Annotated in this window: 51 protein-coding genes, 1 tRNA gene and 3 pseudogenes (2 of these 55 only partly in view); 15 read left to right on the forward strand and 40 right to left on the reverse strand. The window is 54.9% G+C overall.

What is annotated here, in order from left to right; translation table 11 throughout:
• Positions 1-299 carry the 3' portion of a GIY-YIG nuclease family protein gene (locus HEQ18_RS12380; protein WP_432814941.1) on the forward strand. 889 nt of this gene lie to the left of the window's left edge, so the window shows 299 of its 1,188 coding nt (coding positions 890-1,188); the start codon falls outside the window, past its left edge; it ends in the stop codon at positions 297-299.
• A 116-nt stretch (positions 300-415) separates the two neighbouring features.
• Here HEQ18_RS12380 and HEQ18_RS12385 read toward each other — a convergent pair.
• Positions 416-1,479, reverse strand: a protein-coding gene (locus HEQ18_RS12385) for an IS630 family transposase (RefSeq protein ID WP_432814187.1) whose coding sequence is annotated in 2 segments (ribosomal slippage) — positions 416-985 and positions 988-1,479 — 1,062 coding nt in all. Because the reading frame shifts where the segments join, the coding sequence is not laid out codon by codon here.
• Positions 1,480-1,621: 142 nt separating this feature from the next.
• Between HEQ18_RS12385 and HEQ18_RS12390 the strand changes: the two genes are divergently transcribed.
• Entirely contained in the window at positions 1,622-2,491 is an 870-nt protein-coding gene (locus HEQ18_RS12390; protein WP_432814942.1) for a hypothetical protein, read from the forward strand.
• Positions 2,492-2,980: 489 nt separating this feature from the next.
• Here the strand turns inward: HEQ18_RS12390 and HEQ18_RS12395 are convergent, their stop codons facing one another.
• The 3 genes from HEQ18_RS12395 to HEQ18_RS12405 all read right to left on the reverse strand — a co-directional run bounded on the left by HEQ18_RS12395 (position 2,981) and on the right by HEQ18_RS12405 (position 4,447).
• Positions 2,981-3,496 carry an SCO family protein gene (locus HEQ18_RS12395; protein ID WP_432814943.1) on the reverse strand — a complete coding sequence of 172 codons (516 nt, stop codon included), beginning with the start codon at positions 3,494-3,496 and terminating at the stop codon, positions 2,981-2,983.
• Between the two features lie 86 nt (positions 3,497-3,582).
• The gene (locus tag HEQ18_RS12400) at positions 3,583-4,047 is read right to left on the reverse strand and encodes a copper chaperone PCu(A)C (RefSeq protein WP_432814944.1); all 465 of its coding nucleotides are present in this window, start codon (positions 4,045-4,047) and stop codon (positions 3,583-3,585) included.
• A 124-nt stretch (positions 4,048-4,171) separates the two neighbouring features.
• Complete coding sequence (locus HEQ18_RS12405; RefSeq protein WP_432814945.1) at positions 4,172-4,447, reverse strand: hypothetical protein; 276 nt, start codon at positions 4,445-4,447, stop codon at positions 4,172-4,174.
• A 46-nt stretch (positions 4,448-4,493) separates the two neighbouring features.
• Here HEQ18_RS12405 and HEQ18_RS12410 point away from each other — a divergent pair, with 46 nt between their 5' ends.
• Positions 4,494-5,717, forward strand: coding sequence for an IS256 family transposase (locus HEQ18_RS12410; protein WP_432814241.1), 1,224 nt, complete (start codon positions 4,494-4,496; stop codon positions 5,715-5,717).
• A gap of 27 nt (positions 5,718-5,744) precedes the next feature.
• Here HEQ18_RS12410 and HEQ18_RS12415 read toward each other — a convergent pair whose 3' ends face one another.
• The 9 genes and pseudogenes from HEQ18_RS12415 to HEQ18_RS12455 form a co-directional block, all read right to left on the reverse strand.
• On the reverse strand, positions 5,745-6,911 hold the full coding sequence (locus tag HEQ18_RS12415; protein ID WP_432814946.1) for a PepSY-associated TM helix domain-containing protein: 1,167 nt from the start codon (positions 6,909-6,911) through the stop codon (positions 5,745-5,747).
• A gap of 4 nt (positions 6,912-6,915) precedes the next feature.
• Positions 6,916-9,183: a TonB-dependent receptor gene (locus HEQ18_RS12420; RefSeq protein WP_432814947.1), complete on the reverse strand. Its 2,268-nt coding sequence runs from the start codon at positions 9,181-9,183 to the stop codon at positions 6,916-6,918.
• Positions 9,184-9,203: 20 nt separating this feature from the next.
• A protein-coding gene (locus HEQ18_RS12425; RefSeq protein ID WP_432814948.1) for an IS3 family transposase occupies positions 9,204-10,393 on the reverse strand; the annotation gives its coding sequence in 2 pieces (ribosomal slippage) (positions 9,204-10,141 and positions 10,141-10,393; 1,191 coding nt in all).
• Between the two features lie 709 nt (positions 10,394-11,102).
• Complete coding sequence (locus HEQ18_RS12430; RefSeq protein WP_397585525.1) at positions 11,103-11,501, reverse strand: hypothetical protein; 399 nt, start codon at positions 11,499-11,501, stop codon at positions 11,103-11,105.
• 813 nt (positions 11,502-12,314) lie between these two features.
• A complete protein-coding gene (locus HEQ18_RS12435) occupies positions 12,315-13,109 on the reverse strand; it encodes a DUF3703 domain-containing protein (protein ID WP_432814949.1) in 795 nt (264 codons plus the stop codon).
• A 110-nt stretch (positions 13,110-13,219) separates the two neighbouring features.
• A complete protein-coding gene (locus HEQ18_RS12440) occupies positions 13,220-13,810 on the reverse strand; it encodes a hypothetical protein (RefSeq protein WP_432814950.1) in 591 nt (196 codons plus the stop codon).
• Entirely contained in the window at positions 13,807-14,298 is a 492-nt protein-coding gene (locus HEQ18_RS12445; RefSeq protein ID WP_432814486.1) for an RNA polymerase sigma factor, read from the reverse strand. The genes HEQ18_RS12440 and HEQ18_RS12445 overlap by 4 nt, the downstream gene beginning before the upstream one ends.
• A 6-nt stretch (positions 14,299-14,304) precedes the next feature.
• Positions 14,305-14,883 carry a hypothetical protein gene (locus HEQ18_RS12450; RefSeq protein ID WP_432814951.1) on the reverse strand — a complete coding sequence of 193 codons (579 nt, stop codon included), beginning with the start codon at positions 14,881-14,883 and terminating at the stop codon, positions 14,305-14,307.
• A gap of 106 nt (positions 14,884-14,989) precedes the next feature.
• Positions 14,990-16,198, reverse strand: a pseudogene (locus HEQ18_RS12455) (IS3 family transposase).
• 176 nt (positions 16,199-16,374) lie between these two features.
• On the opposite strand from HEQ18_RS12455, the gene HEQ18_RS12460 reads away from it, so the two are divergent.
• Positions 16,375-17,400: an IS110 family transposase gene (locus HEQ18_RS12460; RefSeq protein WP_432814488.1), complete on the forward strand. Its 1,026-nt coding sequence runs from the start codon at positions 16,375-16,377 to the stop codon at positions 17,398-17,400.
• 321 nt (positions 17,401-17,721) lie between these two features.
• Positions 17,722-18,663, forward strand: coding sequence for a hypothetical protein (locus HEQ18_RS12465; protein WP_432814952.1), 942 nt, complete (start codon positions 17,722-17,724; stop codon positions 18,661-18,663).
• A gap of 94 nt (positions 18,664-18,757) precedes the next feature.
• Here the strand turns inward: HEQ18_RS12465 and HEQ18_RS12470 are convergent.
• Positions 18,758-18,832: transfer RNA gene (locus HEQ18_RS12470), tRNA-Val, on the reverse strand.
• 236 nt (positions 18,833-19,068) lie between these two features.
• On the opposite strand from HEQ18_RS12470, the gene HEQ18_RS12475 reads away from it, so the two are divergent.
• On the forward strand, positions 19,069-19,938 hold the full coding sequence (locus tag HEQ18_RS12475; RefSeq protein WP_432814953.1) for an N-formylglutamate amidohydrolase: 870 nt from the start codon (positions 19,069-19,071) through the stop codon (positions 19,936-19,938).
• 224 nt (positions 19,939-20,162) lie between these two features.
• Here HEQ18_RS12475 and HEQ18_RS12480 read toward each other — a convergent pair whose 3' ends face one another.
• The 3 genes from HEQ18_RS12480 to HEQ18_RS12490 all read right to left on the reverse strand — a co-directional run bounded on the left by HEQ18_RS12480 (position 20,163) and on the right by HEQ18_RS12490 (position 23,012).
• Positions 20,163-20,687 (reverse strand): cytochrome b, encoded by a 525-nt coding sequence (locus tag HEQ18_RS12480; RefSeq protein ID WP_432814954.1) that lies wholly within the window; start codon positions 20,685-20,687, stop codon positions 20,163-20,165.
• 51 nt (positions 20,688-20,738) lie between these two features.
• A complete protein-coding gene (locus tag HEQ18_RS12485; protein ID WP_432814955.1) occupies positions 20,739-21,518 on the reverse strand; it encodes a SapC family protein in 780 nt (259 codons plus the stop codon).
• Between the two features lie 66 nt (positions 21,519-21,584).
• Positions 21,585-23,012 carry an FAD-binding oxidoreductase gene (locus HEQ18_RS12490; protein WP_432814956.1) on the reverse strand — a complete coding sequence of 476 codons (1,428 nt, stop codon included), beginning with the start codon at positions 23,010-23,012 and terminating at the stop codon, positions 21,585-21,587.
• Positions 23,013-23,114: 102 nt separating this feature from the next.
• On the opposite strand from HEQ18_RS12490, the gene HEQ18_RS12495 reads away from it, so the two are divergent.
• Positions 23,115-23,618 carry a hypothetical protein gene (locus HEQ18_RS12495; protein WP_432814957.1) on the forward strand — a complete coding sequence of 168 codons (504 nt, stop codon included), beginning with the start codon at positions 23,115-23,117 and terminating at the stop codon, positions 23,616-23,618.
• Between the two features lie 114 nt (positions 23,619-23,732).
• Positions 23,733-25,118, forward strand: coding sequence for a DEAD/DEAH box helicase (locus HEQ18_RS12500; protein ID WP_432814958.1), 1,386 nt, complete (start codon positions 23,733-23,735; stop codon positions 25,116-25,118).
• A 173-nt stretch (positions 25,119-25,291) separates the two neighbouring features.
• Here the strand turns inward: HEQ18_RS12500 and HEQ18_RS12505 are convergent, their stop codons facing one another.
• From HEQ18_RS12505 to HEQ18_RS12520, 4 genes are all read right to left on the reverse strand, one after another.
• The gene (locus tag HEQ18_RS12505) at positions 25,292-27,979 is read right to left on the reverse strand and encodes a TonB-dependent receptor (RefSeq protein WP_432814959.1); all 2,688 of its coding nucleotides are present in this window, start codon (positions 27,977-27,979) and stop codon (positions 25,292-25,294) included.
• A 292-nt stretch (positions 27,980-28,271) separates the two neighbouring features.
• The gene (locus HEQ18_RS12510; RefSeq protein WP_432814960.1) at positions 28,272-29,291 is read right to left on the reverse strand and encodes an NADP-dependent oxidoreductase; all 1,020 of its coding nucleotides are present in this window, start codon (positions 29,289-29,291) and stop codon (positions 28,272-28,274) included.
• Positions 29,288-30,994, reverse strand: coding sequence for an amidohydrolase (locus tag HEQ18_RS12515; RefSeq protein ID WP_432814961.1), 1,707 nt, complete (start codon positions 30,992-30,994; stop codon positions 29,288-29,290). The genes HEQ18_RS12510 and HEQ18_RS12515 overlap by 4 nt, the downstream gene beginning before the upstream one ends.
• 119 nt (positions 30,995-31,113) lie before the next feature.
• Entirely contained in the window at positions 31,114-31,983 is an 870-nt protein-coding gene (locus HEQ18_RS12520) for an NAD(P)-dependent oxidoreductase (RefSeq protein ID WP_432814962.1), read from the reverse strand.
• A gap of 55 nt (positions 31,984-32,038) precedes the next feature.
• Between HEQ18_RS12520 and HEQ18_RS12525 the strand changes: the two genes are divergently transcribed.
• A complete protein-coding gene (locus HEQ18_RS12525) occupies positions 32,039-33,259 on the forward strand; it encodes a threonine ammonia-lyase (protein ID WP_432814963.1) in 1,221 nt (406 codons plus the stop codon).
• Positions 33,260-33,364: 105 nt separating this feature from the next.
• Positions 33,365-34,126 (forward strand): arginyltransferase, encoded by a 762-nt coding sequence (locus HEQ18_RS12530; protein WP_432814964.1) that lies wholly within the window; start codon positions 33,365-33,367, stop codon positions 34,124-34,126.
• Positions 34,127-34,178: 52 nt separating this feature from the next.
• On the opposite strand, the gene HEQ18_RS12535 is transcribed toward HEQ18_RS12530, so the two are convergent.
• Genes HEQ18_RS12535 through HEQ18_RS12545 form a run of 3 tightly spaced genes read right to left on the reverse strand, consistent with a single transcriptional unit; the run spans position 34,179 to position 35,841 of the window.
• Positions 34,179-34,661, reverse strand: coding sequence for a GAF domain-containing protein (locus tag HEQ18_RS12535; RefSeq protein WP_432814965.1), 483 nt, complete (start codon positions 34,659-34,661; stop codon positions 34,179-34,181).
• A gap of 12 nt (positions 34,662-34,673) precedes the next feature.
• Positions 34,674-35,096, reverse strand: coding sequence for an alternative ribosome rescue aminoacyl-tRNA hydrolase ArfB (gene arfB, locus HEQ18_RS12540; RefSeq protein ID WP_432814966.1), 423 nt, complete (start codon positions 35,094-35,096; stop codon positions 34,674-34,676).
• Between the two features lie 31 nt (positions 35,097-35,127).
• Entirely contained in the window at positions 35,128-35,841 is a 714-nt protein-coding gene (locus tag HEQ18_RS12545) for a pirin family protein (RefSeq protein ID WP_432814967.1), read from the reverse strand.
• A gap of 443 nt (positions 35,842-36,284) precedes the next feature.
• Between HEQ18_RS12545 and ctrA the strand changes: the two genes are divergently transcribed.
• Entirely contained in the window at positions 36,285-36,983 is a 699-nt protein-coding gene (ctrA, locus tag HEQ18_RS12550; RefSeq protein ID WP_432814968.1) for a response regulator transcription factor CtrA, read from the forward strand.
• 91 nt (positions 36,984-37,074) lie between these two features.
• Here ctrA and HEQ18_RS12555 read toward each other — a convergent pair.
• The 7 genes from HEQ18_RS12555 to HEQ18_RS12585 form a co-directional block, all read right to left on the reverse strand.
• Positions 37,075-38,021 (reverse strand): IS630 family transposase gene (locus tag HEQ18_RS12555; RefSeq protein WP_432814446.1). Its coding sequence is split into 2 segments (ribosomal slippage): positions 37,075-37,682 and positions 37,682-38,021, totalling 948 coding nucleotides; the frame shifts between segments, so codons are not numbered across the junction.
• Between the two features lie 91 nt (positions 38,022-38,112).
• A complete protein-coding gene (locus tag HEQ18_RS12560) occupies positions 38,113-39,447 on the reverse strand; it encodes a M20/M25/M40 family metallo-hydrolase (protein WP_432814969.1) in 1,335 nt (444 codons plus the stop codon).
• A gap of 16 nt (positions 39,448-39,463) precedes the next feature.
• The gene (locus HEQ18_RS12565) at positions 39,464-40,228 is read right to left on the reverse strand and encodes a metallophosphoesterase family protein (protein ID WP_432814970.1); all 765 of its coding nucleotides are present in this window, start codon (positions 40,226-40,228) and stop codon (positions 39,464-39,466) included.
• Between the two features lie 42 nt (positions 40,229-40,270).
• Positions 40,271-41,434, reverse strand: a complete 1,164-nt coding sequence (locus HEQ18_RS12570; protein WP_432814971.1) for a saccharopine dehydrogenase family protein — start codon at positions 41,432-41,434, stop codon at positions 40,271-40,273.
• 361 nt (positions 41,435-41,795) lie between these two features.
• A complete protein-coding gene (locus HEQ18_RS12575) occupies positions 41,796-42,209 on the reverse strand; it encodes a hypothetical protein (protein ID WP_432814972.1) in 414 nt (137 codons plus the stop codon).
• A gap of 63 nt (positions 42,210-42,272) precedes the next feature.
• Positions 42,273-42,947 (reverse strand): hypothetical protein, encoded by a 675-nt coding sequence (locus HEQ18_RS12580; protein WP_397606276.1) that lies wholly within the window; start codon positions 42,945-42,947, stop codon positions 42,273-42,275.
• Between the two features lie 349 nt (positions 42,948-43,296).
• A complete protein-coding gene (locus HEQ18_RS12585; protein WP_397606275.1) occupies positions 43,297-43,473 on the reverse strand; it encodes a hypothetical protein in 177 nt (58 codons plus the stop codon).
• Positions 43,474-43,620: 147 nt separating this feature from the next.
• Between HEQ18_RS12585 and HEQ18_RS12590 the strand changes: the two genes are divergently transcribed.
• Positions 43,621-44,472: a hypothetical protein gene (locus tag HEQ18_RS12590; RefSeq protein WP_432814973.1), complete on the forward strand. Its 852-nt coding sequence runs from the start codon at positions 43,621-43,623 to the stop codon at positions 44,470-44,472.
• An 11-nt stretch (positions 44,473-44,483) separates the two neighbouring features.
• On the opposite strand, the gene HEQ18_RS12595 is transcribed toward HEQ18_RS12590, so the two are convergent.
• From HEQ18_RS12595 to HEQ18_RS12625, 7 genes and pseudogenes are all read right to left on the reverse strand, one after another.
• A complete protein-coding gene (locus HEQ18_RS12595) occupies positions 44,484-45,059 on the reverse strand; it encodes a hypothetical protein (RefSeq protein WP_397606273.1) in 576 nt (191 codons plus the stop codon).
• Between the two features lie 157 nt (positions 45,060-45,216).
• Positions 45,217-45,360, reverse strand: a pseudogene (gene dcd / locus HEQ18_RS12600) (dCTP deaminase); the annotation flags it as partial.
• 410 nt (positions 45,361-45,770) lie between these two features.
• On the reverse strand, positions 45,771-47,147 hold the full coding sequence (locus HEQ18_RS12605; protein ID WP_432814974.1) for an L-serine ammonia-lyase: 1,377 nt from the start codon (positions 47,145-47,147) through the stop codon (positions 45,771-45,773).
• 116 nt (positions 47,148-47,263) lie between these two features.
• Positions 47,264-48,019, reverse strand: a complete 756-nt coding sequence (locus HEQ18_RS12610) for an SDR family NAD(P)-dependent oxidoreductase (RefSeq protein WP_397602447.1) — start codon at positions 48,017-48,019, stop codon at positions 47,264-47,266.
• Positions 48,016-49,332: a histidinol dehydrogenase gene (gene hisD, locus HEQ18_RS12615; RefSeq protein WP_432814975.1), complete on the reverse strand. Its 1,317-nt coding sequence runs from the start codon at positions 49,330-49,332 to the stop codon at positions 48,016-48,018. Before hisD ends, HEQ18_RS12610 begins: the two co-directional genes overlap by 4 nt.
• Before the next feature lie 16 nt (positions 49,333-49,348).
• Entirely contained in the window at positions 49,349-50,572 is a 1,224-nt protein-coding gene (locus HEQ18_RS12620) for an MFS transporter (RefSeq protein ID WP_397606270.1), read from the reverse strand.
• Positions 50,569-51,546, reverse strand: a complete 978-nt coding sequence (locus HEQ18_RS12625) for an ester cyclase (protein WP_397606269.1) — start codon at positions 51,544-51,546, stop codon at positions 50,569-50,571. Before HEQ18_RS12625 ends, HEQ18_RS12620 begins: the two co-directional genes overlap by 4 nt.
• Before the next feature lie 107 nt (positions 51,547-51,653).
• Here HEQ18_RS12625 and HEQ18_RS12630 point away from each other — a divergent pair, with 107 nt between their 5' ends.
• The 3 genes from HEQ18_RS12630 to HEQ18_RS12640 are packed head-to-tail and all read left to right on the forward strand — an operon-like array spanning position 51,654 to position 54,366.
• Positions 51,654-52,610, forward strand: a complete 957-nt coding sequence (locus tag HEQ18_RS12630) for a cupin domain-containing protein (protein ID WP_432814976.1) — start codon at positions 51,654-51,656, stop codon at positions 52,608-52,610.
• On the forward strand, positions 52,607-53,671 hold the full coding sequence (locus HEQ18_RS12635; RefSeq protein WP_432814977.1) for an ester cyclase: 1,065 nt from the start codon (positions 52,607-52,609) through the stop codon (positions 53,669-53,671). The genes HEQ18_RS12630 and HEQ18_RS12635 overlap by 4 nt, the downstream gene beginning before the upstream one ends.
• Positions 53,668-54,366: a hypothetical protein gene (locus HEQ18_RS12640; protein WP_432814978.1), complete on the forward strand. Its 699-nt coding sequence runs from the start codon at positions 53,668-53,670 to the stop codon at positions 54,364-54,366. The genes HEQ18_RS12635 and HEQ18_RS12640 overlap by 4 nt, the downstream gene beginning before the upstream one ends.
• A gap of 12 nt (positions 54,367-54,378) precedes the next feature.
• Here the strand turns inward: HEQ18_RS12640 and HEQ18_RS12645 are convergent.
• Positions 54,379-54,738 (reverse strand): annotated as a pseudogene (locus HEQ18_RS12645) (IS630 family transposase); the annotation flags it as partial.
• Positions 54,739-55,122: 384 nt separating this feature from the next.
• Positions 55,123-57,671, reverse strand: partial view of a TonB-dependent receptor gene (locus HEQ18_RS12650; protein ID WP_432814979.1) — the 3' portion only. Its footprint extends 82 nt past the window's final position; the window shows 2,549 of its 2,631 coding nt (coding positions 83-2,631); its start codon lies off the right edge, out of view — the gene reads right to left on this strand; it ends in the stop codon at positions 55,123-55,125.

Genomic DNA, 57,671 nt, shown 5'->3' on the forward strand with positions numbered 1-57,671 from the left:
GCATTGCATCAGCGGAGAACGACGCAACCTATTTGCTGGCCGGCGTCGAGATCATCGCGGAATACAAGCTGTTCAACATTAACCGAACAAAGCTGGAAAAGCTGATCCACCGATTTTTCGCTGACGCTGCTTACGATATCCAAATTACGGATCGCTTTGGTAAGCTTGTTCGACCCCGTGAATGGTTTCTTGTCCCGCTCCATGTGATAGACGAGGCTGTTGAACGGATCAAAAACGGCACGATTACGGAATTTCGGTATGATCCAACAACGGCGACTATCGAAAAGGTGGTGCTGTGATCATCCGGTAGCTCGACATTGAGAATTTTCGAGGGATCAAAAGTCCGTCGCTTCGGCTGGACGAAACGGCCACCATTTTCAGCCCGCACCGCACCGGTAATACCAACCTGCAATGATCATAACCCACTGGCCCATTTGCGGTGCCCGATGGTCATAATGCGCCAAGGCTGATCTATGAGTTTGTTCCACGCCTCGCAGCAGAGGTCGACGATATTGTCGTGGGAAGTGAACACCCGGTTGGAGAGCCAGTTGTCGCGCATGAACTGCCAGATATTCTCAACCGGGTTGAGTTCAGGACATTTGGCCGGGAGCGCTATGATGCTGATATTGTCAGGCACGTCCAGCTTGTCAGTCATATGCCAACCGGCTTGATCCATCAGTATAACAGCGTGAGCGCCAGGAGCGACGGCGAGCGCTATTTCTGTCAGATGGAGCGTCATGGTTTCGGTATTGCAGAACGGCAGCACCAGCCCCGCGCCCTTGCCGTGCTCCGGGCAGATCGCGCCGAAGATATAGACCGATTTAGTTCGCTGATCTTTGGGTGCCGATGGCCGCGTCCCGCGACGGGCCCAGCGCCGCGTGATCTTGTTCTTCTGCCCGATCCGCGCTTCGTCCTGAAACCAGATCTCTATCGGCGTGCCCTTCGGGAGAGATCTTCTGACCTTTGCCAGCTCGGCGGCAAAGCCCCCTTTTTAAAGGCCTCCATCGCAAGCTCGTTTTGCGCGTGGTGGCGAGGCCGTGCCGTTAGTTTGACATAACCCAGTCTCTTCAGTTCACGCCCGACGGTCGTTGTATCAAGCGAGACCGCAAATTCGTCATAAAGCCACCGGGTCAAATCAATCAGTCGCCAGCGAACAACGCCATGGATCGAGGGGATCGGGCCGGACTCGACCATTTCGACAAGCGCACGGCGCTGGGCATCATTGAGCAGCGATTGTCTTCCAGGCGCTTTGCCATCTAGCAGCCCATCAGGACCACGCGCATTAAAGCGAAGCACCCAGTCACGCACAATCTGCAAGCCAACACCGCCGATCCGCGCCGCCGTTGTCCGGCGGCCGCCGTCATAAATCTCAGCCAATGCCAAAAGCCGCCGCGCCTGGTTCGCACTTTTCGACTTCCGCGCCAGTCGCCTCAAGGCAGTGCCGTCAAAATCATCCCGCAAGCTAATCGCTGATCCCATGTCACGTCCTCCAAATGAAGAGCAACATAGAATCAGACTTTCCACCGTTTGGGAATCCCAAATCTGAGTCAGCCTCAGCGCAGCTTGGTATTACTCCTCAGGCGGCAATCCGGCAGCAGATAGCGTTCATGAACTTGTCCGCGTGCAGCAGAATGCCAAAAAAGATAATTCTGCTGGCAATCGCTTGAGCGAATTGGAGGAAAAGTCTCAAGAACGGACCGCTCCGCCCGACGAGCAAAATCACTTGCCGACACTGACACCAAATGGTGCAGCTGTCATAAGTGACGCTACTAGGAAGTCTGTCGATCCTATGATTGATGAATTGCGCATGCCGCAGGCCCCTCGCGACACTCTAATTCCGACAGAAACAATTAAAGCTACTTTTCCTCCTGCACCGCAGCCGGCAGCTGCCGTCTTACCGAGCCATCTTATAAAAGAGTGGGATCAGCTCGGTCTCAATGAACTTGAAACGTTCGACAAAATAGAAATGGCTGGCTATAGCCTTGTCTCTATTAACGGGGTTGTGTCTTTTGCAAGGCCAGAAGCAGTAACTGAAATCGAACGCCTCTGTCTTAGCGCTTTTCCGAAGTCCGCAAAAGCTCTCTTCGTTCGTCATGAGGCAGATAGAGCTGCCAAAACGGATCTGCTCAACACCCCGCCCGCGTCCACCGCGACCAGTCCATTTAAATTGTCCGACTTTAGATCCAAAGACGTTCCTACAATTTCTACACGAAAAGATTCCGAGCAAAAAGATAGCGGTAAGCTCAGTGCTACTATGGTAGCAACGGCGCAATCAACAGTCGATGGGCATGACTCGCTGATCCATCGCTTCGAAAACGCCCAAAATGACAAAGAGCGCTACGAAGTTGCAGCGTTGATTCGAGCCGACAAAATTGCTCTAGAACGATTGGTTCTACGTAATGACCCGAACTGGGTCACCGTTGATAGACAATACAAAAATCGGCAGCAAATTGCGGGAGCATTGAGAAGAGACGAAGGATTAGGAGGTTAGGAAATGGGGCCAACAGCCATTAGCCGCTCACTCTGCCGACTAATTCCGAGTTCATCTGTTTTTGAAAATCAATTCAATCGAATTACGGATTGATTATGCACACCCGCAATTTTGTTATGTCCTGAATGGCATTATCATCCGATATTTTTCGGAAAGCTGCCCTTCGTTCAGCCTGTGAACCAACGGCAGCTAGCGAGCGCTTGAACTTGTTGCACGTATGGCTGGAATGTTGTGGGAAGCGGACGGTTCGCTTTTGGGTTCGTAACTGGCCAAAGCAGACATTCAAGGGAGCTAGCGGGCATGACGGCTTCGCGCCCAGTTGCCGCCGTTTTAAGCGCTACCTGGCTGACCCAAAACAGACATTACATCGGCAAAGACTGGTGCAGCGGGGTGAAGCCACGCAAGAGTTAATAATCGGCAATGGATCATGGCCTTACTGCCCCCCCATTCATTCTAAACTGGTTTCGGCAACGCTGGTGAAACTGGCGTTCAGTTGGTCACCAGTTGTTCAAGCTTTTCCAAAGCTACTTTGGGATCTTCGTGATTGTCGATTGTTGAGACTAACTCACCGTTGCGGTCCATGAGGAAAATGGAAGCGGTATGGTCGATCGTAAAATCTCCACCTGGCAGCGGAACTTTTTCGACATAGACACCATATGACTTGGCAACTTTCGCGATCTGCTGATCTGAGCCGGTTAGCCCAATGATTGGTGTGCCGAACAGGTCGACATAATCGCCCACTGTCTTGGGGCTATCGTGCTCGGGATCGACAGATACGAATACGATCTCAAACTTGTTGCCGTCAGGGCCAAGTTTTTCACGGAGGCGGGCCATCAGATTGAGCGATGTTGGGCAAACGTCAGGGCAGCGCGTGAAACCAAAGAAAATGGCGAACGGCTTCCCTTTGAGCTTGGCCTCGGAGAACGGCTGACCGTTTCGATCAGTCAATGCGAAATGACCGCCGAAAGCTCTCTCATAACCGGAGTTTTCAGGAGCTTCCGACATACGGTAGAGCCCATAACCGACACTGAGCGCGCATGCTGCCCAGACCGCTATCCACAACCCGCGCCGGGCCTTAGCCAGTCGTAACGTCACTTGCTTCCTCCCATTGGCACGGGGGCAGTCATCGCCTGCACCTTGAACTGAGCCGTCATCGAGCCGGCATGACGGAACTTAAGCGTAACCGGCACGCTCGTCCCGGGCCGCAAAGGCTTCTTCAAGCCGATGAACATGATGTGCAAGCCACGGGGCTTTAGCTCTACTTTGCCCTTGGCAGGAATTGACAGCCCGTCGGTCAGCTGCCGCATGCGCATCACGCCGCCATCCATAGACATCGTATGGATCTGAACCTCATGGGAGGCAGGCGAAGATGCTGAGACCAGCTGATCCTCACGCTGACCATTGTTGACGATCGTCATAAAACCGCCGCCAGCAGCTTGGCCTTCAACAGTCTCACGTGCCCAAGGTTTCTCGATGCTAATCGAGCGCGGCGCAGCTTGAGCGGCAACCGCAATTGCAGCAACCAAGACCGCTCCGTGAAGAAGATAGGGTTTCATTTTTCATGTCCTTTACCGGTATTAATTATGCTGATCGATGGGCCGCCATCATGGCCGCAAACGAAGCCATGATGGCAGGCCTGTCAAATATTCGCCCTTGCGCGGAATTGAGATGGCTACCTGCCTAAACATCTTCTGAATGGGGCTTGTCGCTCGGCATGCCGAGCCATCGCGCGACGTTTGCCATTCGACTAATGATTAAGAACTCGACAAGCCACATAGCCAGCAGCGATGCAGCCAGCAGCGGCAAGAAGGCGGCGAGCAAAAAGACCAGTGTCGCAACGCCCTTGAGCTTGGTTGGTGACGTCGCCACAGGCGGTGCTCCAAGCTGCCCTTGGGGTTTGCGCCGTCGCCACATGACGAAGCCAGTGACCGATAGCGTTATGAGCGGCCCTGTCATTAATTTCGTGTGTGGGCGGGCATAATGGGTAAGAAGGAGACCTACTATGTCACGACGCAAAGAGCCTGTGATCCCGGCTGAGTTATTGGATCGTCTTTTGGCTGGCACGGATGCTGCTTCTGCATTGGATCAGGGCGGATTGCTTGATTCTTTGAAGAAGGCGTTGGCCGAACGTGCGCTGGGTGCTGAGATGGATTATCATCTGGGCAGCGACGATCAGGCAGGCAACAGCCGCAATGGCTATGGCCGCAAGACCGTGATTACCGATACCGGCAAGATCGATATCGACGTGCCGCGGGACCGTTCCGGCAGCTTCGATCCGCAGCTGATCGCCAAGTATCAGCGCCGCTTTCCCGGCTTTGACGATAAGATTATCTCAATGTATGCGCGCGGCATGAGCACGCGCGAGATCACCGGGCATCTGCGCGAGCTTTATGCCATAGACGTATCGCCTGACCTGATATCGACCGTCACCGACGCGATATTGGATGAGGTTGCCGCCTGGCAGCAGCGCCCGCTTGATCCGGCCTATCCGCTGGTGTTCTTCGACGCCATCCGTGTCAAAATCCGCGACGAAGGCATGGTCCGCAGCAAGGCGATCCACATTGCCCTTGGCGTCCGCGCTGACGGTCGCAAGGAGGTTCTGGGGCTGTGGATCGAGCAGAATGAAGGGGCCAAGTTCTGGCTTCGCGTCATGAACGAGCTCAAGAACCGGGGCGTCGATGATATCATGCTGGCCGTGGTCGACGGCCTCAAAGGCTTCCCCGACGCCATCACCGCCGTGTTCCCCGAAGCTGTGGTTCAGACCTGTATCGTGCATCTGCTGCGCAACTCTATGGACTTTGTGTCCTGGAAAGACCGAAAGCCGCTGGCAACCGCACTGAAGAGCATTTACCGCGCCGTCGATGCCAAAGCCGCCGAAGAGGCACTCACCGCCTTCGAGACCAGCGAATGGGGCATGCGTTACCCCGCCATCGGCCAAAGTTGGCGGCGGGCATGGGCTGAGGTCATTCCGTTCTTCGCCTTCCCCGAGGAAGTGCGCCGGATCATCTACACCACCAATGCCATCGAAGCGCTGAACTCAAAGCTGCGGCGGGCGGTCAGAGCCAGAGGGCACTTCCCCAGCGACGAGGCTGCAACCAAACTGCTTTATCTGATCTTGAACCGATCGGAAAAAGAGTGGAAGATGCCGCCACGCGAGTGGACCATGGCAAAGGCCCAGTTCGCCGTAATATTCGGCGAACGGTTCATCAAAGCCATGGCGGCATAATGTTCAACCGCCCGCCCACACACGAAATTAATGACAGGGCCTTATGAGCATCAGCGCGGAGATTACACCGATGAGTTGATTGACCCAGCCGAACAGCTGTCCTTCGTGCCAAGAGACACCATAACCGACAACGCGATCGATAACATGATCATCGGCAAAAGTTTCACGGGTTAACTCCTGACCCGTTTTTGCATCATAAGTTATTGTGGTCCGGAGCGTGCGGTCCTGACTATCTGATCGAATGGTCCAGCCATCGGCGCCCTTTTTGCCAAACCGCCCCGGTGCCCCTGGGGGTGTAACAACGACAGGAAATGCCAGGTTTTCTTGCTTTGCTAACATCACCATTTGAGAGAGGCTTGCCGTCGCTTCTGTTGCGATCTGGCTATCATTAACCTCAGGCATGGCAGGGCTTGCCCCCATCATGGCCGCATGGTCATGCTCTGCATGATCGGGAGAAACTGGTGTCTCTCCGCCAATAGTCCAGTCCTGCGCGCCTTTGACCCAGCCCATTTCCGCACGAACGGCTTTGAATGAACTGCCCCATACTTCTGCCCAAGGTAAACCCGTCAGCAGCAGGACTAGGGCAAGACCTGACACCCAAAAGCCCGTTACGGCATGCATGTCGCGCCATGCGGTTCGACCTCCTTGTGAAAGCCTTGGCCACAAAACACCTGATATACCGCGGCCGCGTGGCCACCAAAGGTAAAGCCCCGTTAGAACCATCACGATCGCCCAGCTTGCAGCAAGCTCAACCAGCAAACTGCCTCGTTTTCCCATGAGCAGTTGTCCGTGAATGTCTTTCACGACTTCCATAATCCGCTGATCTGGAGAGAGTGACCCAACAACTCGACCTTGTGGTGAAACAAATACATGTAGCATTTGGCGGCCTGATCCGGGCAAACCCAAGTGGATCATCGCTGCATCGCCGGGCGAATTGGGAACCCGGTATGAATGGAACTTGGCGCCGGGATAGGCCGAGAGTACGGCACGGTACTGCTGTTCGGGCGTCACAGCATTCTCGGTTGCCAGTCCTTGCCAAGCCCGCTCTTCCCAGCGCTCTACCTGTGGTTTGAACAGATAGACTGCGCCGGTCAAAGCCAAGATCAAGATCATGGGGACAACGAACAAGCCGGCATAGAAATGCCAGCGCCAGATCATCCGATAGAGCGAAGCCCTTCTCGCCAGCTTGTTCATGATTTTACCACTTCGCTTTCAGGTCAACAACGAACGTCCGCTGCGGCAAGGGATGTGACACATAAGACTGATCGTTGAAAAGATTATCGATCCCAGCGCCGAGTTCAATCTGTTTGCTGAGTTGCCAAGTCAGGCGGGTATCAACTGTGAAATATTCGGTCTGAAAGCCATAGGCGTCACCGCGCACAAGCCCGAACAAATCAGAATTGGGGCGTGATGCATAACGCCACCCAATGGACGCTTTGACCGGATCCGCCAAGCGATACCGAATGTTCCCGTTGGACCGCCATTCCGGAATACGGGGGAACTGAACCCCTTCAGCGGCTCGATTAGCAACGTTTTTGACCGTCTTGGCATCGATCCACGCCACGTTGGCGTTAACATCAAGACCATCGAACAGTATGTCCTTGGCCTCGACAATTAACTCGGCGCCATATTGCCGAACCTGATCGACATTTTTGTAGCTGGTGATGACCGTGCCGAACTGATTGAGGCCACTGAAGCTGAAGATCGCATCCTCGATGTTCTGGTAAAAGATGCTGAGCGTTGTTTGCACTTTTCCGGAACGATGCCGCAGGATCAGGTTTGCGTCTTCCGAGCGTTCAGCCTTCAAATTGGGGTCGAAGCTCTGCGGGTCGATGGCCTGTGAGATGTCATCAAACCGTCCCTGATATAATTCACCGACAGTTGGAAAACGCTTGGCAGTACCAAGGCTAATCTGGACCGCCAGTGTATCACTTAGCTCGCCTTGCAGGCTCAGCTTCGGGCTGAAGCTACTGTCTGTGCGCGAAGGATAGTCATCATCTTTACGTGCACCGGTATAGACCTTTGCGATGCCGCCGTCATAAGCGCGCCATCCGTCATATCGGATACCCCCAGTTAAAACCCAACTGCTTCCAAGGTTGATGGCATCTTCAAGCCACAGTCCCCACAGGCTGGTTTTCCCATAAGTCGACGTGGAATAAGTTGGTGCAGTGGCGGCTTCCCAGTTTGTCGTCGCAAAGCTATCCGTCGATGTTTCATAAAGGTTGGCATTCGCACCAAAAGCGATCTTGTGTAAGCCAAACTCACGCTCAATGGTGAGGTCCCCTGTATACCAGCCGGGAGTGTTGGCGAGGGAGAGCGTGCCTTGCCCCAGCGCAACACCTGTTGCGTAGTCCCTTGAGGTGCGCGCATCCCATTCGGGGATCCAATATCGCGACAGGTTAAGAGACACATCCCACCCCGCTGCGGGACCAGCTAGCTTTAGACCTGCCAGATATTCTGTCCGGCGTGTTTTTGACATAGTCAGGCCAGTGGCATTCCAAACCCTGCCGCCGAAGCTTACCTTGCCTTGGTAAACAGGCGCGCCTGTGCTGGCGTTTACAAGCCAGCTGCGCGGGTCGGTCAGGTCCTGCTTTGTCAACCAGATCATGCCGAGCGCATCGATCTGCCAACCGCCTGCCGTCTCGTAACCTATCCGTAGCCTTGCTTGATCTTGAGTTACATCAACTGGCGAAGCAGCGCCAAACACGGGTGTGGCGAGGCGCGGGTCTTCATACGCGCCAGTGACGGCCGTTCCGGTGCCAGTCGTTGCTGTAAGCAAGTTGTAGGTCATCGATTGGCCCGTGTTTTCAAAATGGCGACCGGAAATCCGTAGGGACCAAGGTCCGTCTTTTTGCTTCCAGTTAATGCCACCTTCAAAGCTGTACCCCTTGAAGGTTTCATCAAAGCCATATTCCTTGAACGGCATGATCATGGTTTGAGCTGTCGCATATGCGGAGGTTTCTTTAGGCTCCTGCGTTGTCACGGAGATGACCCCGCCCATTGAATTACCACCATAGCGCGCCGAATATGGACCGTATACGATGTCAAACTGGCGCACCTCGGCAGGGCCGACAACATTCCATTTTGGCGGAAAGTCCCATCGATTGCCCAAGAAGTTGGAAACAACAAAACCATCGACCATTACGATAGTTCTCGCACTCTGGATGGTGTTGGCTCCGCGCAGTGCGACCACCGCATTGTCATCCCCTGCAAAACGCTTGCGGACGAAGAAATTCGGCGCGTATTTCATAAGGTCTTCGACATTTAGCGCGTTGACCGCATCGAACTCCTCCTGTCCGAGCGAGACAGATAGCCCACGCGGCACGACTGTGATCGGTGCATCATTTTGACCAACGACAAGAATAGTATCATTAGCTTTGACGTCGCCAGACGCGGTCGCAGCCTCTTCCGCAAATGCAGATGTTGATGTTAGCGCTGCAACCAACGCGATCATGGATGTCTTCATGGTGACGTGACCCCCAACTATCATCCAGTTTTGATTAGAGCCTCAGCGTTGTTTTTGCCCATATGGGCTGGTGAAGCAAGGGGCTGCGTAGCGTAGCCTCGGGCTATGCGGAGCGAAGCGGCCCCTTGCTTTTTCAGTTCGGCCGCAAAGGCCGCCGGGGTGCTGTAACCAAGTGACGAGTGGGGACGCCGAGTGTTATAATCCCACGCCCACGCAGCGATCTTCTCGCGGGCATGATCGAGGCTGGTGAACAGCGTCTCATTGAGCAGTTCGTCACGCATCCGCCCGTTAAAACTCTCGACGAACGCGTTCTGGGTTGGCTTTCCCGGGGCCGTATAATGCCAATCGATTTTGGCGGTTCCACACCATTCGAGCACCGCATTTGAGGTCAGCTCAGTTCCATTGTCGCTAACTATCATGCCGGGCTTGCCGCGCACGGCGATCAGATAGGTCAGTTCACGCACCACTCGTTTGCCACAGATCGAGGTATCAGGAACTGCTGCCAGGCACTCGCGCGTCACATCATCGACCACGTTGAGTACCCGGAACCGGCGGCCACTCGCCAGCTGGTCGTGCACAAAGTCGAGGCTCCAGCGCTGGTTAGGCAGCGCTACAACGGGAGCCGGGGCACGAGCGCCTACCGGGCGTTTGCGCCCCTTGCGCCGCCGCACGGTCAGCCCTTCTTCGCGGTAAAGCCGTTGCGTCTTCTTGCGGTTGATCGCGATGCCGTCTCGCCGCAACAGGATATGCAGGCGGCGATAACCAAACCGGCGGCGCTGGTGCGCAAGAGCGTGCAGCTTCTCACGCAGCACCTCGTCATCACCGCGACAAGACTGGTAGCGGATGACCGTCCGGTCCGCCGCTATGACCCTGCACGCCCGCCGCTCGCTGACATCAAGCAGGGCCTGAAGATGCGCGACCGCTTCACGCTTTGCAGCGGGCGTTACCATTTTTTTGACAGCAGATCCTTAAGACCTGCATTATCCAACATAGCGTCCGCTAGCAGTCGCTTAAGCCGACCATTCTCATCCTCCAACGCTCGAAGACGCTTCGCTTCAGATACTTCCAAGCCGCCGTACTTGGCCTTCCAGTTGTAAAGCGTAGCCTCCGATACGCCGTGTCGACGGGCAAGGTCCGCCGTCTTCGCGCCTGCCTCTGCCTCCCGCAGCACACCTATAATCTGCTCTTCTGTAAACCGTGATCGCTTCATCGTTCCGTCCTTCTCTCAAGGGCCGGACTCTAATTATAAATGGAGAGAATTTAAGGGGTCACGTCAATGGTATTATAACCTTCAATTAGAATTTAGTTCGGCTGCGATTGCAGCGTGTGTTGAATTTGCGGCGCGATTACGCGCCATTCGGTGGTCCCTATTTACAAGCCGTTGGGTAAGCGCTCCTGGCATGTCGCCCGCGACAGGCCCCATTCGTGGTTTAAAAACCCTTAAACAAAGAAACTTACCATTTTGTAAAACATGGTTAACCGTAGCGAACCACAAAATCCGTTTGGGATTACTCAGCATTGATGAACGCGGTGCGATCATGGAGATGGCACGACCACGGGCTGGGTAATTGCCGGAATGCCAGTCGCCCTTCATCGAGCTACCCCAGCTGCGTTTTTGGCAGAGATGCGGCATAATCTTAGCCCACCTTGACTAGAAGGAAACCGGGGTCTCCGAAAAGCAGATCATGTGCAACGCCAGCCGCGTAGTGGATAAGCAAGAAAGCAACTATCAACCGCCAGGCCAATCGTCGAACGGAACGCAGTTGCTCGATTTTGGGCGATATCGCCCTCGTATGTGTAGACATGATGAAACCTGTTCACTTAAGCCTGATCATCCGAAACGGATGTCAGGCGCGCGCGCAGGCACAGCCTGAGCGCAGGTAGCAGCGAACGAGGTGTAATTTGTCCGCTGCGCGAGCTTAGCTCAGCGCAGGCGGGCCTTGGGAGGGCGGCGGTGGTGCCGCAAGGCGGCTGATTGTCAGATCGGCAATGGCCGTTCCGACGAAGATGGTCAGGCCGTAAACAAAAGGCAAAATGGTCGTCAGCTCGGCGTTAGCAAGTAAGCTGTGGCCAAGGCCTGTTGCGAAGACACAAGGGCTTTCAGCGGCGTGTTGCGGCTTCTCGCTTGGTAGCTTTTTCCCGATGTCGATCGTAATCATCTCGACGCCCAAGCCTGTGCAGAGTTGGACGACCAAGCCTTGCGAGCCAACCACTGGCATAAAGCCAGTGGGGATCAGTACACGCAGGGAGAGTGCAAGCAGCACGGCAATCGCAAAAAGCGACTTCCCACCCTTCGTATCTCGGACCCATGCGTTCATGGGCGGGCGCTTTAGTATAAAAATGTGAGGTTGTCATCCCGCTTTGCAAAAAGGTTCAGCGCATCAATGCCAATAGGCAGTTTTGTGCTGTTTCCAATCCCGCGATACTGACCAGCGTGGTCGTATCAGGCCGCTTAGATCTGTCTTCGATCGACTGAGCGTCGGTAATGTATCGCGGAGGGGGTCGCTTGCTGAAGTTCCGCTTTGCGGGTTTATCGATCCGAAAGCTGTCTGTCCGCAGTCGGAATTTTGCAATCGGGAAATAGCTTGTTCATCAAGCGGTGCGAGTTTACCCTCTCTGCTACTTGGGGAGTAACAATATGCCGATTTGGATAGAAGCCGCGTTCTATATCGCTGTTCTCGCGTTGCTTAGTGGTATTTATAGCAACCTAAATACGATCAAAGCCGAAGCACGGCGGACTAAAGATCACTCCTGAAATAGAGGACGTTGCCAGCACACTACCGTCGGAGAACGTGCACAGCAGCATGTCTGCAATTGGGTCAATTCTGTTGAAAAAGTCAGGCAGCGTAATTTCGTTACCCGCCATTGATCAGATGGAATCTCGTGCGTTGACGTGTTGAATCGAAGTTACGCGCCACTCGCAAAGATTGAAAGAAAATTACGAGGCCTCCAGATAGGGCGACTTTTTCAACAGAATAGGCCCAATTCCGGTCATTATGACGAGACGAATAAGGTGCTCGCTGCTGCGACAGCTTTTAGGCGACCGTCACCACCTTCTGAACGACGACAATTGGGTGGGATGCTGATAGGCGGCTCTCAGTGATTATTTTCGAAAAGCCGTCCATTGTTCATCATGGTAGCTTGCGTTCGATTGCGCGGCGCAAATCATCTGGAATAGGCATTTGCTGAAACGCACTGACGTTCGACCGTCCAGTGTTGCCGATAGGAATACGTCCAGTAAGCGCGCCTAGTGGCGCAAGAGCAAGCCTGACTAGCTGCCCCATAACTTCACGCCAATCGCGCTGCTCGATTGCATATCTCAGCATTGCCCGGTGATTGCCAAGATGAGGCCCAAGAAAGGGCTGCGAGATGATATGTGCGCGTTCGAGTGCTCGCCATGCGGAGTTCCTATCGCCTTCTGAGCAGGCTTTCTCGAAGTCTGACATCTCATGTTTGATCAGACGGCGGGCATGCAACGTAGCCGCAAGCCCGCGCCAGCGTCGCTGCCGATGTCGGTAGAAAAGTTGCGCGAAGATCCAAACAAAAGGGGTCAGCACACCTGCCGAAATCTCGACTTCATCTCTGTAATCGGTGCCACCATCTGGATTTGGCGCAACCGTAATCCAATGATCCCATTTCCTGATCATCGCGCTGTGGCCGTCGTCGCGAAGGCGCTTGGGCCATGTGCCGTTTTCAGGTTCGTGCAGCGAGGTTACAATCCATTGCGTTCCAAACGGCAGGAAACCGAAAAGGCGCAGTTTCATAAGATAGCGGCCACCATCTTTGAATGCGTTAAGTGGCTCTTTACCTACCGGCACAAACCGCATTAGCGGCCACGCAATGTGCATCAGTAAGGGCGCAGTCTGCACTTCCGCCCAGACAGCCTCGGTCGGAAGGTCTATTGTGGTTGAGATATCTACTTTCACTGCGTCCTTCCAGTCATCTTGCGCTTGATAGACATTTTTTCCTTCTCGGCAGATTTAGATCCGGAGATATATCTACACCCTTTAGTGGCAACGAGATAGGCGCTTAATACTCAAAACTCTTTGCAAATGGCATCCGCGATCGTGCTTTGTGCGCGAAGGTTCGCAAGGGCGCGCTTGCGCCTCCGGGCCGCGCGGATGCTCCATACCCACAATACTACCAAGGTGGCCGCTGCCATCCAGATGACGGCCGGATGGCTCTGAACGCCAACGTTCGGCGGCACCCCAATCCTTCCAAGACTAAGGCCGATAACAAGGCCCAGCGGCCCGCCTGCATGGCCCAGTCTCGCAAGGAACAGGCCGGTTTGAGCACGCCGCTGCAAGAACGAGCGGTAGGCCTCGACCGTCTCCGCCTGCATCTGCCAAGCTTTTCGCCTGAGTTGGATCGTGATCGCGGGCCACCCGATAGCGAAGACTGACAACCCAACAAATATGTCTTGCGCGACATCCACCGCATGCGCTGCCCAAACGGCGAAAACGGCGCTCGCAGCCAACGAGGCGAGCGCTTCAAGCCATGCTTCCCGCCGCAACACCCGTTGTTCCTGACGCACCTGCGCCTGCAACTGGCTGATCGAAAGGTCGCCGACAGAAGCAGCCCGCCAAGCCGCACGCATTGCCTCTAGCTGGTCGTCCAGGTCCATCATTCTGTATCCATTACCTTGCGCAGCGTTTCTCGCAGCCGCGTGATACGCGTGAAGACTGCCCCTTCACTGATTCCAAGTGTCTCCCCTATCTCGCGGGCCGAGAAATCATCGAGATAGAGGGTTGCCACCTCCCGCATGCCACGTGGCAACTTGGACACCTCAGCCAGCAGTCGTCGGCCGAGATCCGCGCGAACGTCCGCGTCGTCAGTTGCCTCGGCTTTGTCCATAACTGTATCCGAGAGTTCGTGATGCTTCGGCGCGCGACTGGCCCTCCGCACATGGCTCACACAAACATTATGTGTCACCCGCGCCACGAATGTCTTTAAGGAGGAGGCCTGGCGCCAAGATGGCGTTGCTCGCCAGAGCGCGAGCGCGACCTCCTGCCTCAGTTCATCCCGGCACGCCGGATTACTTTCCATTCCAGCAATGATCCGGTCGATCATTGCTGCATGCTCGGCCAGCGCCTGGTCGAAGATGTCCGATGCCACCCGATGTCACGCCAAGGGCACAGGCAACTGCTCGACGCTCTTGCTGCTGGCGCGCACGAAGGCTGCCGCGAGGCGAAGAGAGAGCCACCAGATCGGCAGGAACAGGACACAGATCAATGTCCAGTATGCAAGAGGTCCCTGTATGAAGGTGAAAATGGCCGACGCGACAGGTGTTAAGAAATCTGGCTGACCGAAACTGATCAGGCTGTTGTTGAAGGATACGACAATCTTTATGAGCAGCATGCCGGGCGCCAAGGCTAGATAGTGGAATGCTGACTTTGGCACGTTCCGCTCCGAAAATGGATTCAGGTAGATCCAGTTGAACATCGCCCGTTCAGGACGGGAAATATATTCAGTGTTGATGCGGAGGCGATTGCGCCACGCCCAGATCAACATGAAGCTGGTAAATGCAAGCATGGCCGCATTCAACAAGAGAAATTGCGCGATTTTGAGATCACCTCCGCTGGTTGCCAGCGTGTGGTTGAATTCGCTCGCACCCGCCGCGATACCCAGGATCGTGGATGCGAAGTCCGCACCGGTAAGCGCGATGAAGCCAGCGATATAAACCCAAACCCATTTTTTCATTGGAACCCCCTGCTAAAGCCCCAATAGTCGTCGCCCGCGGAAAAACCTTACACGGCGCCTGAACCTTATTGGACTTGTAACAGTTTTGCGCCGGTCACTTATGTCATTATGCCACCTTTGCTTCGAACGCCAGCGGGCTGATGCCACCCAGATACGAGTGGCGGCGACGGGTGTTGTAGAACCCGTTGATGTATTGGAAGACTGCTGCCTCTGCCTGCCTTCGTGTTGACCATTTCTGACGCCAGATCAGCTCCGCCTTCAGCGATTTGAAGAACGTCTCAACGGATGCATTGTCGTAACAATTACCTTTGCCGCTCATCGATGGCCGCAGGCCGTAGGCCTGCAATTTCTTTTGATAATCATAGGCACAGTATTGGCTGCCGCGATCAGAATGGAAGATGCAGCCTTCGGCGGGTTGCCGCAGGTTTACCGCCATATCCAGCGCCCTGATTGCCAGATCCTTGTTGGCTTCGCCGCCCTTCGGGTCATTCTGTCGCTGACCGCCCAGCCAACGACACGGCGGCTGTGTAGATCAAGAACAACAGCGAGGTAGAGCCAACCCTCGGCAGTCCATATGTAGGTAATGTCGCCTGCCCATTTTTGGTTAGGAGCAGCGGCAACAAAATCGCCGTCCAGCCAGTTCGCAGCGATGCCAAGACGATGATTACTGTTGGTGGTGACCTTATGCTTGCGGGTGCGAACTGGGCTTGGCTTTATGATCCCCCGGATCATAAGTTACCTGCGCTCCCGTTGATCCGCATTAAACGGCCAACACGGCGCTCGCCTACAACGAGCCCTACCTCCTTACCGCCCTACGGGCGTTGCCTTCGGCCCAACTCCATAGTCATGCGAGGACGGCCATAGCTGCCGAGACTGAGGCCATATTGTTCACGGATGTGGGCCAGCACTTTCATGTCACCGCGTGACCGTCGGCTTGTCGGCCGTGCGTGCCAGGACCGGTAACCGCGCGTCGATAGCTGCATCACGCGGCAAAGCATCTCCACTGGCCAGACATGCCGCCAGTTGTGCACGAATGCGAACCTCACTTGCCGAGGCTCGCGAAGAACTGGGTAGCCTTTTTTAGTATCTCCCTCTCCTCCTTGAGGATACGGTTCTCTAAGCGCAGGCGTTCATTCTCGCGGGCTAAATCCGCTTGCGGCGCTGATACCAGATCGGTTGGCCGATACTGCGATATCCACTTGCCCAGCGTCGACAATCCAACGCCCAGGTCAGCAGCAACACGCCGCCGTGACAATCCGCTGGTCAAAGCAATCCGGACGGCCTCTTGTTTGAAATCTTCTGTATGCTTCATCATCTCTTCGGTCTCCTTGTATGAGTGTTTAACTCTCAAGTGACCGGCACGAAACATAGGGTAATCGCGGGGCTGTGATTAGCTGGACGATGCTGTGATTGAATGCTGGTTGTCCCCGATAGGATAAAAATACGGGCTCACGATTGTGACTGGGCCCAAGCACCTGACGGAGGACAATCATGGATCAATATATCGGTTTAGACGTATCTTTGAAAGACACTTTCATCTCGGTTCGCGAAGGCGGCAAACGGATATGGCGCGGCAAATGCGCGTCTGATCCCACAGTTATAGCCAAAGTGATCCGCACACATGCGCCGAGTGTGCGACGCGTCGTTTTTGAAACAGGCCCGCTGTCGGTGTGGTTCTTTCATGCGCTGACGGCGCAGGGCGTGCCAGCGATTTGTATCGATGCACGTCATGCCAAAGCAGCACTCGACATGGCACCGAACAAGACCGACGTGAACGACGCAGATGGGCTGGCCCACCTTGCCGAGGTTGGCTTTTACCGCGAGGTTCGAGTGAAGAGCTTTGATAGCATGCTCGTTCGCACATTGGTCGCCGCCCGCCATCAGATGTTGAAAATGACGGTTCAGATATCGAACCAGATACGCGGTGTCATGAAAACGTTCGGGCTGATTGTTCCCAAAAGTGCAGGGAACATATTGGAGGGCCACATCCGCACTTTGCTGGCAACGAACGCCGGGCTTGAGCGGATCGTTTTGCCGTTGCTCGAAGCGTGGCTGGCGGTGCGTGCGCGTGTCGCGCAGCTGAGCAAGCAGCTCATCGCCACAGCGCGTGCGGACGAGCAGTGCCAGTTGCTCATGACGATCCCGGGTATTGGCGTGGTAACAGCGTCGTCCTTTATTGCAGCGATCGAGGATCCCGCCAACTTTGCCAAGTCGCGCTCTGTCGGTGCCTGGATCGGCTTGACCACCAAGCGTTACCAGTCAGGTGAGGTCGATTATGCCGGACGCATCTCGAAGCGCGGCGACAATCACCTTCGCGCATTGCTGTACGAAGCCGCTATGGTGATCCTGACGCGGACGACAGCGGACAGTGCTCTGCGTGTCTGGGGCTTGAAGCTCAGGGAAAAGGCCGGGTTCAAGCGAGCAGCCATTGCAGTTGCGCGCAAACTCGCGGTCATCATGCATACGATGCTCAAAACCGGCGAACTGTTCAATCGTTCAGCTGGTGCCACAGCCTGACGCGCAAGGCAGAATAGAAAGGCCAATAGACTGAGTTGAAAACCTCTTTCTCGTTTGCGTTCATGCTTTGGGCGCGTCGAGCCGTCCCTGTCGGGGCGCGGGCTGGATCATTGCGTTGTAACGGCTGCAAGTGCCTTATCGGCAAAATGCGAACTAAACATTGGCAAGATCCTTCCTTACGAAACCTATCATGCGGCGCGCAAGTCTCGACCGCGTAGACGACCATGTTCCCGACAAACGACTATCAACGACGCAACCAAAGCTGAACTAGCAAACCAAAACGAACATCACTGCGATCAATCAATCGTAGCCCCAAGAAATATGTCAAAAATCCCCCTTGACGAATATGCGATTAGACGACCGTTACAAGTTCAGATCGACGAGGGTTGGATTGAGAACTTTCGCATTTGGCTGCGTGAAGAGCCTATGTTTTCTTCAGCTGGAGCTGAAATACACCGCAAGCGCGCGCTATCAACGGTTGAGAACAGCGTTAGTCAACTTGCTGCCGCCATAACGGCTTCAAAAAGTCCATTGCGATTCAAGCCTGTGCAGACGAAGGAATTGAACAATACTCCGACGAGGAGGCTTACCGTCCAAGAACTTTCAGACGCATTTGAATACGCAACCGATCCGCGATATCCAATAAAGCGGAGGGGACTTCATAGTTTCCTGATGTTCAGCGTTGCAACGATGGCCAGACCCGATGCTGCTCACGACTTTTCCACTGCTCCCGATCGAAAGCAGTGGAACAAGGATCGCGACGTTATTTGTCTCAATCCTGTTAATCGTCGCCAAACCAAAAAGTATCGAGCAGCCGTGGCCGCGCCGCGTCAAATTATCCCTGTTCTCAATCAGGTTGATGGGTTCCTAATTGAGAGTATTTCGGTCCGGAGCGCTTGGGATTCGATGGTAGAGTTTCTCGGCTGGCCGAAGCACGGAGATGGCGGGATGAAACTTATTCGGCGGTCAATTGCTCAGCTCGTCCGTGATGCTGGAACAAAACGCGCTTGGTCAAACGAGTGGCGTGATCGGATGCGTAGAGTTCCATCTGATGAAATCGCCCTGCAGCTAGGCCATCGTAAGATTGGCAGCGTGACTGACCTATATGCGATGTTTGATCCTGATTACCTAGAAAACGTGACGGCAGCGATCGAGGGTGTCATCGATGCAATCATCGAAAAAGTGCCATCGGCATTTACGCTAACCGGCACTGTTGTAGTCTTAGAGCACGATGAGCCACGCGACCAAAGCAGCGTGTCCTGACAAACATTTCACCGGAAATTCACCGGACGCATTATTTTTAACGGAGGAAAGCAACAAAATACTTAGAGCAAGTGACTGACATCAAAAGGGAATATGGTGGGCGTAGCAAGGATTGAACTTGCGACCCCTGCGATGTCAACACAGTGCTCTACCACTGAGCTATACGCCCACGCTGCGGGAGCATCTAGCTGGGCTTGCCCTATCATTCAAGCCTATTTCAGTTCGCCGAAACTTTCCTTTGCAAACAAGCGTTCGACTTTCAGAGCAGTATCCTTGAGATGGAAGGGTTTGGAAAGTAAGTGGTCCTGACCCTAACGCTACAACGTCTGCATAATCGCGCAGTTTTATTTTTTCCATTTTGCAGAGAATCTGGCAATCATGCGGCTGCACAATTCAGAGAGAAGCATGGCACGGACGGATATAGATGGATTCGCAACATGGGGGACGGAAGCACCATCCGTCCCTGTGCTGCTGTCCGTGCCGCATGCCGGGCGTGATTATCCATCGGAGCTGTTGGATGCGTTAAGGCTGCCGCCTGCGGTCCTGCTGCGGCTTGAGGACAGATATGCCGACATATTGACGCGGCGCTGTGTCCAGTTGGGATATCCTGTCATTATGGCGCGCCGTGCGCGGGCGTGGATTGATTTAAACCGCGACGAGCAGGATATTGACACAGAAATGGTTCAAGGGGCGCTGCGAAGTGATTATCCCCCACCAGGGGTCAAGCAACGCGGTGGTCTTGGCCTGATTCCCAGAAGATTGTCAGGCGAGGGTGAACTGTGGAAACGGCAATTTACCTTGGATGAGGTGGAGCACCGGATATCGTCGTTCCACCGACCTTATCACGAGGCAGTTGCGGATGTGCTGGAACAGATGCGGCTGCGGTTTGGCGTTGCTATATTACTTGACCTGCACAGCATGCCGCCGATCCGTGGCGTAACTTCTGGACCAGCGCCTCAATTTGTCATTGGGGACCGTTTCGGCAAAAGTGCAGCGTCGCGATATGCAGAGTTGTTAATGGCGCGGTTGCAATCCCAAGCGTTTAACGCCGCGCTTAACCATCCTTATGCTGGCGCGTATATTCTCCGCCGCCACGCGCGGCCAGGTGCGAACATTCATGCCATTCAGTTGGAAGTTGACCGATCCCTTTATCTCGACCCCGATTTGCGCCATCCTGGCGCTGGTTCGGACCGCATGAACGCCATGATATCTGCTCTAGTGGCGGCGCTTGCCGACGAAGCTTTGGGTTCCGCTACCCTGATTGCTGCGGAATGATGATAAAAAAACCACCCCGGATTGTTCCGGGGTGGCCTAGGTTCAGGGAGTTGATGCCTTCTCAGACATCGGTGGACGGAAACGGGAGGGGTTGATTCCGTCCACCTAAGACAATGGGACATTGCTATTACAGTTTCAAGACCTAGGCCAAAAACAGGGGTAGTGTGCCGACCAGCTGCCCGTTGGTTGCGAGGAATTGTGCGTTAGCCTGTGCTGCGACCATGTCAGGGCCACATGCGCTGAAGGAATGGCATGCGGTCGATGAACTGATGTTTCAACGCACCCAAGACATGCAGCCCGATCAGAATGATAAGAGGCGTGGCAAGAAATTCATGACCTTCTTGCGCAAAGTCGGCAAGCGCCGCGTTTTTGCCGACGGCCATATCAACAGTGAATAGACCGAAAAAGTCCACTGGCGCCGCTTTACCATGGGCGCCGATCATGAGCCAGCCAGTCAATGGCATGACGATCATCAGAATGTAGAAAAGAATATGCACGGTTCGCCCCGCCGTCGCTTGAAAGCCGGCCAGTTGACCAGGTAGCGGCGGAGGGCGATGGCCAAGGCGCCATAAAATGCGGCCAATGGTAAGGATGAGAATGGAAATACCAATGGCCTTGTGCGGGCTCATATACACCGCGCGCGTTGCCCGAGGCAGATCTTCAGCCAAAGTAGCCAATAATATATTGGCCACAATCAATGTCGCGATAGCCCAATGAAACAGGATTGCGATTTTGCTATATTTGCCCATGCCGTCACTCCCCAAAATAGGTGGCGTGACGGCATGAAGCGATCGATTGGCTTAACTCGAAGGCAGTTCCGTCACTTGCGGCACCTTACCTTGAGCGACCTGAACTGCAAAGATTTCCCGCATTAATTGCAAAGAGAATAAATGTGCATGGATCAGCGCAAGAATCCCATTTTGGTTCAACTTGCGAACGGCATCGCCACGAAGCTTGCGCAATTTGTCTTCATCTATCATCTTAAAACCACGATAGATGAAGGGCTGCTCCTGACCTTCTTGCTGAATGGATACTTCACCATCCATGAGAAGGTCGAGCTTTTTGATTTCCTCAACAAAGGCGTGCGTTTGCGCACCGGCATTTTCAAAGTCTTCGCAGAATTTCAAAATCGCTTTTGTGTTGTCGCTTGGCTTGCCGTCTTCAAACAAAGGCAAGCCTTCTTCAAATTCGCCAACTGCACCGGACGTTGGGTCAAAGCACAACGACAATTCTTCGGTGTCCGGGCGCAGTTTCGCCAGCAGGAACGGATAGCGACGGACATATGCAGGGATGTAAACGGGGCGATCAAAGTGCCCTTCTTCATTCATGAAAGTGTTCACGCCTTCATTCATGCCCATTAAGACGAGCGGTACGGGGCTTTCCGATGCGGAGAAGATGATTGGATAGGTGCGCGACGCAGGCACAAATTCTTCAATCGTCAACGGAATGGCATGTTGGCCCTCAAGAAATTTAGCGTTTTCGAGCATGCGTGACTTCCACGTCACATGATCGTTGCTGCTCAACGGCACCAGGTCGTTGTACAAAAGCGGGAGGTTGGCGGCTTGGGGCGCGGTGGCCATATGTAACTCCATCGTTGAATTTTAATAAAGAAATTTTGAAGGCGCCGTTTAAGCGGACAGCCGGGTTTACGCAAGCGGAACAAGCTTGCCCGGGTTCATAATTCCCAGCGGATCAAACGCATTTTTAATGGCCCGCAATGCGGCAAGCCGCGCGGGCTCTGCTAGACGTTCGAACTCGGCGATTTTGGCCTGTCCAATTCCATGTTCGGCGGACAGCGACCCGCCATACGCGCGCACGCGGTCGTAGACATGCGACGTGATTGCTCTGCCGTCTCCTTCATACCAGGATGTCATATCCATTCCGGCCGGGGCCTTGACATGAAAATGGATATTGCCGTCGCCCAAATGCCCAAAGGCAAGCGTTTTGGTGCCGGGAAAAGTGCTTTCAATCACAGGGGATTCATCCTCTATGAAACGGGCCATCGCCGACACGGGGACGCTGATATCATGTTGAAGCGCAGGCCCCGCCGCGCGCTCAGCCTCTGCAATGGAATCACGGATTTTCCAGAATGCTTCGGCTTGCGCGTCGCTACTCGCAATGGTTGCGTTGCCCAGTAGATTTTCATTCATGGCCTTTTCCAACAGGTGCGTGGCCAGTTCGCCGGGGGGCGTCTGCCCTGGATCATCCTGCACAAATTCCATCAGCGAGTGCCAGCCATGCGTGGTATCCAAGGGCGGCCGGGTTCCGGCGATATGGGTTGTCACGGCATTCAGCGCGCGCTGTGGCAGGATTTCGAAGCCTTCCAAGCGTTCCCGGCCGTGCCGCTGCATGAACAATAGCAAGTCATATGCTTGGGCAGGGCTGTCAACACCGGCCCACACGACGCAGCGATCTATCAAGGCCGGAACCGTGTGTAAGACGGCCTTGGTGACGATACCAATCGTCCCCTCTGCACCAATCAGCAGTTGTTTCAGATCATAGCCGCGATTGTCTTTTTTCAACGGGGCCATTGCGTCGTAGATGGATCCATCGGGCAAGACCGCCTCAAGGCCGGCCACGAGCATCCGCATGGTGCCGTGGCGGATTACCTGAGTTCCGCCAGCATTGGTTGAAATCAACCCGCCGACGGTGGCAGAGCCCTTTCCGCCCAAGGTCAGCGGAAAGCGGCGTCCAACCGCCGCTGCGGCTTCGTGCAAATTCTGCAGAATAACACCCGCATCACAGCATATCAGCCCATCTTCTGCGTCCATCGCGGTTATGTTGTTCATTCGCCGCAAAGACAGGATTAGCTGCTGACCGCTCTTATCCGGCGTTGCGCCAGCGACCATCCCGCTATTGCCGCCTTGCGGAACCAGAGAAATCCGGTGCTTGGCCGCCAGCTTCACCACCGCGGCAACTTCGTGCGTATTGGCTGGCGAGAGCAGGGCAGGGGCTGCTCCTGTAAATCGGCCGCGCCAGTCGGTCAGCCAAGGCGCAATCACGTCAGTTTCGTCCGAATAGCCCTTCGGTCCCAATATGGCGCGAAATTTCGATAAAATCTTTACATCTGGCACAGTTTTTTCCATTGTCCGCAACGGCCCTGGCTTGCAATTCATGATAGGTTCAACCCTATCGGGTAAAGCGATCCGAACTTCAACTTCAAACCGGAATGTTTCTTGCGCGCACTATTGGCAATCTTCCTTTTTGCGGTCGCATGGACAACATTGTCGCATAAGGCTTTTGCGCACTTTAAGGTTGCCGCGATCGATAGTTCGTTCATGCCCGTGTTGGGGTTAAGGACCAACTTTAATCAGGTGCGTATTGACCAAAGCGTCATTGTTCGATTTCCTGCCCCGGATTCAGTGCCGGCAACGGCGGGTGCGCAGCGACAGTCCGTTGGCAAGATCAAATATAAAGAAAAAAAGATCGGCAAATGCCTTTGGGTCAGCAGGCTCGGCGGTTCGCGCCCTGGTCCTGACCGCAGTCTGGATTTGGTGACGCGCGACGGCATTCTGATTCGTGCATATTTGGGTGACGGCTGCCTTGCCCGCGAATTTTACGCCGGCACCTATATGGAACGGTCGTTTGACGGCAAGTTATGCGTCAATCGCGATCTTTTGCATGCACGCACTGGCGCCAAATGCGATATCGATAAATTCAGGTTGCTGATCCCGCGCTAACGCCCGTTCCATCGGGCATGTATCTTGACATTTCTTGCGGTAGCGACCAATGGCCACGCTCGTCCATGAGAATTTGTTTCTGGTGGCGCTGCGCCATTTTTTCCGGAACACCATATGCGTTTTGCCGATATCGGCCTGTCTGACGAATTGTTGAGAGCCTTGAGCGAGGCTGGCTATGACACGCCAACCCCAATTCAGGCTGCGGCTATTCCGCAAGTCCAGATGATGCGCGACATCATCGCTATTGCCCAAACAGGGACGGGCAAGACGGCAAGCTTCGTTCTCCCGATGATTGACGTGCTGGCCAATGGCCGCGCGCGCGCGCGGATGCCGCGCAGCCTGATATTGGAGCCAACACGCGAACTGGCCGCGCAAGTTGCAGAGAATTTTGAAAAATACGGCAAATATCATAAGCTGTCGATGGCGCTTCTGATTGGTGGCGTACAAATGGGGGACCAGGTCAAGGCGCTTGAAAAGGGCGTTGACGTTTTGATTGCTACCCCCGGCCGGTTGATGGATTTGTTCGAACGCGGCAAGATTTTGCTGACTGGCTGCGAAATGCTCGTCATCGACGAGGCGGACCGTATGCTCGACATGGGCTTTATTCCCGATATTGAACATATCTGCACAAAACTGCCAACAACGCGCCAGACTTTGTTATTTTCGGCAACGATGCCGCCACCCATTAAAAAGCTGGCGGACAAGTTCCTGTCGAACCCCAAATATATCGAAGTGGCACGTCCGGCGACGGCTAACGTCAATATCGAACAGTTTTTGGTCAACGTGTCGCCTATGAAAAAGCGTGAGGTTTTGCGCGACCTTTTGCGGACCGAAAAAGTGTCGAACGCGATTATCTTCTGCAATCGCAAGACGACTGTACGCGAATTGAACACAAGCCTTCAACGCCACGGCCTTCGGTCTGGCGAAATTCACGGTGACATTGACCAGGCGTCGCGCCAAAAGCAGTTGGAAGCGTTCAAGAATGGCGACATTGACTTGCTCGTTGCGTCTGATGTCGCGGCACGCGGGCTTGACGTTAAGGGTGTTAGCCATGTGTTTAACTTCGATGCGCCATGGCATCCCGATGACTATATTCACCGCATTGGCCGCACGGGCCGAGCCGGAGCCAAGGGCAAGGCATTTACATTTGTCACAAAGGCCGACGAAGAAGCGATTGAAAGCATTGAAAAGCTGATCGGCAATAAGATTGCGCGTCTGGGCAAAATAGAAGCACCCGCCGATGGCGAAGAACGCGTGCCTGCAAAGCGGGGACGCCGAACACCCTCGGCTAAGGCCAAGGAAGCGCGGCCTGACACGCCTGAGGTAGCAGCCGAAGCGCCAGAGCCAGTGCGTGAGAAGGCTGTCGCCAAACCAGCACGTGAGAAGTCAGCGCCTAAGGCTGGAGTTGCTAAGCCCAACCAGTCGAATGGGGCAGATGCAGGCGACGATGGCTGGAATGGGCCGATGCCGGGCTTCTTGAGCGTGGGTTTCGGTAGTTAAGCTGCACCGCATACGGCGCGATTAGGCGCGTTTTGTCAATATGATATTTCTATCGTCATTCTGAAACAAGTTCAGGATGAGGATAGATTCCAAGAACAGACACTTAGCCTTCAATCCTCAAAAAAAGGGCCCGCATCGCTGCGAGCCCTTTTTCATTTAAGTGAGCGAAGTTCCTAGAACTTGCCGCGCAATGTGATGCCATAGGTTCGCGGTTCGGCAAGGAACTGCGAGAAGATCTGGCGACCACCAGGATATTGTGGATCGACAAATGGTGCTGAACTTTGACCCGCCTGGAATGGCGAGTTGAATGCGACCTGGGCATAATCCTGATTGAAGATGTTCTGACCCCAAAGCTCAATGCCCCAGGCTTCGTCAGCACCGCGCAGACCGATACGCGCGTTGAATACCGCGAAACCGTCTTGCTCTTTTTGCGGGAACAAGTCGGAACCTGTGTTGTAATCGCTGGTCATGCGACCGTCGATGTAGACAAGGCCGCTCATGCCATTGCTGCCAATATCCGGCGTCCATGTGACGCTGGAGGTGGCAACCATCTCTGGTGCGTTGGAAAGGTTATCGCCAGGCAATTTGCGCAGTGCGAGATCCAACGGCGCGCCGTTCTTCGTCCCAATCAGGTCATCCCGATAGGTCGTCTTGGCATAGGTCAAACCCGCCGCCATGCGGAAGTTGCGTGCAGGCGTGAGCGATGCTTCCAGCTCAAGACCTTGCGTGCGAACACCATAAGTGATGTCGGCTGTGGCGCAGCTGCCGGTTGTATTGCTGAGGTCTGTGTCCGCGTTTGAGCCGCCAACAAGATTATCACAACCGTTGACATTTTGAACGAGGAATACAGTGCCGTTGAAGGTATTTAGCTGGAAGCTACTGAAGTCCGAACGGAATGCCGAAACGCTCAGGCCAAATGGACCATTTGAGAATTTCGCACCTAGTTCATAGCTGTCCACCAGTTCTGGGTCGAACTGGAGATTGCCGACCAAAGCCTGCGCGCCGCCGGATGCTGCAAATGTGCGAATTGGTGACTTCAGCGCAGAACGGTCGAGGTTGAAACCACCAGCCTTATAGCCACGTGCAAAACTGCCGTAGACCAGAAGATCGTCAGTTGCTTTCCACGAGAGGATCGCGGTGCCGGTGAATTCATCTTCGCTGCGCTTGTCGTTAATCGAGACGCCGTTCAGTTCCGCTGTCGAGTTGCCTTGGCAACCCAGACCAATCAACGAGCCCGCAAGCGCACGTGCCGTTGCGGTTGTGAGCGGGTTGTCCAAATCGTCGGTCACAAGGCCTTGGATTGCTGTACACGCTGTATTGTCATTGCCGAAGCTCGCGTTGAACGTTTTCTTGTCGCTGGTGTAGCGAAGGCCAAGTGTCAGATCGAGCGCATCGGTAATGTGCAGGATGTTGTGCGTGAACGCCGCGAAGTTCGTGCCGTTCTGGAAATAACGGTCGTTGGTGGAGCCCATATTGTTGAGGTTATCAAGCCGCGTAAACGCCGCGAGAATATCTGGACCGGACAGACCCGAATCGCCACCGATGGTTGCGGTGCCGACGCCAGGGATTACGCATGATTGGCTGGTAGGTGAATAAAGCCGAGCCAAATCGCCACCCAAAATACCCGAAATGATGCGGCATGTTGCAAAGCGCCCATATTGGTTACCGAAGCGCAGATTGTCGCTCAGCGTCAGCTTTTCATTGACAAAGAAGCCGCCGACTAACCAATCAAGCTTTCCGTCAAATGCCTCACCTTGCAGACGCAGTTCTTGCGTGAAGGTATGGAACTGACGATAGAGATCGTCGCTTGGCGCACGATACAGAATGTCAACTTCGCTATAATCGCCGTCGGACGCCTGACCCGAACGATACTGGCGGTAAGCGGTGATTGAGGTCAAAGTTGCGCCTCCAAAGTCATAATCGACTTGACCGGAGAAACCATAGTCCTTGGTCTCGCCGGTGAAGACGCGGTTGGGACTGACTGAAATGTTGCGACCAAAGCCTTGGTTGAACGCAGCCAATGGCTGACCCAAGTCGCGCAATACATTGATGATATTGTTAGATGTTGTTGTTGAAGCTACGCCTGTCGTGCTTGAATTGTTGAGGTCGCCAATAAATTGATTGACGGTCCGATCAACATGAGTTGCTGCGCAGCATTCTTCTGTACGCGATGTGTAATCCGCAATCAGGAGGACCGACAGCGCGTCAGTGGGTTCGAACAACAATTGGCCACGTAGGAAGTAACGGTCGCGGTTATTGACGTCGCGGCCATTTTGGTCATCACGGTAGAAACCGTCACGCTTTACGTAGACGCCGTCAACACGGAATGCCAATTGCTCCGAAATCGGGCCAGTGAAGCTTGTCGCGGCGCGCATGAAGTCATAATTGCCGTAGGTCAGCTCGCCGCTGCCACCGAAGGTGAAGCTTGGCTTTTTCGAATAGATGCTGATCAGACCAGCCGAAGAGTTACGTCCACCCAGCGTGCCCTGGGGGCCGCGTTGCACTTCGACGCGGTCGATTTCGCCGAGTTCGTTCAGGCCAATGCCCGAACGCGAACGGTAAACGCCGTCGATGAACACGGGAACCGAGCTTTCAAGGCCGGGGTTATCGCCCACGGTGCCAATTCCGCGAATACGGGCCGAGCCATTGGCTTCTGATCCGGTTGAGGACACGAGCAAAGATGGCGCGACTTGGTTAAGCTGACGAATGTCATTCGCGCCACTGTTTTGCAGCGTCTCGGCGTTCACGGCAGAAATCGCGACAGGAACGTCGGAAAGCAGCTGGCTACGGCCTTGCGCCGTCACAACGATTTCTGCGTCGGCATTGTCTTCGGCTTGCGGCGCTTCTTGTGCGAATGCCATGCCGGGCACGGCAAGTGCGAAGCAGGCGGCGGATAGTCTCAATGCACAAATGAGGGATTTGTCACGTCGTAAAATAATTTCTCTCCTAATTGACATAATTTGTGGCGATCTAGCGAAAGGGTATTTGAATGTCATCGCTCTAAATCGCTATGCGCTCTAAATCATTATGCGCTTTGAAAATTTGCCGGTGCGTCAATATGGCAGCAATAGCAGTATTGACGCCGCAGACCGCACGACTTCGCCGCGAAAACTATGCGCGTTTTCGCGTCAAAATGCTGCGCAGCGTTTTGCGTTAGAGCTTAACGAGCATTTTGCCAGTGTTTTCGCCGCTGAACAGTCCGATGAAAGCTTCAGGTGTTTTTTCCAGACCGTCCTTCACGGTCTCGCGGCCTTTCACAGCGCCCGATTGAATGAGGGCCGACATGTCCGCATTAAACTCTGGTACTTGGGCGTAGAAATCAGGGTAGAGGAAACCTTTAATCATGATCCTTTTGCCAATGATCATCGGTAGATACTGCATAGGTTGCGCCTTAAAGTCGTTGTAGACGTCAATCATGCCGCAAATCGCAAAGCGCGCCCATTCCTTTGATGTGGCAAGCGCGGCGTCAAAATGTTCACCGCCAACATTGTCGAAATACACGTCAATACCGGTTTCACTTATGTCCTTTAGCGCAGTCATTAACTGCGGAAGCACCTTGCCGGATTTATAGTCAATCACGGCGTCCGCACCCAGTTCTTTTACCCACGCGCATTTGTCAGCGCCACCCGCCGAGCCAATGACTTTCATGCCCTTGGCTTTGGCAATTTGGGTTACTGTGGAGCCTACGGCACCAGCCGCAGCCGACACGAAGATCACTTCGCCAGCCTTGGCTTCAGCAACTTTAAGCAGGCCGAACCATGCGGTGCCGCCGGGCATGCCGATGATGCTTAACCAATGTTGGTCTGGCACGCCAAGGTCAGGAAGTTTCACCGGCGGCATTCCGGCAGGAGGCGTTTTGCCGCCGCCAAAGACGACAGTGTCACGCCAGCCCGCCATGTGCAGCACCTTTGCGCCAACGGGAAAATCGGCATTGTTGCTTTCGGTCACAGTGCCAACTGCGCCGCCAGTCATGGGTTCGCCCAACATGAACGGGTCGGCATAGCTTTTTGCATCGTTCATGCGTCCACGCATATAGGGATCGACCGACAGCCAGCCATTGGTTACCCGAAACTCATCCGCGCTCAAGGGTGCGTCGGGATTTTCAACCATCGCAAAATTGCTGCTGTTCGGAAGCCCAACCGGGCGGCTAGCCAATGTCCATGCGCGCATCATCGTTTCTCTCCATTCATTTTTTCGTCTGCAGCATTTGCTGCAGCATTTTTATAGACAGGCCGTCCGCCCACCCACGTTTCCTTAACGGTTGCATTACGCAATTCTCGGGGGCTTGCAAGCAAAGGGTCGACATCAATCAAGATGAAGTCGGCATAATGCCCTGGCGTCAGCGAACCGAATTTGCCCTCTGCAAAAGCAGCATAGGCCGCGCCTGTCGTAAAACCGGCAAGCGCCTGTTCACGTGACACGCGCTCTTCTGGCCGCCAGCCGCCAAAGGGTTGGCCTTCGGCATCTTCGCGCGTTATCGCGGCGGCAAGGCCAGCAAAGGGATCCGCCGATTCCACCGGCACGTCGGAACCAAAGGCGAGTTTTCCGCCCGCGCGGGCAATTGACTGCCATGCATACGCGCCATTTAGCCGCTCTGGCCCAAGCCGTGCCTCAGCCATAAGCCGGTCGGATGTCTGGTGCACCGGCTGCATCGAGGAAATGATGCCATATTTTCCAAGTTTTTGCAGATCGGCTGGATCAACGATTTGGACATGTTCAATCCGCCAGCGTTGATCACCCTTGTAGGTTTCGGACAATTCCTCAATCGCGCTGATGACTTCCGCATTGGCGGCGTCGCCAATGGCATGAACGGCGGTCTGGAAGCCATCCATGGATGCGCGGACCATGAGGTTTCGGATTTCCGCGCTTGCCAGAAATTGGAGACCCGTTTGCCCAGCGGCATCGGCATAAGGTTTTTTCAACCACGCCCCTCGGCTGCCCAAGGCACCATCGAGATATAGCTTCACCCCGCCAAGCCGAAGCTTGTCATTATACAACCATGGGCTTGGCCGCGGACCGGCAATGGCGACCATATTGTCGATGCCGCCCGCATATGCGAATATCCGCAACGTCAACCAGCCAGCATCGCCTGCGCGGCGATAGCTTTGCCAGTCGTCCATCGATGTGCCCATGTCGGCAATGGCGGTGATGCCTAAGCTATGGAGTTTCTTCTGCGCCTCACCTAAGGCAATATCGCGCTCCAGCGGCTTAGGTGCAGGCACAAATTTGCCAACCAGATTCGCCGCGGCGTCAACAAATATGCCGCTTGGTTTTCCGCTGATAAGTTCAATACGCCCACCTGGCGGAGATTTTGTTGTCGCGTTTACGCCAGCGATGTCCATCGCGCGACTATTTGCCCAGCCCGCATGGCCGTCGACCCGCTCAAGCCAGGCGGGACGGTCGCTGACGGCGGCGTCAAGGTCTTGGGCCGTCGGGAAGCGGCCAAGGCCCCATTTTTCCTGGTTCCAACCGCGACCAATAATCCAGCGGCGTTCGGGATATTTTGCGGCATAGGCCTTGATCGCAGCTTGTGCCTCGGAAAGGCTGTTGGTGGCAGAAAGGTCGAGCGTCAGCAATTGGAAGCCAAGGCCCATGACATGGCCATGCGCATCAATCAGACCGGGTAATAATGTCGCGCCGCGTCCGTCCAAGCGGAAATCGAGTTGCTTGGGAAGCTTATCCTTTTTGGTGAGCAGCTCCGTCACCTTACCGTCGCTACCCACCAGCATGGCGTTAAAGCGGATGACCTTGCCATCCTTGTCGAGCGTGATGCCGTTCACATTTTCGACAAGCCCGTCGGCGAATGCCGGCGATGTGGCAGTGCTCGCGAACAGGGCGAGGGCGATGATCCTCCCCGGAAAAAGGAGGGGGACCATCCGAAGAATATTTGGGGGGGTTATCCGCTTAGCGCTTGGTGTTTGAACACCAGCCTCCTCCGTCACGCGCTTTGCGCGCGCCACCTCTCCGTTTCGGGGAGGACTAGTAAAACCATTTTTCATCCTTTAGGCAATCTTTTCACAATCGCACTGGTATCCAGCCTGCCCCCGCCCATATGCTGCACATCGGCGTAAAACTGATCAATTATTGCAGTGATGGGCAAAGTCGCGCCGACCGCGCGGGCTTCTTCGAATGCTAATCCAAGGTCCTTGCGCATCCAATCTACGGCAAAGCCAAAATCAAACTTATCCTCCGCCATCGTCGCCCAGCGATTATCCATTTGCCAGCTTTGCGCCGCGCCGCCGGAAATGGCTTCAAATACCTTTTCAACGTCCAGTTCAGCGGACTGCGCAAAACGCAGCGCCTCCGACAAGGATTGTATAACGCCAGCAAAAGCGATTTGATTGCACATTTTCGTGATCTGACCCGTGCCGGGACCGCCGACATGTACGATACGTTTGGCGTAAGCCGCGATAATGGGCGAAGCTGCCGCAACAGAAGATTCGGTCCCGCCACACATGATGGACAAGGTGCCGTTCTCTGCGCCAGCCTGCCCGCCGGTCACGGGCGCGTCGACGATCAATAACCCCCGTGATTTCGCCTCCACGCCGAGCTGCCGCGCAATCCGTGCGGAAACCGTTGTATGGTCAATATACAGGCTACCCTTGGTCATCGCCGAAAATGCCCCGTCGCGGCCAAGCGTCACGCCCGACAGGTCGTCATCCGTGCCGACACAGCTAATCACGACCTCGGCGTCTTTGGCCGCGTCTGCTGGCGAGGTGGCAAGCGTGCCGCCATAAGCTTCGACCCATTTTTCGGCCTTGGTGCGCGAACGGTTATACACCGTCAAATCATGCCCCGCCTGTTTGAGATGTCGTGCCATCGGGCCGCCCATGACGCCCAATCCGATAAAAGCTATTCTGGTCATTATTTGGTCTTAATGTCTGTTTTCAGTTAACACCAGATGCGTTAGGGCCTTTTATATGTCTGACTTATTGACCCTGGACCATGTCCGCGCCGCCCATGACCGTATTCGCGATTCCATCGTGGCAACGCCGACCCTGCACAGCCAGACTTTGTCGAAGCTGACGGGCGCAAATATTTACCTGAAGTTCGAAAACTTGCAGTTTACGGCAGCCTATAAGGAGCGCGGCGCGCTGAACGCAATCCTTCTGCTTTCGGAAGAACAACGCAACAAGGGCGTGATCGCGGCGTCGGCGGGGAACCACGCGCAGGGGCTGAGCTATCATGGTACCCGCCTTGGCATTCCAGTGACCATCGTCATGCCAGTGCCAACGCCAACGGTTAAGGTCATGCAGACTGAGAGTGTTGGCGGCAAAGTCGTGCTGTTTGGTGAGACTTTTGACGACGCCTACAAACATGCACGGCAGCTTGAGGCCGAGCAGGGGTTGACCTTTGTGCATCCTTTTGATGACCCCAATGTTGCCGCAGGGCAGGGTACTGTTGCGCTTGAAATGCTCGAGAGCATCCCGTCCCTTGATATGTTGGTAGTACCTATTGGCGGCGGCGGCTTGCTATCTGGCATGGGGACGGCCGCGCGCGCGTTGAAGCCCGATATCGGCCTCATCGGCGTTCAAGCCGAGCTTTACCCATCCATGTATGCTTTGCTGAACAATTTGCAGATGCCATGCGAAGGCGACACTTTGGCGGAGGGCATAGCGGTCAAAATACCCGGCGCATTCACTAGCGAAGTCATCCGCGAACTGGTCGACGAAATTGTACTTGTGAATGAGGCGCAATTGGAAACCGCGGTCAGCCTGCTGCTGCAGATTGAAAAAACCGTTGCCGAAGGTGCTGGTGCGGCGGGCCTTGCTGCGATGATGGCCTATCCTGAGAAATTTGCAGGCAAGAATGTTGGCGTAGTCTTGTGCGGCGGTAATATCGATACGCGGTTGTTAGCAAACGTCCTTTTGCGTGACCTTGCGCGGTCCGGTCGCTTGGCGCGTTTGCGTTTGACTCTTCAGGACCGCCCCGGCGCGCTGTACAAGGTGATGCGTTTGTTCAACGAGCATAATGTCAACATCATCGAAATTTACCATCAGCGGATTTTTACGACCTTGCCAGCCAAGGGGTTGATCACCGACATTGAATGCGAAGCGCGGGACGCCAATCAATTACAAGGACTTGTTGATGGTTTGAATGATGCTGGCTACAAGGTCGAGCGGGTAGAGCTTAACAAATAAGCAGGCATCGCAAGAAAGATGGTAAATGCGCTTTCCAGCATTGGTTGCGGTGTGCATAAAAGGTAAATAATAGATTAAAGGCCAAGGCTGCCCAGCGGAGAGAATATGAGCGCACCAGTCCGTTTTCCGCGATTTTTTGTAACCAGCCCTGGCCCTTGCCCTTATCTGCCGGGCAGAACCGAACGGAAAGTCTTTACCGAGCTCAACGGCAACCACGCCGATGAACTGAACGAGGCGCTTGGTCGTATTGGTTTTCGCCGCAGTCAGAATGTCGCTTACCGGCCAAGTTGCCCGGACTGTAAGGCCTGCGTATCGGTGCGCGTGCGCACGGACGAATTCCGGCCTAACGCCACACAGCGCCGAATTTTGCGGCGCAACGCCGATCTGGTTGTTAGCGCCTGCCGCCCTTGGTCAACGACCGAGCAATATGACCTGCTAAGCCGTTATCTTTCGTCCCGCCATCCCGACGGTGGCATGGCGAATATGGATGATATGGATTATGCGGACATGGTCGAACAGTCACCCGTGCGCAGCCAAGTGATTGAATACCGGACTTCGCCACGATTCGGCCGGATTGGCGAATTGGTCGGCGCGTGCCTGACCGATCAGCAGAGCGACGGCATGTCGATGATCTACAGCTTTTACAATCCGGAGATTGCGGGCCGATCTGGTCTTGGTAACTTCATCATCATGGACCATATCTTGCGCGCAAAGGCCGCAGGGCTTCCTTATGTCTATTTGGGCTATTGGGTGAATGGTGCGGAACGGATGCATTATAAGACCCGCTACAGGCCGTTGGAGCGCCTTGGGCCTGACGGGTGGGAATGTTTCGATCCCGATGCTGAGGTACTATTGAACCGGCCGTGAGGCTGCGCCGTTCAACCAAACAGCATCAGGACGAAGGCATTGAGAGGTGCCATCAAATTCTGTCAGCAATCATCCGTGCAAGCAACTCAACACCCTGTGCGTCTTCGGCATCAAAGCGGTTCAGTGTCGGGCTGTCGAGGTCAATCACCGCGATAACTGTGCCATTACGCTTCACAGGCACCACCAGTTCCGACGCGCTATTGGCATCGCAGGCAATATGGCCGGGGAAGGCGTGGACGTCTTCCACCAACTGCGTCTCGCCCGATTGCGCCGCGGTCCCACATACACCTTTGCCAAAGGGTATCCGAATGCAGGCTGCCTTGCCCTGAAAGGGCCCAAGGACAAGTTCGCCATCGACCACGCGGTAGAAACCCGTCCAGTTTACGTCCGGCAGATATTCCCAAAGCAAGGCGGCGATATTCGCCATATTGGCGACGGCATCAGGCTCACCGCTGGTCAACGCATCGGCAGAGCGGACCATTTCTGCGTAGACTTCGGATTTAGGTGCTGCGGTATCAATTTCAAACCTGTACATTTTCTTGCCTTATCAATCGAAACTGACCTTGCCACGGTTTTTCTTGATCGTGGATCGGCCCTTTTTGGCATCAACCCGCCGTGCCTTGGCGGCTTTGCTTGGTTTGGTGGAGACGCGGCGGGGTTGGCGGATATGTGCGCGGTCGATCAGCTCGATCACACGCGCACGGGCATCCTGCCGGTTGGCCTCCCGCGTGCGGTGACTGCGTGCTGTGACAATCAGCTCACCCGATATCGTCATCTTGCTACCCGCCAGGATTTTTAACTGGCGGAAGGCATAAGGTTGCAGACCCAGCGCATAGACATCGACACGCAATTGACAGGCGGTGGCGACCTTGTTGACATTCTGCCCGCCGGGCCCGGTGGAGGCCAAGAAGGTTTCTTCAAGATATTCTTCGGGAAGGTCAAAGGCCATAATGACGGCTGTAACAGCCATCGCCACATTTTGCCAATATCACACGCATGGATTAACGCGAGTCTACCAGAACGATTTCGGCGTCTTCCATGGCCGTGATCATGACCTTACCTTCGCCTATGGCCACACCGTCGCGGGCGTTCGCGCGCTGCCCGTCGATTTCAATCGCGCCGGTTGCTGCCACCATATAGGCATGCCGTTTTGCGCCGACAGCATATTCCAGGCTGTCGCCCGCTTTGATCGTCGCGCCGAGCACGCGGGCGTCGGTGCGGATGGGCAGGGCGTCATTATCTTCGTCAAAGCCGCTGGCAAGGATTTGCCATGCGCCCGACCGTTCACCCTTGGGAAATGGCTTTGCGCCCCAGCTTGGCGCTCCACCGGCTCGGTTGGGTATGATCCATATCTGGAAAAGCGTGGTTGGTTCATTCTCCAGATTATATTCCGCATGCCGGATACCGCTGCCCGCGCTCATGACCTGCACATCGCCCGCCGCCGTGCGACCTTCATTGCCAAGACTGTCCTTGTGCGTGATCGCGCCAGTACGGACATAAGTGATGATTTCCATATCGGCATGCGGATGGGGAGGAAATCCCGACTGTGGCGCAATCACGTCATCATTCCACACGCGGATTGCACCCCAGTCCATCCGTGCAGCGTCGTGATAGCTGCCGAATGAAAAATGGTGATGTGCGTCAAGCCAGCCATGGTTCGCGGCGCCGAGCGTTTCAAAGGGACGAATTTCAAACTTGGTCTTTGTGTCGGTCATGTCAGTCGCTCCTTTAGCAGGGTGTTTTCGATATGCCTAAGATAGTTCTCGCCGGGGCGTTGCACCTGGTTACACCGCCGGGCACCATTCGGCCACATAGGGTCACTGCGCTCATTGACTATCTGGTCGCGCAACTCGGACGATGACTTTATTAACTTCCGTTAAGTTTTCGCCGACGCAAATGTGGGTTTTCTTTCGATTCCGAGACCAACTTCCGGAAATGTTACAAAACATGCGATATAGTTTACATTAGCCGGATACTGTAACCCTCGGAAAATAGTTAATTTTTGTGAACTAAAATATCAAAACCCCCGGAAATCCTAGCATTAACACCAAATTAACCTTTCAAGTTCATGCCTATTATGGTTAATAACGTTCGAAGCACTGCTGGTTAAATCTGAGCGGTTTCGGGGGATCCAGGCGTTTCAAAAAGGGGTTTGCCCATGCGTGTTCTTTTGATTGAAGATGAACCTACCACAGCGAAGGCCATTGAAATGATGCTCGCGACGGAAGGGTTCAATGTCTACACGACTGACTTGGGTGAGGAAGGTCTCGATCTGGGCAAGCTCTATGATTATGACATCATATTGCTCGATTTGAACTTGCCCGACATGCACGGATATGATGTCTTGAAAAAACTGCGCGTTGCCAAAGTGCAAACGCCCGTGCTTATTCTGTCAGGCATTGGCGAGATGGACACCAAGGTCCGATCCTTTGGCTTTGGGGCCGATGATTATGTAACAAAGCCGTTTCATCGCGAAGAATTGGTCGCGCGCATCCACGCGGTTGTGCGCCGTTCCAAAGGCCATTCGCAGTCCGTTATCCGCACGGGCAAGTTGGCGGTGAACCTCGACGGCAAAACCGTTGAAGTCAACGGCAGCCGCGTGCACCTTACGGGCAAGGAATATGCGATGCTTGAGCTGTTGAGCCTGCGCAAGGGCACTACGCTGACCAAGGAAATGTTCCTGAACCATTTATATGGCGGCATGGACGAGCCTGAATTGAAAATCATCGACGTCTTCATCTGCAAGTTGCGCAAGAAATTGTCTCTGGCATGTGGCGGTGAAAACTACATCGAAACGGTGTGGGGCCGTGGCTATGTACTGCGCGATTTCGACGATGTGGCGCAGCTCGTCGCTTGAAGCGGCCTGACGTGCACATTTTATGGGTGGCCATGGGCGCAGTCAGAAATGGCTGCGCCCATTGCTATATGTGGCTTAGAGCGTTTGTCGATCATTCTGGGTCATATCCGCATGAGCTGAAGTAATTGGCGCATTCGTGGGGCTGGAAGATATCGACGAGGTTGCCGATCCGGGTCCAAAGGCCACTCACGGTTCGTTCTTCTGCCTTTCGCAGCATTGCTTTGAGTTTGGAAAAGGCCTTTTCGATTGGATTGAAGTCGGGGCTGTATGGCGGCAAGAACCGTAGTATTGCGCCCGCGGCCTCGATCCGTTCGCGCACTGATACCCGTTTGTGGCTGGACAGGTTGTCCATGACGACGACGTCACCGGGCCTCAGTTCCGGTACGAGCACCTGGGTGACATAGGCTTCGAACCAGTCTCCGTTGATCGGACCATCCAGCACCATCGGCGCGACCATGCCGGTCATGCGAAGGCCCGCCACCAGTGTGGTCGTTTTGCGGTGGCCATGCGGCAAGCCCATGCGCAGGCGTTCGCCTTTGGGGCAGCGGCCATGGCTGCGGGTCATGTTGGTCGCAGTCCATGTTTCGTCGATGAAGACGAGGCGCTCCGGGTCCAGATCGATCTGGCCGTCGAACCAGTCGTGCCGTTGCTTCAGGACATCGGGCCGGTCCTGCTCGATGGCATGGCCAGTCTTTTTTTACGCGTCATGCCACGGCGCACAAAGAAGCGGTGAAGCCCGGCCACAGAGACGGTCAGGCCCATCTCGGCCAAGCCCGTGCGTAACTCTTCAAGGGTGATATCCTTTCGTGCCGCCCAAAGAGCCAAAATATCGTCACTGCGCTCTTCAACCCGCCGCGAACGCATATCACCACCTTGAGGCCTCGGTGCAAAGCTGCCGGTCTCGCGCCGCTGCGCGTGCCAGCGGATCGCCGTCGATGGCGCAACGCCAAAGCGGGCAGCTGCCCCGCGACAACTCATACCATCATCAACCGCCGCCAAAAGCCGCGAACGCAAATCCATCGATAGTGGTTGACCCATCCATGCCAGCCTCCTTCACCGGCACCGATACTGAATCAGAAATCACGGCCGATGGGAATCCCCTTTCGATTCAGACGGCTCGAAAAACGCTCTAACGCCGTGGCGGCAGACTAGCGAAAGTAATCGTGCTTTCCGCGCCTTTCGCACTTAATGCACTGACGCCAACAAAATGATCATCCACGATCAAGCCCTCCAGCACTGTTTCGGTGCCCTGCGTTTCGCGGACAAAGTTCCAATCCTGCGCATCGGCGCGGCGCTGATACACGCGATAGCGTTGCGCGCCGGGGCTTGCGTCCCATGTGACTGAGGTGTTGGAGGTGACTGCGCCGCCCAATGTCGCCGACGCAGGCGCTGGCGGAGCATCGGCCAATGCCGTTGCCGTTAGAACATTCAACATCGTCACCTTTGCCAAATAGTCAAAGTCCATCTTGTCGATGGTATCACCATATTCAATGCCATTTTCGGTGCGCAGATCTTGATGCTGGTGATGATAATTTTCAACGCCGACGGTGTAACGGATGGCCGGAAAGCCAAGCTCGAGCGCTGGCAAATGGTCACCGCCGCGCGCAAAGCGGTCAGGCCGACGGACGCCAAAAACATCGAGTGTTACGTCCGGATAAGCTTGCGCCGCAACCTTGTCAGCGTAACGCATCAGCGAACGGCTTGGCCCGTCATCTTCGCCGCCACTATTGCGCCGCGCCATCTGCCCCGCCAGATCTTCGGATGCACGAATGCCTTCGCTAAAGACGCGCACGACATTATCAACCCTGCGTCCGTCGGTGCCCAGCGTGCCGCCGACAATATCATTGTTCAACATGGCGCTGACTTTCCAGCCACGTTCCTTGGCGGTTTCGGCGAGTAGCCGCCCACCCATCAGTCCCTGTTCTTCACCCGACAGCAGAGCAAAGACAATCGTCGCTGCATTCTGTGGCTGCTGAGACATGATCCGTGCCGCCTCAATCACCAATGCGCTGCCCGAACCATCGTCATTAGCGCCCGGCGCATTTTGCGTGAAATCCATCACGTCGGAAACGCGGCTGTCAATATGTCCGGCGATAATGATGACATGGTCCCAGCCCATTGTGCCGGGCTTAATCGCAAGCACGTCGACAATATTGACGCCATTTGGAATACGCGGACCCGACATATTGCGTTCGAGCAATTCTGTCTGCAGGCAGCCATTGCACGCCGTGGCGATTTTCACAAATTCGCTGTGCGCCCATTTGCGGGCGGCGCCGATGCCGCGTTTCGGGTCCGTTGCCGATGACAATGTATGGCGCGTGCCAAAGCTGACGAGTTTTTCAACGTCGGCCTTTAGGCGCTCGGCCTTTGGCTTGGCTGGGGGCGTAGCCTGCGCGGCCACTGCGGCCGATGGAGCAGCAAGGCCAATTGCGATGATGCTCGCGCAGACGTTTAGCCTTTTCACGATGTTTCCCCGCCCGTCATGTTTGTAGATACCAACGATCGCCGCCCTCAAGCGCCAAGGCGGTTAACTTGCCTGAATTATACGCGCCGGTATCAATGCCAATGCGTGACCCGCGTTCTTCCACCGCGTCGTAGATGGTGTGGCCGTAGACAATGACCTTTTCCAGATCGCCGCGTTGCCCCACAAATTCGTCGCGTATCCAGCGCAAATCGCTTGGTTTTTGGTCTACCAAAGCAACACCGGGGCGAATACCGGCATGGACAAAGGCATAATCGCCGATGATAATCTGATCTTCGAAGCTTTCGACAAATGCGATGTGCGCTTGCGGCACTAAGGTCGCCAGTCGCTCGGTCAGTTGCTCCATATCCAATGTCATATATTCGGCGCGGGTGATCGGATACGACAAGACCGTCTCCTCGCCGCCAATGCGCAGGAAGAAACGCGTAACCTTTGGGTCGCCCTTGCGGCAGGCGCTGACAAACACCTCCTCATGATTGCCCATCAGGAACCGGACATTTTTGCCCGATGCCTTCAACGCCATCGCGGTTTCAATGACCGCCGCGCTGCCGGGGCCTCTATCGACCAGATCGCCCAAAAATATGATCTGCGTATCGGCAGGGCCGCGCGCTTGGTCGTCGGCTTGTATCTTGGCCAGCAAGGCGGATAACAAGTCATCGCGTCCGTGGATGTCGCCGATGGCATATACCCGCACGCCGTCGGGCACCCGCGCGGTATCGAGCGGGCGTGGGGCAACAGCTTTTTTGAAAAGGCGACCTAACATGGCTTGCGCCCTATAAGCCCGCCTGACGATTTAGGGAAGCGGTCAGCCTTCAACAGCGAAAATCAATCCGGCATTTTTTTGCAGCCGGTCCACAAGGTGCGCGCCCAAGGCCGCCCCTGGCGTGGTCACGCCGCCCGGACCATCCTGTTCGCACAAAGCAATCGCGGTTTCGCTGATCATCTTGCTGGTCGAACCATAGCCGGGGTCACGGTCGCCCTTGACGCTGAATCGCGCCGTGCGGCCATCGGGATATTCGGCGATGAACAGCACGTCATAAAAGCCGGTTTCGCGTTCTTCTTTGGTCGGGCCTTCGCCGGGCTTGGGATCATCCGCGCCGCCCATCATCGGGGTGGAGGCGACATGCTTGGCAATGGCCTCGCCCTGTTCGCCGGGGCCCGTCAGCACCATTTCGTCATAGACAAAATCTGCACCATAAGCATGCCCCAGCAAATGGTTGGTGCGGTGGACATTTTTGGTGTTGATCGGCGCCATGACGAAATTGGTCGCCCAACTGCCCAGGCTTTCGTCATATTCGGGTTTGTTCGCCGCTGGCTGCGGCGGGCCAGCAAAATCGGCGGAAAGGCTGAACGGGTTGGTCAAATAACCGATAACCGCCGGGTCCTTGCCAGCGGCGGCCATGGTCGCCTTCAGGCTGGCTGCGGTGCCGCCGGAAAACGTGCCCTTCATGGCGCGCACACGGCCCTTCACCCGGGGCGCAGGCGCACCAAATGTCGCAATGCAATGCTTTTGCAGCATCATCACGCCCAAATCGAAGGGGATGGAGTCAAAGCCAGCGGAAAACACGATCCGCGCGCCGGATGCCTTGGCCGCGTCGTCATGCTGGTCAATTTTCTGGCGCATCCATGCCGGCTCGCCGCATAAATCGGTATAATCGGTGCCATTGGCCACGCAGGCGGCGACAAGTTCATTGCCATATAATTGATAGGGGCCAACGGTTGTCAAAACGACCTTCGTGCGCTTGACCATCGCGTCGAGCGTAGCGGGGTCAGACGCATCGGCCACAATCAATGGCGTATCTGCGGCGGCACCAATCAGGTCGCGCACCTCCTCCAGCTTGGAAAGGCTACGCCCCGCCATCGCCCATGTCAGGCCAGTTTTACCTTTGAGATATTCGGCCACCAAACGCCCGGTATAGCCCGTGGCACCATAGACAATGATATCGAATTCGCGTGGGGTGGTGGGCATGAAGTTTCCTCTCTTTGGGCGTGGCGGTATATTGGGGACAGGATTCTGCCCCTTAAGTTTACAAACATATATGCATGCGCCGCCTTTTTTGTAAACCTAGGGTCAGGACCACTTAAATCCACCTTCGCGGTTTGAGGCCATTTTGTTCAGTGCAAGGCGGCAAGCGCAGGACTTAGTGGTTCTAAGTCCAAGCTTGCCAACGCGGCAATGGACAAAATGGGTCAAATCCAAAGGACGCCAAAATGGCTTCGATCTCGAAACAAAATGCCCTTGCAGGCAGAACGACTGCCTGCGGCGTACATTTTGCTCCGATATCTTTGCCATTTTGACGCCGCGATGGTGCATTTAAGTGGTCCTGACCCTAACAAGCGCGCGTTTTCACCTTGGCATCGCGGCGCGGCGGGGGCAAGCGCAACACTTTCATAATATGTTTGATGTCGGGGCCAGTTTGGACTTCAAACGCGCCGCCCAACCGCATTTTAATCGTGGTGACGCCGTGGATGGCGCGTTCCATGGCATAATCGAACATCATGCCCCGCCCGAACCCCAACGCCCGGTCCCATTCCTCCGCAAAGCTACCCGCGTCGGCACGTTTTTTGAGGTTATAGGCCGAAATCCGTGACATCCCCACCGCCCGCGCCGCAGAATCAACCGTGCCCATCGCCGCCAGCGCAACCAAAAACAACCGCTGCCGCTCCGGCGTCCAACCATCATGCCGCACGCGGTCAAGCGCGACGGGGGCAAATTCGGGTTCATAGTCTGATATGGTTTTCATGATTGGAGTTATTAACCTATATGGATAATATAGTCAATGGGTTGGTTGTATCTCAGTTTGAAATCAGGCCGCTGGGACAGGCCTTAGTGAAATAGCCATGGAAACTTTTGACGCAGACGTAAGCCAGTCTGCTACATCGTGACACACCCACCTTACCATTTGAAGCGTCTCTTGATGCCGCTTTGTGGGCGCTTGGTCAAAAATCGCTTTGTGGTGCGCAATACGATTTCGCCATTTTCGGACAATATCAACCCGATTATGCACGTCGTTACGACCTAGCGCCAACGGCAAATTAGGGAATACATCTCTCATACCACGCGGCCACAAAAGTCTATCGAAGCGTTTGGTCAATAAATGCTGCCAAAACCCAAAGGACAACTCTGATACTAAATGATGGCTGGTCATTAGGAGTCCATATCGCGCACGTTCTTGTCGAACAGCCTTTTCAAGGTCTTTGAATAGACGATCAGCTAGCAATTTTCTTAACACTGGCTGATCATACCATTGGTCACCTAAACGCTCTAAGAGCCGCTGATGTATTGCGTTTCGAACAGATACTTCGGCGATGTGCAGGGGAAGGTAAAATGCTTCGCAAAGCGCACAATTCCAAAGAAAAAGCTTAAATGCGTCTTCTCTACTCTGCCCTGCTGCCGGCAGATAACGATCAATCCGATCATCATGCATTGCCGCGACGACTGCAGGGAATTGTGCGGCAGTAGGTTCAATTGCTAGTTGCATGTTAACGCACTTGCGCATATAAGAAAGGCGTGCGCTGTGGAGAGGTTGCGGTATGCCCCTCCCATGGACAAGATCAGAGGGCGGGCTGCTTCGGTAGCGCCGCCCTCAACTTTTTCCCGACCTCTGCTTGTCATGCTACGCTCTTTTTATGTGGTCCACGTAACTTAAGCGCTAGAACTAATTCGTCAATCTTTGCAATTACATCACCACGTGATCAAAGGCGGCCTGTGATGTCCGTAGCAAGCTGGCGACATGCGCAGGTCGTCCGAAAGTGCCATTGGAGAGTGTACCTAGCGGTCGGCGTAGCTGGTTTCGCAGGGTTAAGGGCCCCAGCCCCACAGATCGGTGGTTATGCCACCACTAAGCAGAAACCGAGGTTCGGTGGCCTTGTTGGCTGCTGCGACATGAAGAACCAGAGGATGCAAAACGAATACATCACCTGCGGCTCCGGCGTCCAACCATCATGCCGCACGCGATCAAGAGCGACGGGGGTGAATTCGGGTTCATAGTCTGATATGGTTTTCATGATTGGCTGTATTAACCTATATGGATAATATAGTCAATGAGTTGGTTTGTTTGGTAGAAGAAAGAGGTCGTTTAGCGACATAACGATGTAGCTCGAAGGTTGACATTGGTTTAAGTTCCCCAATCTTCGATTCCAAGGTTTTTGCCAATGAACCGCCTTTTATACTTCTGGAATTTCAAATGCAGGCCAGCTCTCGTGGACGTGTGCGTCAAATGGTCAACTAGGAAGAGCCGCACTATTTGCAGCCCAAGTAACCCCCTAACGATACTCATAAACAATGAGGTTTTTAGTAACGCAGTCACCCATGACTCGGCGTGGATTTCAACAGGCGAACATCAACTCGGCAATTCAGTTATTTCAACAGGCTACAGCGCGCGCGTTCCCGTGCACGATCCGATGAACGATGCCCACGACTATCGCGATTTGAAACACCTTGCTGGAATTGCGCACCTAGCCAAAACAGGATCTCTGAGGCTGCGCACTTCCGCGCACCTGCTTGCGGAGCGGTACTACCAGCCCAGTGGGCGATTTAGAGGTTACGGCTATGAGGATTTGAATTTATTGGGGCGTGTAGAACTTGAGCCCATCGACGCTTGGTTGCCATCTGAACTTGATGGCGGCCAATCGTCATGGCCTTACACGCGCGAAAGCCTGCCTGAACACATCGAAAGGATCGGAGATGATCGCTATCGTCAACTGCGAGACTGTTTAGGTCCAAAAAATAGCCAAGACGCGTGGCACATTCGCACTGCGGAAAAGTATGGCGCATTTTGTTTTTTGACGATGGATTATTCATTGTTGAAGGCGATTGAAAGCCAAAAGGGGCACGCTGCAATAAAGTCCCTAGCAACCAGAGTTTGGACTCCGAGGCAACTTGGCAATTATCTGCGACTATCCGAAATTTCGCCGGTCTTGATGAGCTATCATGATGGAGACGCCCCTGTTCGCAGGGATATTCATATGCCGAACCAAGAGCGTGCTAAATACCCAAGGCGTTGACAGCAAAGCCTCTATTCTAACAATAGTCGGTCGGATAGAGCCGCCCGGTTTGCATGGCCTTGTTGCACACGGTCTAACGTCCATAAGCAGCCGCACTGCCCAACTTTATCGCAGCCTGACAGCGGAAAAAGAACTGCCTCGCTGACTCTCACCGGCACACTGCTTAAACGATTTGCGTTTTCACAAGGGCCAGCGGCCATGTTGGATGGCGATGCCCGAAGTGTTTGGTCAGGCCCCATTGCGGCCAGCAACTTATGAACGTCCCTTCGGCTACACAGTGCACTGGAAATGCTTGTGGCGATAATGACGGCGGACTCGGAAGGGTCCAACAACCCTTCATCGTTGAGCGTTTCGTAAAACTGCCGGGAAATTTTGATGTTGGTGCGTATGCCCAAAAGTTGAAGCTGGCCTTTGGTAAGGATGTCACCTCTCATTCTCAACATCTTGTATGTGACGAATTCATCGGGATGCCGAGCGAAAGACTCGATGTAGAACGCAGCAACGTCCGGCGTTCGGATGACTAACCCAGACATAGCAAGGCCGTAAATAATGGCTTCTTCTTTGGCGCATCCTGCTAGCATCATCAATCGTTAGACCACCGTAGTGTCAGTACCAAACAGATTTTCTATCGCCTCGGAAGCAACGCACCGAGGTACACGGGCGTTACGCTACGGCGATTTTCGAGCATCTTCATCCAATACCTGACTTCCCCTCCCAACAACTTCCAACCCTTCAACCCCCCAATCACAACTTCGGCAATGTCACCCCGCGCTGGCCCATATATTTGCCTGCGCGGTCGGCGTAGCTGGTTTCGCAGGGCTGCTCGCTTTTTAGGAATAGGAACTGGCAGGCGCCTTCATTGGCGCAGATTTTGGCGGGCAAACCATGACCGTTTTCGTATCATAGCTTTTGCAAAGCGCACAGTCCTCTGTGGGTGGCTCCCGCGTTGCAAGCATAAAATGATGAACTGGCCTTTGGTCGGGTGCAGTCGTCTGTCCGGCCTGTTTGTGCAGTCGGTATAGACTGCTGGCCCTGATGGGGGCCACGAGCAAGGTCCAATCGGCTTTGCAGGCTGTTGCGCCTAGGACTGTCATTGGGTTGTCCTTGGTCCCGGTCCGACCGGTTGTGCCATCACATCACTTCGCTCTCACAACTTCGGTAAGCTGATCTCTTCAGCTAAGCTGTTAATCCATCACGCCGCAAGTACCGGTACGTGGCCGGGCCGGAAGACTTCACCGTGCGCCACCACAATACAAAATGCCGCGCTCGCTATGATGCCCCCATCAAAACTGTGACGGTCAACACGCGATGACGTTTACCGCTAATCCCCCTTGGCTGGTTTCTTTATATCGCGAAGACATGTCCATGCCAGTTTGTCGCATTGTCTCAATCACTTGATCGAGCGACACTTTGGGGCGCTCTTCGCTATGCAGCGCTAGCCGCGCAGCGTTGACTGCCTTGACTGCGCCTAGCGCATTTCGCTCGATACATGGGATCTGGACCAGCCCGCCTACTGGGTCGCACGTAAGGCCAAGATTGTGTTCCATGCCAATTTCCGCTGCGCTTGCGACTTGGGAGGGGGTTCCGCCCCATATGGCGGCGAGACCTGCCGCTGCAATGGAACAAGCAACGCCCACTTCTCCCTGACAGCCCATTTCTGCGCCAGAAATTGAAGCACGCATTTTGTAAAGAAGCGCGATACCACCTGCAGTGGCTAAAAAACGCTGCGCGACCTCCGGAGCTTGACCATCGTTGCAGCAGTAATATTTCATGACCGACGGCAAAATGCCCGCAGCCCCATTGGTAGGCGCCGTAACGACGCGACCGCCCGACGCATTTTCCTCATTAACCGCAAGCGCGTACACATTCAGCCAATCCAATAAACGTTCAGGCTCATTGGCTCCTATGCCGCAATTTAACCTTGCAAGGACTTCAGGCGCGCGTCGACGAACGTTCAAGCCGCCAGGCAGCGTCCCTCCGGTGTTCAAGCCGCGATCAATGCAACCGAGCATTGCCAATACTATCGCATCGAGCCCAGCCAGCGTAGTTGCCCGACGCCGAAAACTATCTTCGTTTTCAAGCACAATCTGTTCGATGGTAAGACCCGTATCTGCGCAAATTTCAAGTAACTCCGCCCCCGAGCTATAGGCATATTTGCCCTTTCCCGCTGCGCTTATGGTGTCGTCCGGCGCTGACAAACTAAGCTGCTTTTCGGTTGCAAAGAATCCCCCGCCGGTAGAATAATAATATTCTTCAATTAGTTGGGTGCCTGTTGCCGAATAAGCCCTAAGTGCCATACCGTTTGGATGGAGCTTTGGAATGACGTTCGTGTCGAGTAAAATATCGCGCCTTTTGTCAAAATCGACCGATATATCGGGTTTCAGCAAAAGGCGCCGCGTCTGCGTGACATCATCCAATATCGATGCGATAGCATCAGGGTCGATCCGCGAAGGTCGGTATCCCATGAGCCCGAGTATCACAGCATCGATGGAGCCATGCCCAACGCCGGTAAGTGCTAGCGATCCCTGCAGCGTCACTTCGATCCGGGAAACATCCGTCAGCCGCGCAGTTTTCGACAACTTTTCGACGAACCGCCGGGCGATCCGCATCGGCCCGACGGTGTGCGAACTCGATGGTCCTATGCCAATGCGAAATAGATCAAGGATTGAGATCAAGTATGAGTAACCTTCTGGAGCGTGGATTTCGGGATTTTTCCGAAAACATAATGGAGCTTCACTTACTTACAAACCCGGCAAAACAAAACACTGTGATCAATGTCATTCGGAATGTCTCAGTCCGCCGTCCAACCGCCGTCGATGACCAAGCTGGTGCCTGTCATCAATGCCGATGCGTCCGAAGCAAGAAACAGGATTGCTCCCATCACATCTTCTACCTGACCGACGCGACCGAGTTTGATTTTGGACAGGACATGCGCCTTAAATGCCGGGTCATCAAAATATGGCTTAGTGAGCGGCGTTTCTATGAAGGTCGGCGCTATGGTATTGCTGCGGATGCCGTGGCTTGCCAGATCGAGAGCGAAAGCCTTGTTCATCCCTTCCAGCGCCCATTTTGATCCGCAATACAGGCTTCGATTTGGTCCACCGACATGGCCCATCTGGCTGCCCATATGGATTAGCGAGCCTTGAGCAGTTTCGGCGATCATCTTGTGCACGCAGGCTTGCGCTACAAAGAAGGCCGACTTGACGTTGAGATCATATACCGCGTGATAATCTTCTTCGCTCACATCCCACATTGGCTTGGGCCGATTGGTGCCCGCGTTGTTGACGAGAATGTTGAAGGCTGGACGGGCGGCGAAAAATGCTTTCACGGCCATGATGTCTGACACGTCCAAAACAGCAGCGGTTGCAGTTGGGCCAATCATCGCAGCGGCTTCTTCTACTTCGGACGCCGTGCGAGAGACAAGCGTTACGTCGGCTCCGGCCTGACCCAGTGCTGCCGCTGCGGCAAGGCCAATGCCCCGCCCAGCGCCAGTCACGATAGCACGACGACCGTCGAGACTTAGGCTGGGGGTGATGGGAAGTGTCAAGCGGCCTCCGCCTTACCAGCATAAGGCACATTCTTGCCGCCATAGCGCCGCACGCGGATGTTGGCTTGCTCACCATGGCCCGCAAAGCCCTCAAGCGCGCACAGTCGCGAGCAATATTCACCGATCATCGTCGAAGCTTCATCGGTCAAGACACGCTGATAGGTGCAGGTCTTGAGGAACTTGCCGACCCACAGTCCGCCGGTATAGCGCGCCGCTTTTTTGGTGGGGAGCGTATGGTTGGTACCAATAACCTTGTCACCATAGCTCACATTGGTACGGTTGCCGAGAAACAGCGCGCCGTAGTTGGTCATGTGCTTGAGGAAATAATCGGGGTCTGCGGTCATCACTTGCACATGCTCTGAGGCGATCTCATCTGCGATGCGAACCATTTCCGCGTCATCCTGTGCGACGATAACTTCGCCAAAGCTCTCCCATGCGCGCCGGGCTATATCAGCGGTCGGAAGGATGGTCAGCAGGCGTTCTATTTCTTGCATTGTCTCCTCAGCAAGTTTGCGTGACGTGGTGAGCAGGACCGCAGGAGAGTCCGGACCATGTTCGGCTTGACCCAAAAGGTCTGTTGCCGCCAGTTCCCCGTCACAACCGATCTCGTCGCAGATAACGAGCGTCTCGGTCGGTCCAGCAAACAGATCAATTCCGACGCGCCCAAACAACTGTCGCTTGGCCTCCGCGACAAAGGCGTTGCCGGGACCGACCAGGATATCAACTGGGGCCATAGACGCCGTGCCGATAGCCATCGCGCCGATCGCCTGAACCCCGCCGAGCGCGTAAATCTCGTCGGCGCCCGCCATTGCTTGAGCGGCCACAATTGCGGGCGCAAACTTTCCTTGAAAGGGCGGCGCGCATGTCGCGACGCGTTTGACGCCTGCAACCTTAGCGGTAATCACCGACATATGGGCAGAGGCGAGCAATGGATATTTCCCACCCGGAACATAGCAGCCTGCCGCATTCACTGGCACATGCGTGTGGCCGAGGACAACGCCGGGCAGCGTTTCAACCTCGACGTTTTTCATCGAGTCCCGCTGGATCTGCGCGAAGTTGCGCACCTGGGTTTGCGCGAATTCGATATCCTTCAAATCCTGACCCGATAGCTGATCGATACAATCCTGAATTTCAGACTGCGTGAGTTGATAGGATTCGCGATCCCAGCCATCGAACTTTATCGAAAGCTCGCGCACGGCATCATCACCGCGTGCTTCTATGTCGGCTAGGATGCCTTCCACTATGTCGCGCACCTTGCGGTCGGAGTTGGCCTTTGCCTCAATTGTTGCTCCGCGTTTCAGCCATTCAGCCATTATAATCTCCGTTCATTCAAATGTTGACTTTGCGACCGACAGTTTCCGGCATGCGAAACCAGATCACGGCGGCGAGTAGGAAGGCGACCGAGGCGAGGCTCATCACCGGAGCGCGCCCGAAACTCTCCGCAAGCGGTGCGGTGATGAGCGGTGCGGTCATGCTGATTACGCGGCCCCAATTGAAGATCGAGGCTGCGGTCGACCGCAGATGCGGCGGATACAGCTCTGACAACCAAGGGCCCCAGATCGCACTGCATGAGAGCATGATGCCATATGTGAAGCCGGTGAGCTCAAGCAGTCCGATTGGCATGGGCACAAACAAATAGACCGGGATCAGTGCGGCCGCGACAACAAATCCCCAGGCCGCGATCCGCCGTCCGAAGCGGTCGCTGATAAAGCCCCAGACAAGCCCACCAATGGCTGCTCCAATGAACTGCCAGCCAAGCACGTCACCGACTATCGTATCGGGAATCGCACGGTCTTCCTTCAGATAGGTTGAGGCCCAGCCAGTAAAGGCCTGATAGGCGAAAAAGTTGAGACCGGTCATGGTCGCGAGCAGAATTGTCTGGCGGGCAACCCCGGGCTTGAAAAGCTCGGCAATGGGCAGAGTGGCCTTGGCGGTTGTTTCGTCTTCTGTCTTGCCATCCATCGGAATGAAGTTGCGGTCGTCCGGGATCACAAAAAATGCGAAAAGGGCAAGCATCACAGGTACTGCGCCTGCCCACAGGAGGACAGTCCAGTCATAGCCTGCGCGGAAGGCCGCTGCCGACAGAAAGCCAAGCGCGGCTACTGCGACATTATAGGTGCCCAGCACAAAGCCAGCGATGACGCCGCGCACGTCGCGGGCGAACAGGCCGGAATAGATACCGACCGCAATCGGGAACATCGCCCCCATGAAGAAGCCAAGGCCGATTCGCTGAAACATCAGGCCCGTATAAGAGGAGACCAGCAGGGCCGAGAGTAGCCCGCAACCGTAGCCGATCATCGAGATGACGAGCGCATTCCGCCGTCCGATCTTGTCTGCAATCTGGCCCATGACAACCGCGCCAACAATCGCTCCAACCGACTGAAGCGTGTAGGATGAGCCAGCTTGCAAATCAGTGAGGTTCAGACTCTCTTTGATGTAAGGCCGCAGAATATCGACGGTATTCCAAGACCAGGCGTAAAAGAAATAGGCAACGAGTAGGAATGCTAATGCGCAAAACCGGCGCGTCTTTGAGAAATCGTGAGCGCGGATCATGGTATTTGCCTTTCCCAATTCGGCAAGAGGTCAATTCCGAACTGGGCGATGAGATCAACCATATCGATGAACACCCAATTTTCGACGAGCATGTCGCCCTCGCGCCGCCAATAATCCATGATCCGTTGGGTAATGCGTTTTCCCGTTGCAGGAATTCCGATCCAGTCATCACCCAAATGGGTCGCGTTGATGCTTGGCCAGCCGGTGGAGGCCACATAAGCGCCTTCGCCGATGCGGCATTTGTGATTGCCGCCGATCCTGTCCGGAAATGCTTTGAGAAACGGCCCTTGGTGCGCGCGCTCATAATCGGCGTGCCCGCGCGCACTGCCGATGCCGCCCGGGCCATACCATTGGAATTGGGGTGTCCAGAACCGTCGCATCCCCATGCTGGCCAGGGATTTGCCGTCATAGGACATCAATCCTGCGATCATTGCCTCGACCAGTTTGAGGCTTCTGTCCGACTCTGCGTCATCTGCGGGTTGCAGGATGATGCCGTCTTGCGTTGCAGGTGCCGGGGACCAGCTTTCTCCAAGCTGCGGACGGAGCGGCCATTGGTTTGTTTCAATCATCAACCGTGTCAGATCGAGCAGCACATAGCTCTCGACAACCTGATCGCCCTCTATCCGGTCGAACCAGCCATAGCGGATGAAATGGGGTCGCCCGCTCGCCTTCAGGCCGTAAAGGTCATTCTGAAAATGGCCCACGAAGTTGCCCGTTGTTGTGATCCACTGACCGTCCTTGAACTGGCCACTCAGCATTATGTCGGTCCGGCGTTCCAGATCAGGAAATGCACGCACCAAAGGCTGCCAAAAGCGTTCAATGATCGCGTCACGCCCCGCGCAATAATCGACCGGTGCCCCTGCATTGAAATTGCAGTCTTTGGCATACAGCCGATCAGTCAGCAGATGATAGGACTCCGCAATATCACGGTGGCCGTTCACCACATTCCAGTAAGCGATTTTATCGAGCGTCATTCGGATCCCCTTGCATCCTTATATTGACTTCGAATGCAATGGACGTAAACCACTAATTCAAGCAAGAGATCAGATCGTCGAAAATCGACGCAAATGTGGGATGTTCAATGGCCGAGTTGCAGACGCGTTTAACGGATTGGACCGTCGAATCGCTGGAAGCCCGCGCAGTGCGCTATGGTGACCTCATTCCGTGCTACAACGCCTTCATCGACTGCCGGACGCCGGGGTCGGAGGCGAAGGAAAACTTCACGATCATCGGTCCCGGCGTGTCTGAAAATCCGGCTCAGCATGTTCATATTGCAGAGCCGCATGGCTATAATATCGGGGGTGCGCGGCAACCACCTGGATGCGTCAATTCGCAGCATAGTCATGACACTGCAGAGGTTTTTGTCGTTCACAGCGGCCATTGGCGTTTCGATCTTGGTGAGCATGGCGATGATGCGCAGGTTGAACTTCACCCCGGCGATGTTATTTCGATTCCGACACGCATGTTTCGCGGTTTTACGGCAACGCAGCCTGACGATGATGGTAAGCCGGGCTTCTTATGGGCGGTCCTCGGGCAGGATAATCCCGGCCGGGTGACCTGGGCACCAAAGGTCTTTGAAATGGCGAAAGATTATGGGCTTATTCTGCTGGAAAATGGATCGCTGGTCGACACTGCCGCCGGCGAAAAGATTCCAGAAAATGTAGCGCCGATGCAGCCGACATCTGCCCAAGAAGCCAGCAGCCTGATCTCGGTCAATGCGAATTCTGCTGAAACCATTGTTTGGCGCAATCAGGCGATTGTAGGTAGCGACGTCTTATCCGTCATTGGCCCTGATGCGCCACTGGATTGGGACCATGGCTTTAATGTGGACCGGATTGCCATTGCACCCGGCGAAGGCATGGACTGGGACGGTAGTGGTGCCAAGGAAGTGTTGTTCATTGATCGCGGGTCGATCGACTTGGAATGCACCGATGGCCTGCTTCACTTAAAACAAGGTGATACAATTAGCTTGCCAGCAGGCCTTGCGCGCCGCGCCTCCACGCAGGACGGCGTCGTGGCTTTTCTGGTGTATCCATGACAGCCATCCCCAATGTTGGCGGGCGCGACATCGCCCAGATATTGGAACCGCAAGGAAGCCCGCGTCAGCATATCCCGGGCTTCGATCCAGAATATGCCGATATTGTCGACTATATCCTGCGCTGCACCCACCGGATTTGGGAGCAGAAGGATGTCGGCCTGATCGCCACGCATTATGGCAGCGACATTGTTGTGCATATGATGACTGGCCCGGCATTTGGCATGGATGGGGTGATTGCCGGCACGTCGCGCACTTTGTCGGCTTTCCCGGACCGGACCTTGACCGGCGAGGCCGTTATTTGGTCAGATGAAAGCGCCAAGCACGGACGGGGCGCCTATCTTTCGTCGCACCGGATTACATCTACCGCGACCAATCTCGGCACGTCCGAACTTGGCCCAGCAACAGGCAAACGGATCACCTTCACAACCATTGCTGATTGCCTGTGCAAAGAAAATCTGATCATCGAAGAATGGTTGGTCCGCGATTATAGCGCGATGGCGTTACAGCTGGGATATAACCCCCGCGCCGTTGCCCAAATTCATGCCGCAGCGGATAAAGCAAAAGGGCCGCCAACTGATTGGCGCAAAGATGCAATAAAGCGGGTGAACGATGCGCCAGTCACCGCCTTTACCAATAATGCGCTTCCCAATCCGCAGCATGACCCGCACGCGTTTGCCCATGCGCTGTTTGATCAGCTTATCGGCCATCGACGATATGGTCGGGTTCGTGAGGCCTATTCTCCCGCCGCGCACTGGAGCGGCCCCGGCAGTCGTCGTCTATTTGGCTGGGGAGAGGTTACCGGTTGGTTCACCGCCCTGATTGGCAGTTTTGGTGATGCGCGTTTCCACATCCAGCATGTCGCAGCAGTCGATGACATGATCGCGGTCCGCTGGGAACTCGCGGGCACACATGACGGCGGCGCACTTTATGGCGCAGCGACGGGAGAGCCGATTTACATTCTTGCCGTCACCCATTGGCGCATTGAACATGGCGTTATAGTCGATGAGGTGACGGTGTTCGATGAAGTTGCCCTGATGCGGCAGATGGAAGGTGGACTTTGACAATTTTGGCCGACCTTGAAATCGCGCTGCGGCGGGACCGTGCCTATGCGCAACTGGCTGACAGCCATGTTCATCGGGCAACCCGCGAGGATAGCTTGTCTCTAATCAAGGGCCGCGATGCCATCACTGCAGCATGGGTTAACGAAGACGCGGCGGAAATTACGATTACAGCCGATCTAGACGAGATGATCGCCTATAAAGTGAAGGGCGGGAACTGCCACCGCTGGGTCTGGCGCGAAGAAGGCCGGATCTTGCGTGAGATAGTGGTTGAAGATCGCGGCGCACCCAAAGTTGCACCTCCCGTCCACCCGCCTTTGGGTGAACTTCGCCCCGCCCAGGGTCAATATGCAGCAGGCGACACAGCCATCTTACCGCCGGGTTTCCCGGAAGACGCCCGCGAAATTGCCAACTGGCTTCACCAAGCATGGAACGGCCGCGCCTTCAATCTCTATGACCGCACATGGCTTCCCGCCCTTATCCGCGCGTTACCGGACGCGACCTTCTATTTTGAACATGCGATTGTTGGTGATCAACAAATCGCAATCCTGTGGCGCGTGCACGGCCACCACGCGAGCGGTCAACGCGTGCGCTTGATCGGGAGCAGCGTGTTTACTGGCGATGCGGATGATACCGTAATCGATCACGCGGCGATGGCGGCGCAGATTGAACGCGGGCTGATTGATTATGGAAGTTAGGGTCTTTCTGACTTAAATTGAGGCATATCCAGCTTCGCGGATATAGTTGGCGCATTCGCTGGGCGGGAACCGATCGAGCAGTTTGCCGATGCGCCGCCAAGTTGCCTCGACGGAGCGCTCATTGGCCTTTCTCAGGAGCCTTTTGAGTTTGGAGAACATCTCCTCGATCGGGTTCAGGAACTGCTCGACCCATGCGGTGAAGGTTTCGCCATTGATCGGGCCGTCGAGGACGCACGGAGCGACGATGCCGTCGTGCCGCAGCCCGGCGATGAAGGTCAGCGTTTTCCAGTGCCCATGCGGCACCTTGTCGATCAGCACCTCGCCGCGCGTAGCCCAGCCGTGGGTGCGCGTCATGCTGGCCTCCTCACCAGTAGCCAACTTGAATCACAGTTCTGCCTGAGTGGCAATCCCCCTCGATTCACTCAACCGCAGAAAGACTCTAAAAGCTGCCGTCCGTTCACCCATTCGGGCTCGAAATATGTTGGCAGCAACTGGGGCTCTATTGGTGGTTAGCAGACCTTCGTTCATCCGCTACGTCAATGGCAGCTTCGCGCTCAGTTTCGGTCATTCGAGGCGCTGTCCGAACCCGATAAAAGCAGGCGTTTGTTCACCGCTGGCTCAGTGCTGCCTTCGAGCCATTTCGGATATAGGTAAACAAAGGCTGGGCGCGCCTGATACTATATTCAAACCTCAGCCGACAGAACGAAAAAGGGCAGAGCCGAAGCCCCGCCCTTTTTCGCTACAAATCGCGAAGGCTCAGAATTTGAAGCTTGCCCGCGCACCCCACAGCCGGGGAGGAGCGTAGCTTGCTTGCATCGCACCGCCGCCGCCCCAAACGAAACGGGTTGAAGTCACCTTGTCCGTCAGGTTGGTCACAAAGCCCTGGATCGAGACATTTTCGTTATAGTCCCATGTCAAGCGGAGGTCGATTTTGTTGAACGCCGCCTGCTTCTCGAGGATCGAGTTAAATGGTTGTCCAAAGAAGCTGCTGGAGAAGTTGATCGAGGCATAAGGCGTCAATGTGCCGGCGCTGCCCAGATCAATTTCATAGGATGCGTAAACTGCTCCCGTGAATTCGGGTGAATAGGGAATGCGGTTTCCGCTGATATCACATCCATAAGCTGCAGCAGGTTGCCCGGCTCCGCCCGTGCCAGCGACCAGGCCGCAATTATAGCCAGGGGCAAATAAACGGCGCTGACCAGCGGGTGCAATCGTCACGCCGTTTACAATCGTCGGGGTCAATGCTGTCGCATCAGCCACAACTATTGTCGTACCAAATGGCGCAGGTACGTCGCGATATTCAGTATATTTTGCGTTCAGATAGGCAAAGGTTCCACCGATTTGCAGCGCATCGACTGGCTGCCAGATCAGCTCGGCTTCTGCACCATAGGATCGCGCCTTGCCGCTGTTTTCGATGATCGATAATGTTGTGGCGCCAACCGGGACCTGACGCTGTTCCTGAAGTCCCTTATAGTTGTTGTAAAAAGCCGCGAGGTTAATCTGGATCGTGTTATCGGCAAATCGGTTTTTGGAACCGATTTCATAAGCAATCACGGTTTCGGGGTTAAAAGTTGGTTGCAATGCCGCCGGTCCTTGGCCCGAGTTGAATCCACCAGAGCGGAAGCCGGTCGATACTGACGCGTACATCAGATTGTCATCGCTCAGCTGATAATCCAGACCTGCCCGCCATGTGGTCTTGTTGAATTTTTTGGTATCGTAGGTCGCACCCGTCAGTATCGTTGTGTTTGATGCAAGGCATTGGAAACCGGAACGCGGCGGCGGGAATGACGTATAGGTGCAATTGGTTGTGCCGCCTTGAACGCCAAAGGCGCTGTCCGGAATGGGCCCCGTACGCAACGTGATGGCTGTTCCCTGCGGCACGGGCGGCGTTCCTGCAGTTGGAAGAATTGCGTTCGCGTTGGCAAAGGCAAAGTCTTTCTTGTCACTGGTGTGCCGGATGCCAGCTGTAAATTTCAGCTGCTCTGTTATAGCATAGCTCGCCTGGGCGTAAGCGGCATAGGATTCGGTCTCCGCTTTCTGCTGGTCATAAAATCCGCCGCCATTTGCTGCCAGATTGAGGTTTGGCGTCACGTTGCGGATGATGCGCGGATATTGCTCGTTGATAAAGATACCGGTCAGCTTGTCCTTGAAATAATAGGCACCCAAAACATAGGTCAGCGCGCTTCCAGTGTCGCTGGAAAGCAATTGCAGTTCCTGACTGAATGTCTTTGCGCGCGTATCCTGAAAATCGACACCGATCTGATTTGCCGAAAAGTCGGTATCAGAGGTCCGGATCGCACCGAAATCGGTATAGCCAGTGATGGACTTCAGGGTGACCGAGCCGAAATCATAAGCCAGATTTGCTGTCCAAGCCTTGTTTTCCAAGTCCAATATGGTCTTTTGGTCAGTATCGATGGTGTAAGGATCGCCAGCGGCAAAAATAGGAACGCCAAGGTCGCTCGTTGCAACAGCTGACCCGGGAAGAGCATCGTTTACACCGTCGCGGTTGCCGCCTCGAGTGTTCAGGCCGAACACTGGGGTCGCATTGTAAAGTTGCTGACGGCTGGCGACGTCAAAATAGCTTCCCGCCAGTTTATAGCCAAAAGCCGATCCGCCAGCACCAACCCGGCGTGAGTAATCAAACTTAATCAGCGCGCTGAACGCGTCGTTCGGCTGCAGCAACAATGACCCACGGACATAGCGGTTGTCGTCGTCAAACAGGTTGTTGCCTAGCGGATTGACGTTTTTCACATAGCCGTCGGATTTTTCGTACGAACCAGCGATGCGTAGCGCCACGGTATCACTGAGCGCAGCGTTGACAAAAGCATCGGAGCGAAAGCGGCCATTCTCGCCAACGGTAAGGTCCATGCCACCAAAATAGCCCTCAAACGAAGGTTTAGCAGATGAAATAACGATGTTGCCGCCAAAGGTGTTGCGGCCATAAAGGGTGCCCTGAGGACCACGCTGAACTTCGACCCGTTCGATATCGACAAATCCGGTCGTCGCCTGCGATGCGCGCGACTGATAGACGCCGTCAATGAAGAAGCCGATCGTGGTGTCACCATTCACACCAACATTTTCGGTCCGGACACCGCGAATTGCTGGACGCGCGTCAGACCCAGAACGACCGAATGTAAAACCGGGAACTTGGCCTTCAAGCCGTGAGATATCAGTTGTACCGCGCGCCGCCATTTGCTCGGCAGTAAAGGCGGAAACCGATATCGGAACATCCTGAAGATTTTCTTCGCGGCGCTGCGCCGTTACGATGATTTCTTCGATGCCGGCATTTTCCGCCTCAGCCGTCT

Source organism: Sphingorhabdus sp., from assembly GCF_050921905.1.
Classification (GTDB): Bacteria; Pseudomonadota; Alphaproteobacteria; order Sphingomonadales; family Sphingomonadaceae; genus Sphingorhabdus_B.

Coding starts and splice junctions, on each gene's coding strand:
- HEQ18_RS12395 (WP_432814943.1), bottom strand. CDS start 3,496: ATGTCGGAAGCTCCTGAAAACTCCGGTTATGAGAGAGCTTTCGGCGGT.
- HEQ18_RS12400 (WP_432814944.1), bottom strand. CDS start 4,047: ATGAAACCCTATCTTCTTCACGGAGCGGTCTTGGTTGCTGCAATTGCG.
- HEQ18_RS12405 (WP_432814945.1), bottom strand. CDS start 4,447: ATGACAGGGCCGCTCATAACGCTATCGGTCACTGGCTTCGTCATGTGG.
- HEQ18_RS12410 (WP_432814241.1), top strand. CDS start 4,494: ATGTCACGACGCAAAGAGCCTGTGATCCCGGCTGAGTTATTGGATCGT.
- HEQ18_RS12415 (WP_432814946.1), bottom strand. CDS start 6,911: ATGAACAAGCTGGCGAGAAGGGCTTCGCTCTATCGGATGATCTGGCGC.
- HEQ18_RS12420 (WP_432814947.1), bottom strand. CDS start 9,183: ATGAAGACATCCATGATCGCGTTGGTTGCAGCGCTAACATCAACATCT.
- HEQ18_RS12430 (WP_397585525.1), bottom strand. CDS start 11,501: ATGAACGCATGGGTCCGAGATACGAAGGGTGGGAAGTCGCTTTTTGCG.
- HEQ18_RS12440 (WP_432814950.1), bottom strand. CDS start 13,810: ATGATGGACCTGGACGACCAGCTAGAGGCAATGCGTGCGGCTTGGCGG.
- HEQ18_RS12450 (WP_432814951.1), bottom strand. CDS start 14,883: ATGAAAAAATGGGTTTGGGTTTATATCGCTGGCTTCATCGCGCTTACC.
- HEQ18_RS12460 (WP_432814488.1), top strand. CDS start 16,375: ATGGATCAATATATCGGTTTAGACGTATCTTTGAAAGACACTTTCATC.
- HEQ18_RS12465 (WP_432814952.1), top strand. CDS start 17,722: ATGTCAAAAATCCCCCTTGACGAATATGCGATTAGACGACCGTTACAA.
- HEQ18_RS12475 (WP_432814953.1), top strand. CDS start 19,069: ATGGCACGGACGGATATAGATGGATTCGCAACATGGGGGACGGAAGCA.
- HEQ18_RS12480 (WP_432814954.1), bottom strand. CDS start 20,687: ATGGGCAAATATAGCAAAATCGCAATCCTGTTTCATTGGGCTATCGCG.
- HEQ18_RS12485 (WP_432814955.1), bottom strand. CDS start 21,518: ATGGCCACCGCGCCCCAAGCCGCCAACCTCCCGCTTTTGTACAACGAC.
- HEQ18_RS12500 (WP_432814958.1), top strand. CDS start 23,733: ATGCGTTTTGCCGATATCGGCCTGTCTGACGAATTGTTGAGAGCCTTG.
- HEQ18_RS12505 (WP_432814959.1), bottom strand. CDS start 27,979: ATGGCATTCGCACAAGAAGCGCCGCAAGCCGAAGACAATGCCGACGCA.
- HEQ18_RS12510 (WP_432814960.1), bottom strand. CDS start 29,291: ATGATGCGCGCATGGACATTGGCTAGCCGCCCGGTTGGGCTTCCGAAC.
- HEQ18_RS12515 (WP_432814961.1), bottom strand. CDS start 30,994: ATGGTCCCCCTCCTTTTTCCGGGGAGGATCATCGCCCTCGCCCTGTTC.
- HEQ18_RS12520 (WP_432814962.1), bottom strand. CDS start 31,983: ATGACCAGAATAGCTTTTATCGGATTGGGCGTCATGGGCGGCCCGATG.
- HEQ18_RS12525 (WP_432814963.1), top strand. CDS start 32,039: ATGTCTGACTTATTGACCCTGGACCATGTCCGCGCCGCCCATGACCGT.
- HEQ18_RS12530 (WP_432814964.1), top strand. CDS start 33,365: ATGAGCGCACCAGTCCGTTTTCCGCGATTTTTTGTAACCAGCCCTGGC.
- HEQ18_RS12535 (WP_432814965.1), bottom strand. CDS start 34,661: ATGTACAGGTTTGAAATTGATACCGCAGCACCTAAATCCGAAGTCTAC.
- arfB (WP_432814966.1), bottom strand. CDS start 35,096: ATGGCTGTTACAGCCGTCATTATGGCCTTTGACCTTCCCGAAGAATAT.
- HEQ18_RS12545 (WP_432814967.1), bottom strand. CDS start 35,841: ATGACCGACACAAAGACCAAGTTTGAAATTCGTCCCTTTGAAACGCTC.
- ctrA (WP_432814968.1), top strand. CDS start 36,285: ATGCGTGTTCTTTTGATTGAAGATGAACCTACCACAGCGAAGGCCATT.
- HEQ18_RS12565 (WP_432814970.1), bottom strand. CDS start 40,228: ATGTTAGGTCGCCTTTTCAAAAAAGCTGTTGCCCCACGCCCGCTCGAT.
- HEQ18_RS12570 (WP_432814971.1), bottom strand. CDS start 41,434: ATGCCCACCACCCCACGCGAATTCGATATCATTGTCTATGGTGCCACG.
- HEQ18_RS12575 (WP_432814972.1), bottom strand. CDS start 42,209: ATGAAAACCATATCAGACTATGAACCCGAATTTGCCCCCGTCGCGCTT.
- HEQ18_RS12580 (WP_397606276.1), bottom strand. CDS start 42,947: ATGCAACTAGCAATTGAACCTACTGCCGCACAATTCCCTGCAGTCGTC.
- HEQ18_RS12585 (WP_397606275.1), bottom strand. CDS start 43,473: ATGAAAACCATATCAGACTATGAACCCGAATTCACCCCCGTCGCTCTT.
- HEQ18_RS12590 (WP_432814973.1), top strand. CDS start 43,621: ATGAACCGCCTTTTATACTTCTGGAATTTCAAATGCAGGCCAGCTCTC.
- hisD (WP_432814975.1), bottom strand. CDS start 49,332: ATGGCTGAATGGCTGAAACGCGGAGCAACAATTGAGGCAAAGGCCAAC.
- HEQ18_RS12620 (WP_397606270.1), bottom strand. CDS start 50,572: ATGATCCGCGCTCACGATTTCTCAAAGACGCGCCGGTTTTGCGCATTA.
- HEQ18_RS12625 (WP_397606269.1), bottom strand. CDS start 51,546: ATGACGCTCGATAAAATCGCTTACTGGAATGTGGTGAACGGCCACCGT.
- HEQ18_RS12630 (WP_432814976.1), top strand. CDS start 51,654: ATGGCCGAGTTGCAGACGCGTTTAACGGATTGGACCGTCGAATCGCTG.
- HEQ18_RS12635 (WP_432814977.1), top strand. CDS start 52,607: ATGACAGCCATCCCCAATGTTGGCGGGCGCGACATCGCCCAGATATTG.